Raw genomic sequence first — 55815 nt, forward strand, 5'->3', positions numbered from 1 at the left:
GATTGCTATACGGCGTCGCCCCCAGCACAGGCTTGCCATCCGGCGTTGCGGGCCTATACCGGTCCAAGCCTGCGCGGCACGGTAGTCGCCGGCATCAGGCAACGATGCGCGAGATTGACGGCGAAGCAACTCGATGCGCCGCGCATCGCCGTGTGCGCCATGCGGCGTCATATCGACTGCGCAGCCGGTCGCCTAGACGCGCATACACGAATTTGTGATGAAGGTCCGTTACACTAACTCGCGGAGCGCTATGGTGTTTGCATAATGGTGTTTGCATATTGACAATGTCAGGCTACAACCCTTCAGCGGATACACCGGCAAGCCGATGCGCAACGCGTCCAGCAACGGCACACTCGCATTGCTGAGGGCCACGACAAAGTCATCCGCTTCGACATCGCCCTGATTCGTCGATGCCGCGACCACGCGAGTGCCCTTCTTTCGCAACGACCGCACCCTCGTGCCGTACATGAAATGTGTTCCGTAACTGTCGCTCACGATGCGCGCCAGCCCGTTGGTAAAGCGAAAGCGGTCGCCCCGTGTCCGCCGATGGCATAAATATGCCGCCCACGAGCCTTCGCCCAAGCGGTGCGAGAGCCGGTTCCAGTGCGATGCGGCCCGACCCATCAAGCGCATTCTGCACGACGCCGAACGGTGCGAGCACGTCGATGTTTCGCTTCGCGGCTTCGAATTCGCGCACATCACGGTACCCGACGAGTTTGCCGCTGTGATGGAAATCGAAGTCCAGTTCTTCGTCGCGCAGAAGTTCATCGACGAGCTCGCGGCTATACGCGCCGAGGCCGAGCATATCGATTGTCGACTGACGGCTGCCCGTCGCCGTGCATGCCTTCAGAGACAACACGCACCAGCGCCACTGATGAACGGTAAGGCTCGGTGCAAAGCTCAGCGGCACTTCTCGCGACAGCATCCATCCGGGCAAATTTCCCAGCACGCCGGGCGTGGCCAGTGGTGCGACATAGCTATAATCAAGTTGCCCGCCGTTTGCAAAGCTCGGCTCCATACCCGTGCGCTCGTTGCTTTCGATGACCGTGACGCGATGCCCGTCGCGGGCGAGGTAACACGCGGTTGCTGCACTGATCACACCGCCGCCGAGCACACAAACATGCTTGCTCATGACGATGCCAAATACGCGCGACTCAGCATGCGCCGCGCGGGAAAACGCTCTGGATCGAAGCTGCGATAGTCGAGTTCCGTACCGCCGGCGAGCGCCCACTGGCTCGCCGCAAGACCGAGCGCCGAAGCCATCTTGAAGCCATGGCCCGAGATCCCGGTGAAGACGATGAGCCGCGCATCGCCAAGTAAGGGGCCGAGCAAAAAATCGCGATCGGCAGTGAAACCGTCCATGCACACGGCATGACGGATTGCGACCGGAATCGCGCCAGGCAGATAGCGGCGTACGTAGTCATCGGTAAGCGCGAGCACTTCGTCGGACAGCCCGGCAGTCATGCATTGCGCGCTCGCCAGATGACCGATCGATGCAGCGAATCCCACCTTGATGGTCGCCTGATCGATGGAGGGCCACACCGCAAACAGAAACTCCTTGCCCTGAATCTCGAAGATGGGAAAGCGCTCCGGTTGGTAGACGGATGCATCGCGCAGCGGACACCAGTGCACCGACAAACGCTGCACGTCCACATATGGAATGCGCTTCGGCAAAAGTTCGTTGAGCCACGCGCCCGTCGCAATGACGACTTTGTCGAACATCCACATGTCGTCATCGGTGATGATGCGCACCCCTTTGTCCTCGGGCAAGATTGCGCGGATCTTCGTCTGCGTGACTAGGCGACCACCATGCTTCACCGCCGTTTCCGCCGCGACCGCGACGGCCACTTCGGCCAGCGAGAAACCAGCTTTGAGACCGAACAGGCCGATATCTCCGTCGTTCCCGGCGAGTTGCGGATAACGCAGTTGCAGGTCTGCCAAGCTCAGTGTTTCGTGACGCAAATCGTAGCGCTCCACGTTGCTCATGATCTTGCGCATGAACGGCGATCCTGCCGGTCCCGCATACAGGCCGCCGCACAGGTTAAGCAGAGGCCGGCCCGAGTCGGCTTCGAGCCTGCGCCATTCGCCATAGGCCTGGCGTGTCATCGGCACATAGGCTTCGCCTTCCGAGGCCACCCGAAAAAGCCGCGTATCGCCGCCCGCCGCGCCGCGCGAGCTGCCAGAGCGCCATGCTCCCAACCGTGCCTACGCCGATCACGGCGATGCTTGCTCGTTTCATGCCTTGTGCCGTCCGACGTCCGATATGACGATGCCGCCGGACTTAATGCCCGGCAAGAAAACTACGTGCGCTCATGAGACGGTGATTCGATGATCGGCTTCGGATCTCCCTTCTCAACGATACGGCCTCCATCCATGATGATGATCGTGGACGCCACGTTCAGCGCAAACCGAATCTCGTGCGTGACGACGATCATGGTCATGCGTTTAGCACTGAGGTCGCGCATCACGGCGAGCACGTCGTTCGTGGATTCAGGGTCGAGCGGACGTGGGTTCATCGAACAGAAGTGCCTTCGGGTTCTGCGCCAGTGCACGTGCGAGCGTGACACGCTGCAACTGCCCGCCTGACAACTGCAACGGCATGCGCAGCGCCTTCTCGTACAGCCCCACTTTGTCGAGAGTATGCATTCGCGGTATCGATCGCCTCCTCGCGCTTCATGCCCAAATTGCGCACCAGCGGCAGCGCGATATTCTCGACCGCCGACAAATGCGGAAACACGTTGAAGCTCTGAAACAGCATGCCGACGTCGCGCCTCGCCGCGATCAGCGCACTGCGTGAGGCGGCTTTCGTACCATCGAACAGGACATGCACGCCGCGCGCACGATGCCCGAATCCGGCATCTCAAGAAGATTGATAGAGCGAAGCATCGTGGTCTTTCCGCCGCCGCTTCGGCCCGACACGGCGACGACTTCACCGCGCTGCACGTTCAGATCGACGCCATCGAGCACGAGCGATTTACCGCAACGCTTGGTGAGTCCTGAAATCTCGATGACGGGCCACTCCTTCGGCGTAGCGCTCGCACTACTTGGAGGAACGGGACGTGTTGAAGCACCGCTCTCTACAGATGAGGACGTCCTGAACATATTCAAGAAGTCTGTCTCCGAATGCGCATCAGCTCAGGTGCATGATCAAGTCGCGCCTGCATCTCGTCAAGAACAGCTTCGTATTGCCAGCATGTCACGCGACGATGAGGACCTGGCGTGCAGTCCCCTTTTAACGGACATTGCTGGCAATTCGAACTCCAATACTTGCTGATCTTCAAGCCGCGTTAAACGGTCGAGAATCGCCGGATGAACCGCTCGGCTGCTGGGCACCGATATTCGTTCGTCTGTGCGTTGTAAATAAAGTCATCCTTGCCGAAGCGGCCATGAGTCGTTGCGCTCAATGTCACCGTCTTCGGAACGAACACGTTTATTCCAGCTTCATGGCATGCGAGTATTTCCTCGCTCTTGTAGTAGCCGCGATCCGCAACTGCGGTGAGCTTGTCGACGGCCATCTCTGTACGGGCAAGCTTCGTCATCGACGTCAACTGTTCGCGATCAATGCCGTCATTGGTAACGACGTGCGCGACGACCAGATGATGCTTCGCGTCAACACTTATGAACTGGACAAATGCTCTCGCTTGGCCGCTGAAACAAGACGCCGTGATAGCCGAGGCCTGAACATAAACGGCAGTATCTAACGTTTGAGCAACACTGCCGATGCTCGGAGCCCGCTAGAAGCGATCGCCGCAAGGATCGCTTGGAGATACCCAACGTATCAGAGAGCTTTCGAACGTCAACGAATGCGTGACCTAGAAGCACACCCTCATAGGGATCAACTTTCGCACTCACTTGATCACCCCCGAAGAACGGCTGCGTGACGGTCTGCAGGAACGCACCTATCATCAACGCCCGCAATGCAAGGGGCCTGGGGACATGCAGATCCTGAGTGAGGTAGACAAGCGATACACCGCGATGGCGTAAAAGCTGGTGTTCTCCGCAGCCTGTGCTGCAATCACTCGAACGGTCTTCAGTTTCTCTGTCTTCAGCACGGCCGCAATCGGCAGGCGATCCTTTGGATTCGCGCTTTGCAGCTTCTTGAAGCTGGGCGACTCGGAAACGCTACGCCTGAGCACATTGCCGAACGCCACGAGCACGCCGCTCAGCAAAAACAAAATCCGCCAGCCCCACGAGGCGAATTGCTCAGGCGTCGTGACCGCGTTGGTCAATGCCATCAAGCCGGTCGAAAGCCGCAATGCGACCGGGATGCCGCATTGCGGCCAACTGCCGTAGGCTCCGCGCTTTTTCGATGGCGCATGCTCGATCACCATCAACGTTGCGCCGCCCCATTCCCCGTCGACCGCAAAACCGTGCAGGAAACGCAGCAAGGTCGGCAGGATCGGCGCGGGGGGGCGCCGACACTTGCGTATGTCCGAAACAGTCCGACTAGAAACGTCACGCCGCCCATCATGGTCAGGCTCATCACGAGCATTGCCTTGCGTCCAATGCGATCGCCGAAATGGCCGAATACGATGCCGTCCAGCGGCCGCGCATCAAAACCCACCGAGAAAGTGGCGAGCGACGCGATAGTCCCCGCGACGGGATCGAATGCCGGGAAGAACAGCTTGTTGAAGATCAGCACGGCGGCGGACCCGAAGATAAAAGTCATACCACTCGAGCGTCGCGCCGATCGCGCCCGACCACGCGATGCGCCGGATATGCGAATTCTTGACCATGTTTGTCTCCTTCGGGTTTTATCGGTATGTGTACGCCGGACACTGGCTCTATAGCCTTTCGTCCATTGCGCATCGGCACGTATGACGCGACGACCGCGCGCTCGGATTGCGAAAGCGTGACCCGTTTGGGCTTGCCGGTGGTACCCGAGCGTAATCGGGAACGGATGAACCGCTTGAATACCTGTTATGCGAAAACTGCAGTGAGGTCATGCGTACCGAATTCGTCGCCGCCTCGGAAGTGTGGCGAACGGAGGCTACCTCCGCTCGGTCGCGAGCACTGCATCGGCGCTCGCGAGAAAGCCCCTGATCAGGCGCCCGCGCGGTGACGCCCGGTGCCACAACACGCCGAATCGACGTGGTTCCGTGCGAACCGGCAGCGCGAGCTTCACAACGTTCAACTGGGTCATCAACGGCGAGACGATATCCGGCACCAGCGATACACCGAGGCCGCGGTCGATCATCATCGCGATCGCCATCAACGAGTTCAGTTCGAACAATTCACGCGGCGCGATCTTCGCCGCGCGCAGGTATTGATCGGCCTGCTTGCCGCCGCCCAGCGAGCGGTCGTATCGAATGAAAGGCTCGCGCGCCAGCAGTTCGTGAGCGTCGTGCGCGGCGAAACGCGACGGTGCAAGCACGACAATCGGTTCTTCGCGCAGAAGATGCCATTCATACGCCTTCGGCAAGGCGAAGGCAGGGTGCAGGCAGACGGCGACATCTACATCTCCGCGTTGGAGCGCCTCGTAGAGTTCCATCGACGTCCCCGCGCGAATCAGCACGTTCGCCTGGGGAAACAGCGCGGCGAAGCCGGCCAGCACTTCGGGCACGAGGCTCAAGAGCGCGGTTGTAATCGTGCCGATCCGCAATTCGCCCGCCGCATCGCCTTCGAGCGCGAACGCCCTCAGTTCCGCGAATTCGCGTACCAGCCCACGCGCACGTTCAATCACGCGATGCCCGGCTTCAGTCGGCACGACAGTGCGCCCCGAGCGCACCAATAGCTCCGCGCCAAGCTCCCGCTCGAGCGCCTGGACCTGCTGCGCAATTGCCGCCGGCGTCACGCCGATACGGCGTGCGGCCTCCGCCATCGACCCGTTATCGACGACCAGCAAGAAATTGGCGAGAAAAGTGACATCCATGAAGGTAGTTTATATATCTTTTGAAGATAGTTCCGGATAGTTTATCTAAATCCAGCCGAGGCCTAGACTGACGTTCAGCAAACAAATCCGGAAAGCGCAGCCATGAGAAGCAAACTGTTCGTGCCGGCCTCGCGCCCCGAGTTGTTCACCAAGGCATTCGCGGGCGCCGCCGATGCCTTGTCTTTCGACCTGGAAGATTCCGTCGCCGCCGAGCGAAAACCCCAAGCTCGCGCGGAACTGCGCGAACTGCTGCGCTCAGATCTGATCGCCGAAAAGCAGAAGGTGCTGATCGTGCGCGTCAACGCACTCGACACGCCGCATTTCACCGAAGATATCGACGCCGTCGCACAACGTGGCCTCGACCTGATCAATCTGCCGAAACCCGAATCCGCCGCCGATGTGCACGCCGCCGTAGCCGTACTCGAACGTGCTGAAGCAGACAATGGCGTAACCACGCCGATCCGGCTGCTGCTCAACATCGAATCGCCGAAAGCGTTTCGTCTCGCGGCCGAACTCGCTGCTGCGCATCCGCGCGTCGCGGGTTTGCAACTCGGTCTTGGCGACCTGTTCGAGCCGCTCGGCATCGCCCGGCGCGAACAGGCTGCGATCCAGCAGGCCATGTTCACGCTGCGTGTCGCGGCCGGCGAAGCGGGCGTATTCGCATACGACTCGGCTTTTGCCAACATCAAGGACGAAGCGGGTTTTCGTGCCGAGGCGCAACTTGCGAAGTCGCTGGGTTTTCTCGGCAAGAGTTGTATTCACCCGAGCCAGATCGTCCTTGCAAACGAAGTCTTCCGCCCGTCCGACGATGAGATCGCCCACGCGCTGCGTGTTGTCGAAGCGGCCCGCGAAGCCGATGCAAACGGGATAGGCGCGTATGTGGTTGACGGCAAGATGATCGATCCGCCATTCGTCGAACGGGCGCGTGCGCTTGTGCGCGACGCCACCCGCCTCGGGCTGCTGGACGGCCGTTGAACTTCCGCCAGGCGGCCGGTGCCAGCGCGCCACCCGCTTGATCCCAGTCCGATATCGATGGAGCACATCATGGAACGTCCGTCCCACCCCACCGAAAGCAGTGCAACGGGTCCGCTGGCAGGGATTCGCGTGCTGGACCTGAGCGCGTATATTGCCGGTCCATACGGCTGCACGCTGCTTGCCGACCAGGGCGCTGACGTCATCAAGATCGAGCCGCCCACCGGTGACAACCTGCGCAAATATCCGTCCACGCTCGAAGCCGAGAGCCGCGCTTTTCTCGGCGTGAATCGAGGCAAGCGCGGTCTTGTGCTGGATCTGAAACAGCGTGAAGCCCTCGATGTGCTGATGCAGCTCGTCAAGACCGCCGACGTGCTCGTTCATAACTTCCGGCCCAGCGTACCAGCGCGCCTGGGCATTGCTTACGAACAGCTTCGCGAGGTCAACCCGCGCCTGATCTATTGCGCGGTCACGGGTTATGGCGAAACGGGTCCGAACAAGGACAAGGCCGGCTACGACCAGGTACTGCAGACCATGAGCGGCATGTGCACCCTGCAAGGCAAGCGTGACGGGCCGCCGGAGATCATCTACGGTTCGGTCGTCGACTATTACGCCGCGGCGCTGGTTGCGGCGGGCGTCTCATCCGCGTTGTTCGAACGCGAGCGCAACGGCGCGGGACAGTATGTTGGCGTATCCCTCCTGCGCAGCGCGCTCACCATGCAGTCCGCACGGATGATCTGGGCCGAAGGTGAACCGAAGGATGTGGGCCGTGACATGCGTTCAGGCGGCATCACGGGCATTCATCCGACCCGCGAAGGCTACTTGTATATATCCGCGAACACGCCGCATTTTTGGCAGGCACTATGTGAAAAGACGGGTCTCGGCGCGCTCGCAAGCAACGAGCGTTACGACTCTGTTCGCAAACGCGCGCTGCATCGCGATGAGATCGTGTCGCAACTTCGCGCGGCGCTTGCGGCGCGCAGTGCGCTCGAATGGGAAGCGCTGTTCGGCGACGCCGTGCCATGCTCGGCTGCGCGCAGCATCGAAGATATGTTCGATGACCCGCAGGTGCTTGCAGAAGACATGATCACGAACTACGAATATCCGGGCGTGGGGCATTACCGTGGTTTCCGTCAGCCAATCCGGTTCGGCGACTCCGCGGGCCCTGCCCCAATTGCTGCGCCCGCATTCGGGCAGCACTCGGACGCCGTGCTGCGGGACGCCGGCTGGAGCGACGACGAGATCGTCAACCTGCGAGCGAAACGCGCGGTGCTGTAAACAAGCATTCGATGGCGCGTGAATGCGGCGCGAATACAAAACGGAGACGACGATGAGCACGCAACAGTGCAATGACAACGACCCGCTGCCACGGAGCCAGGCGCCGGCAGATGCGTGCGATTCGCACATGCACATCTACGACCGCCGCTTCCTCGCGGACAATGCAAGTGGGGCCAACTTCCCCGAGCACGCGACTGTCACGGACTACATCGCCGTGCAGCACAGGACCGGCACGCAGCGCACGGTGGTCGTCACGCCGCGCAATTTCGGCACCGACAACAGCGTCACGCTCGACGCAATTCAGCAACTCGGCCGTGACCGGACGCGCGGCGTCGCGGTGCTGACACCTGACGTCACGGATCAGCAACTCGCCGCGCTTCATGACGGCGGAATTCGCGGCATCCGCTTCACGCTATACACCCCTGCGCACGCGGCCGTCACGTTCGAGATGGTCGAGCCGCTCGCGCAACGCATCGCGGAGCTCGGCTGGCACGTGCAATTGCATTGGACCGCGGCTCAGATCGTCGAACACCAGGCGATGCTCGCGCGCCTGCCTTCAACGATCGTGTTCGATCATCTCGCGCGTCTTCCCATGCCCGATGGCACGTCGCATCCGGCGTTCGACATCGTGCACGATCTGGCGGATTCCGGCCGCGTCTGGGTCAAGCTATCCGGACCCTATCTCGACTCGGCCGCTGGCATCGAAAAGGACTATGCGGACATCGCATCGACCGCGCACGCCTGGATCAATGCGTTGCCTGAGCGGCTCGTGTGGGGCAGCGACTGGCCGCACTCGACGGAGTCACGCAAGCCCGACGACGTGCGGCTCTTTGATCTGCTCGGCGTCTGGACCGGTGACGACGCAATTCGCGACCGCATCCTGGTGGAAAACGCCGCAGCGCTGTACGACTTTTCCGGCCCGGCCGCCTGAGACCCCACACAAAAGCGTGCACAGAACGCGCTACCAACAAGATTTCGGAGACATTCGATGAAACCCGCGGCCACTCCCTCAACGGTGCACAAGACCCGCTTTACCGAAGCAACCATCCGTTTTTTCGAACGGACCATTCCCGACCCGTTCGTTCTTGCCATCCTGATCACCGTCGTGGTCGCCGTGCTGTCGGCCGCGTTCGCGCCGCATCCGTCGGCTTCGCATTTGATCGGCGGCTGGTACAAGGGCTTTTTCGACATCCTCACCTTCGCTTTCCAGATCACGCTCATCCTTGTGACTGGCCATGCGTTCGCGCACGCGCCGCTCGTGCAGCGCATGTTCAGGACGCTGGTATCGATTGCGCGCACGCCCGTGCAAGCGGCGGCGCTGACGTTCGTACTCGTTGCCATTGCGTCGTTCTGCAACTGGGGCCTGGGTCTCGTTGTGAGCGCAATGCTCGCGCGCGAAGTGGCCAAGCGCATGCGGGTGGACTTCGCATGGATCGTGGCGGCCGGGTTCTCGGGATGGGTCGTGTGGGCCAGCGGCATTTCCAGCTCGATCGCGCTTGCACAATCCACGCCGGGCAGCTCAATGAACGTCGTGCAGAAGCTGACCGGACAGGTGCTGCCGTTCAGCACCACGGTATTCACGAGCTTCAACCTCGTGCCGACGATTATCATGCTGATCGCCATGCCATTCGTGTTCGCGTGGCTCAAGCCGTCCGATGAAGACGCGGTCGTGCTCGATACCGAAAAACATCCCGATGCGCCGGGCCGGGAACGTCCGGCCGGCAAGCTTAGTTTCGCGCGCTGGATCGAATATTCGTGGCTTGGAAGCGCCTTCATTGGCGCAGCGGGGATTGCGTTCCTGATCATTGCGCGCATTGAAAATCTGCCGTTTTCAGGCGTGAATGCGGTGATTTTCGTGATGTTCATCGGCGGCGTGATCCTGCATGGTTATCCGCTCGCCTACGCGGACGCCGTCAAGAACGCGGCGAAGCAAACCGGTTCGATGATGCTTCAGTACCCGTTGTACGGCGGGATCATGGGAATGATGGACGCGACCGGATTGCCGGACGTGATATCGCATTTCTTCATCGCCATCTCGAATGCACATACGCTGCCGTTCTGGAGCTATGTGTGCTCGGTGATCGTCACGTTCTTCATTCCGAGCGGCGGCGGTCACTGGGCCGTACAGGGGCCGTTCGTGGTGCCTGCCGCGATCGCGCTGCACGCGTCGGTACCCGCGACCACGATGGCCGTTGCCATGGGCGAACAGGTTTCCAACATGCTGCAGCCGTTCTGGGCCGCTCCCGTCGTCGCAATGGCGGGCATCGGAGTGCAACGCGTGCTTGGCTTCACCGTGATGACCTTCGTGGTGGGAGCGCTCGTATATGGCGCTGCGTTGCTGCTGCTTGTTTGACGGTCAGTGCCGTACCCGCCCGCGCCGGACACGAACGGAGACAATTCAATGAAAGCAGTCACGACGCACGATGCAACGCCCGCGACGGATTCACCGCCCCGTCGTGCAACATTGAAGGATCGCTGGTGGGCGATATTCGATGTACGCATAGGCTCATTGCCGGTGCCGGTCTACTTCGTGCTGCTCGCGGTGCTGGCGGCGATGACCCTGCGCGGCAAGCTGGCTTCCGACCTGCCGACCGGCGTTGCGCTCGTCGCGGTCGGCGGCTTCACGTGCGCGGAACTCGCGAAGCGGATTCCCTGGATTCGCCATATTGGCGCCACGTCGATCTTCGCGGCCTTCATTCCATCGATGCTCGTGTACTACAAGCTGATGCCGGCGCCGATCGTCAAAGCCGTCACTGACTTTACCAAGACATCAAATTTCCTCTATCTGTTCATAGCCGCGATCATTGTCGGCAGCGTGCTCAGCATGGACCGCGCGACCTTGATCAAGGGCTTCGTGCGCATCTTCATTCCGGTCGCGGCGGGTTCCGTTGCAGCTGCATGCGTTGGCACCGGGGTGGGCGTCGCGCTCGGCATGGACCTTCGGCACGCGCTGTTCATGGTCGTCGTCCCCATCATGGCGGGCGGCGTTGGCGAAGGTGCATTGCCGTTGTCGGCGGGCTATGCGCAGATCATGGGTGTCGATCAGGGGCCGCTGTTTGCGCAGGCGCTGTCCGCCGTGATGGTCGGCAATATTGCTGCGATCTGTTGCGCGGGCCTGTTGAACTATCTTGGCACGCGCAAGCCGCGTTGGACCGGCAATGGCCAGCTGACTGTCGCGACCCATACTGACGACGAAGCGATCCACAACGCGCCGCAGTCGTTCGAATTCGATGTGAGTTCGGTCGCTGCCGCCGGTGCGACAGCCATTGCGCTCTATTTGCTTGGCGTGCTCAGTCATCAACTATTCGACTGGCCGGCGCCGGTCGTCATGCTGATCCTGGTGGTTGCGGCGCAGCTGTTCCAGGTCGTGTCGCCGCGCGTTCGCGGTGGCGCGCGCTTCATGTATGGATTCTTCTCGACCGCTGTCACTTATCCGTTGATGTTCGCAATCAGCGTCGCAATGACGCCATGGGGTGAAATCGTGACGGCATTCCATTGGGTCAACATCGTCACTGCGGTTTCAACCGTCCTGACGCTCGTCGTGACCGGCTTTGTTGTCGGGAAGCTGGTCGGCATGTATCCGATCGAGGCCGCGATCGTCAACGCGACGCATAGCGGCTTGGGAGGCACGGGCGATGTGGCGATTCTGACCGCCGCCAACCGGATGGAACTCATGCCCTTTGCGCAGATTGCAACCCGTATTGGCGGTGCCGTCACGGTGATGCTGGCGCTAGCGGCATTCGCGCTGATTCACTGACTTTTGATCGGCGCCACTGCCGTGATTAGCATCGTCCTTTCTAGTTTTTAATAATCGGAAATAAAAAAACGCGGCCCGAAAGCCGCGTGAAGAAAGATGAAAAAGACACCCTTGTCAGAGGGTAGCTCATTTTAAAAGTTAAGCCCGCTGCCAGCCATATTCGGCATCCGGAAGAATGAATTGCGTTAATCGACAGGGAACTTATTGGCGAATTTTCATTCGCGCAAAAAACCCGCAGAGCCTTATGGCAAAAGGCTTTCAATCGACGTCGTGTGAGTGCAACAGTTCTCTCCGCTTACCGGTGCAACCTTACGATGCGCAGAATGATTTCTTCTTTGTTTACCCGCACTTAATTTTCGATGCTTTCGCTATTCTCAATTCAGGAATGCATTATTGCTTGAGACAAAGATAAAGATTTGGAATGCCGGAATACGCTGCGCAGCGAGTCGTCAATAAAACATTGGCTATCACTCGAATACGATTCTTCTTGCACGGAAGGTTTGGGAGTGAAGCGATGCATGGCTATCAATTTATGTGGTTGGATACCACGTTAATGACAAAAATTGTTTTAAATTCAGGTCCATTTCGTTTTGGAAACGCAAGCGGCACTTCAGTGACATTGTGGAAAAGTCGTCACGTACGACTCCTGGCGATCACTCGAGCATTCCGATTTTCGTATTGTTAGAAACTTGAAGTGCTGCTTGTGCAGCACTTGCGGTTAAGGTACTTAAATCGGCCCTAGCGATAATTGATCGCTAGACTTTACCCACTTCCGGCTCATGTTTTGGCGATGACGACCCTTGCGATAAGCATTGAACTAAGCCACGAACAAAGCGATCAAGATTTCGAGTTGAGTACCGCCGGGTATTGTGACGTGTACGAAATCCCTTGGCTAAGCTCTCGTCGCGCTTGAATGCTATTAAGAAGAATAACCTTAACTCAATCCATGATGGCGGGAAGGCCAGGTGGCGCCCTCACTTCGAAAGGCACCACCCTTTGGCGCCGCGCCCATCAATGGACTTATCAAAACCTCCGTCGAACACCCACTTCCACGTGGGTCTCACGAAGCCCGAATCGGGGTTCTCTTCCCGCTCGTCGATCACCATGGCAACTTGTTGCGCGTCGACAAAAAAAATCTCCTTGCCAACAAACATGTTGTACAGCGGGACCTTCGAGTCGACCATGAACAGCTTGATGATTTGACCGTTTTCGAGCTTGTGGAAAGAGGTCGCCCCAACTGTGTTCGGGAAGTGGATGGGCGTTTTTGGCATGACGCTCCCTGCATTGCGTGCATGTGAAAATGATCGAAGCGAACCTCAAGAACACGCTTTGACTACGCGCACTCGGCTAACGCGTTCCGCATAACCCCTGCAAGCTCCGCGGCAACGAACTTGGAAACATACGCGGTCGCGCCGACCTTGCGCACATGTTCCTCGTTGGCCGATCCGGAAAGCGATGAATGGATAACCACCGGAATGGACGCCAGCAAGGGCTCGGCCTTGATCCGCCGCGTCAACGTAAAACCGTCCATCTCCGGCATCTCCAGATCCGTGAGTACCATCGCAATCTGGTCCTGCACGCTCGCGCCGCCCCCTTCCGCCTGCCGCCTTAGCTTGTCCAGCACGTCCCACGCTTCCTGACCCGTTTTGGTCATGATAAAAGGCACGCCCATCGCGACAAGACTCTGTTCGATGAGACTCCGGGCAACCGCCGAATCGTCAGCGGCCAGCACCTTCGAGCCTGGCCTCAGTTTCAGCCTTCCCACACTCGCGGATGTAATCTCCGCCGACGCCGTCGGCAACACGTCCCGCAAAATCTGTTCGACGTCCAGCACCTGGGCCAGTCGCGAGCCGCTCGTGTTCCCGTCCAGGCGCGCGATGCTCGTCACTGTCTTGCCACTCGAGTGCGCCTCCGCCGAAAGCACCTGATTCCATTCGAGCCTCACGATGTCATCGACTTCTTCGACTGCGAAGCCTTGGGTTGTGCGCGCAAACTCGGTGACAAGGAGGATGCGCCGGCTGGCGCCTGGACGGCAACCCGTGACCTTGGCTAAATCAATTACCGGAATAATCTGCCCACGAATGTCGGCCACTCCCAAAATCATGTCGCTGCCGCCCGCGACCTCGGTAATAGCCGGCATTTCAAGAATCTCGCGGACCTTGAAGACGTTGATGCCATACAACTCCCTTTGCCCAGTGCCGGGTGCCTCTCCAACCTTGAACAGGAGAAGCTCAAAGCGATTGTTTCCTGCGAGTTGAGCGCGTTGGTCAATATCGAGCTGCGAGTTGTGCATTGAGAACCTCTGTCTTCGAATGTGTTTTTAGTTGGCCAGCCGGTGCACGTCGCGACCGTCGCCCGGTCATGAATTAGTGGAAGAACGCGATGGCCTGGTTGAGTTTCTGCCCTTGGCCGTCGAGCGATTGGGCCGCTGCGGCGGCTTCCTCCACAAGTGCGGCATTCTGTTGTGTAACCGCGTCCATCTGGTTGATTGCGTCATTGACCTGCTCAATGCCCCTGCTCTGCTCGGACGAAGCCGCGGCAATCTCGCCCATGATGTCGGTCACCCGGCTCACCGCATGCGTCACTTCGGCCATGGTTTTCCCGGCGTCGTTCGCGAGGGTGGAACCCGCCTCTATTTTCACGACCGACGCCGTAATCAGATCCTTGATCTCTTTCGCCGCGCTCGACGAACGCTGCGCGAGCGTTCTGACTTCCCCGGCAACGACTGCGAAACCTCGACCTTGTTCACCTGCACGGGCCGCCTCGACCGCCGCGTTCAACGCGAGTATGTTGGTCTGGAAAGCAATACCTTCGATGATGCTGGTGATTTCCGATATCTTCGAAGAACTGGCGCTGATGTCGCTCATTGTCTGGACAACTTCTCCCACGACCTTGTTACCCTTCAGCGCGACTTCAGACGCGCTCTCCGCAAGCGAGCTTGCCTGCTGCGCGTTCTCCGCGTTCTGCTTGACCGTGGATGTCAGCTCTTCCATGCTCGAGGCGGTTTGTTGAAGTGCTGAAGCCTGCTGTTCGGTTCTCGATGACAAATCGATATTACCCGCAGCAATCTGACCTGATCCGGTTGCGATACTGTCTGCAGCGGACCGCACTTCGCCGATCATGCTGACAAGGCTGCCCTGCATGGCGTGCATGGAGGACAGTACGCTTCCGTCAGCCGCCTGGAGGACGCCGCCAATCGCACTCAGGTCTCCTTTTGCCACGCGCTGCGCAATGCCGGCAAGCGCACCCGGCTCCGCGCCAAGCGAACGCAGGATACTTCGCGTAATCATCGCGCCCGCAAAGATCGCAATAGTCAAGGTAACCAGGGACAAGGCGATGAGCAGGTAGCGCTGATGCTGGAATCGCATCTGCGCTTCGTCCACCATTTCAACCGCGCGTGCGTGGGTCGCGTCGGTATAGGCGTTGGTCGCGCGCTTCAACTCGGCAAGCAGCGGCCGGCATTTATTGTTGATGTCCGCGATCGCGCGATCACGTTCGCCTGCTAATGCACGCCGCACGATCTCCAGTGCGATGGGGCGGTAAAGCGCTTCAATGCGAGGGATTTCACCCGCCAATTCGCGCGCGCGTGGACTCATGTCGCTCGCGTTGGCTACCATTGCATTGAACTCGATAAGTCGTGACTCAATCGATTTTTCCGCCTCCATCACGGCGTCATGCTCCAGGCCAGCATCGGAGGACGACGTAACCAGAACCAGGTTGCGCACTGCTTCCGCACGGTCATCGACTGCTGCGCGAATCCGTGTTGCCAGTTCGGCCCGGGCATTGACCCCCTTCACAAAACCATCAAAGCGGGCGTTGGCGTCGTTGAGATCCTTGAGACCGACAACGGAAATGATTAAAACGATCACGCTTAGTGAACCGAACGAAAGTGCGAGTTTCGTTTTCACGTTCAAAGGTCTTTTATCCATAATTTTTGTCCAGTCAGATCTGCCTGCGAGCTTGAAACTTAGCGGGAACGCAAAAATACAATGGGGTTGTTCTTTGGCTTAATGCTTTATCGACACCGCGTCCGCTTACTGAACATCTGTGTAAGGAAATAGCGAGGGAGGTAGGGAAAAACCGGGGTCAAAGGGTCGCGGCTAGCGTCACCGGTAATTCGTACAACACGCGCGCATGGAGGAGACGGATTCTTGCGCTGCAATCGCTGGGGTGAAGCGTGCGGATAATGCGTTTTTATAACGCTGAAAAAGGGAACTCGGCAGCTCTAAAGGTCGGTCACTCGCTCAAGGCTTAAACAAAAGTTAAACAGAAACTATGACCGTCACTTAGTACTATAGCCGTAGATATGGCGGAGGCACGCCACCGCGTCGTCGGTAATGACACTGCTGGGCGCGGTACTAATGTCGTCGCCGCCACATTGACCACGACATCACATGGTTGATGGAGTGGGGCGTTCGCCATATCAGTCGACAGAGCAGCCGGCGGATCTCCTGAACGCTGAATGGCAGTGAACCTTCAACTGTTTTTTTGGCCTGTGCCCTCAGGGCAGCAAGCACCGCATGCGCTAACAATGCCAGCGTGATGTGACGGTACCAACCCTGCCAGCGCCGCACCTCATATTGATCGAGGCCGCATTCGCCCTTGGCGGCCTCGAATCCGCCCTCGATTTCCCATCGCCTGCCGGCGACGTTGACCAGCGTCTCGCGGGTAGCTTTGGTGTAGGGTGCGTAGACGACGTAAAAGACAGACATCGCTCACAGATCCGGATGCCCGTTCGATGAAGACGCGGGGAACCGGAGTTGTCGGCTACAACGTCCAGACCGCGGTGACACGAAGCACCATCTGATCGTCGCGCATCTCGTGACTAATGACGGCATTGATCGTGATCAGTTGACGTCGATGGCGAAGCTTGCTCGTGCAGAGATGGGCGTGGATAAGCTCACCGCAGTTGCAGATCGCGGCTACTACAAGAGCGAGGAGATACTCGCGTGTCATGACGCAGGAATAACTGTGGTCGTCCCGAAAACGGTGACATCGAGCGCAACGGCTGATGGTCGGTTCGGCAAGGAAGACTTTATCTACAACCGCAAGACGAACGAATACCAATGCCCGGCAGGCGAGCGACTCATCTGGCGATTCTCGACTGTTGAGCGCGGCCTGAAGATAAGTAAATACTGGACTTCGAATTGCCAGCAATGTTCACTAAAGGGGATTGCACTCCAGGCCTTCAACGTCGCGTGGCACGCTGGGAACACGAAGATCTCCTCGACGAGATGCAGGCGCGAGTTGATCATGCGCCCGAGATGATGCGCATCCGGCGACAGACTGTTGAGCATCCGTTCGGGACGATCAAGGCATGGATGGGCGCAAACCATTTCCTGACACGGACCATTGAGCGGGTAAGCACGGAAATGAGTTTGCACGTGCTGGCCTACAACATGAAGCGAGTGATTAAGCTACTCGGTTCAGAAGCGTTGATAAACGCGATGCGGGCGTGGGGCATGTTGCCAGTGCAGCGCCTTCACAGGACATCCTCTGTGATTTGGTGCTCCGATCACCGAAATCGAAGTCAGACCTACGTCGTGCAAACGTTCCGTCCTCGGTGGCTCAGCGTTTTGACACGCTCTGAGCCAGGAACGGACCTTCGACATCCAACAGAAATCGTTGACACTTACTGAGTGCATATTGGGATTTGCTCAAGACCCCAATAAACGCGTTTCCCCAACTCTCGCGCTAACCTTACGTCTGCATCAGCTCCTGTTGATATGCCTTCAATACGAAACACTGCGTCACACTGCTCGATTAGCCGAATCGCCACTGGATATAGGAATTCCTCGCTAATTGCATCGCCGATTACTTCCGAACCGGCAATCGCCGCTAAAGGAAGCGCAACCCATTCCCCAACCATCGGCATATGTCCTCGTTGATAGATCTGCAATCCGTTTCTTCCAGCCGCCTGAGGTTTGACGCAATGCGTGCGGGATCGCCCTGCGTTCCACTGCGATAGGGGCCTGCGATAAGGATGAGTTGAGCGTTCATCTTGTTTGTTGCCCGGTGAGTTGGCGTAACGCAAGATGCTGCAAAAAGCATGATGGTCTTCCCGTCCACAATTTCACCACGATCCACGGCCGCTAGTGCGTCGTCCAGCGCGAGTTCTAACACTTCGAGGTCTTCGCCTTCGGCTTCGACCCCGCCGCCATTTCCAACGCGTGCCGTCGCATCATATTCAGCGATGAAGAAGTAAAGCTTCTCAGTCACCGACCCGGGACTCATGAAAGCCTCGAATATTTTCCGTACGTCGTGTATGCGATAACCCGTTTCTTCCTCGACCTCGGCACGAATACGCACCTCCGGCGACGCGTTGTCAAGCAGGCCGGCGGCGGCTTCTATCATCATTCCATCATGGCCGTTCACGAACGCAGGTAACCTGAATTGGCGAGTCAATATGACCGTCTGTCGCGTACGATTGAACAGCAGGATAGTCGCACCGTTGCCGCGATCGTACGTTTCTCGACTTTGCCGCTGCCACGTGCCGTCGTGCCGCAGGAAATCAAATGTTGTCTTCTTCAGGACGTACCAGTCGTTGGATAGCACGGTCGTATCGATGATGCGCACACGGTCTTGCGTTGCAGTCATAGAGCCTCGCCATACGAAAACGACACATTCATGATATCGTGCGGTTTCGTGTAATATCAAGAAAAAACGTGCAAATCATGTTGACTATTCAACGCAAGAAGACAATTCTTGAATGGCTGGCCCGGGACGGGCAAGTGCTGGCGGGTCCGTTGTCCGAAAACTTCGGTGTTTCGGAAGACACGATACGACGAGATCTGCGGGAAATGGCTGCGGAAGGATTGTTGCAACGTGTTCACGGAGGAGCACTACCTGCCTCGTCTGCCGTTGCTGCATTCGCAGAAAGACGAGCGTTGGAGTCATCCGGCAAACGGGCGATTGGAATCGCTGCGGCATCCATGATCGGGCCGGGCCAGATCGTTATCATTGACGGAGGAACCACTTCTGCCGAGTTGGTGAAACATATCCCTCACACGTTGACGGCAACTGTCGTTACGCATAGTCCGACAGTCGCCGTCACGCTGGCCGACCATCCTTCAATTGAAGTGATCGTGATTGGCGGCAAGCTATACAAGCATTCGATCGTGAACGTCGGCGCCGCCGCCATCGAGGCTATGTCGCATATCAATGCCGACATTTACTTTATGGGCGTGACCGGCGTTCACCCGACGGCGGGTCTCAGTACGGGCGATCTTGAAGAGGCGTATGTGAAACGTGCGCTTGCAGCACGGTCGGCCGAGACAGTCGTCTTGGCGTCGATGGACAAACTTAATTCGGCGTCGGCATATGCGATAGGCAATTTGACGCTTGCGCAGACAATAGTTGTCGAAGGATTAAATGACCCTGTGCTGACTGCAGCACTGGAGGTTGCCAGTGTGTGTATTGTTCACGCGTGACCTTAACCGAGGCGCGGCTAGTCCATTGCGTCATTGATTTAGCACCCCATATGTGTTCAGATTTAGGCCATGGGCAAAATGAATCTGACAGATACCGAACGTGAGCAACTGCTTTCGGCGGCACGCAGCCGAACGGTGCGCTCGGCGGACGTGCGACGCGCAAAACTGATTTTGATGCTCGAGGACGGTGAATCGCGCGACGGGATCATGAGCGCACTGGGCTGCGACTCGCGTTTCATCGCACGCTGGTCGGGGCGCTTCCTCAACGAGCGACTGGCCGGCATGTACGCTCGCCATCCCGGGCGCGCGCCTGTGCAGCCGCCTGCCAAGTTGGAAGCGCGTGTACTCAGCCGCACCCTCAAGCACAAACCCGCCGACGGTTCGACACACTGGAGCAGCTACAAGCTCGCATCAGAGCTGGGCGATGTGTCGGTCTCAGCCGTGCAGCGCATCTGGCGTAAGCACGGCATCAAGCCGCAGCGCTTGGAGCGGCACATGGTCTCCAACGATCCGGACTTCGAGACCAAAGCAGCCGACGTGATCGGGCTATATCTGAACCCGCCGGCGCACGCGGCGGTGTTCTGCGTAGATGAGAAAACCGCGATCCAGGCACTTGAGCGCCGCGACCGGATGCTGCCTTTGTCGCCGGAACGTGCCGAAAGCCACGGCTTCGAGTACAAACGCAACGGTACTCTTAGTCTGTTCGCGGCATTTAATACTGCTACCGGCGAGGTGGTGGGCAAGACCGCGCCGCGCCACACCAGCGAACAGTTTGTGGCCTTCCTGACTGATGTCGTCGCCAGCCAGCCCAAACGTCGGGAAATCCACGTGATCTGCGATAACGTGAGCAGCCACAAGACGCAGCGGGTAGCCGACTTTCTCACCGCGCACCGCAACGTGCGTTTGCACTTCACACCGACCTACTCGTCGTGGCTTAACCAGGTGGAAAACTGGTTCTCACGCATTCAGCGTGATGTGATCGCCCGCGGCGTCTTCACTTCGGTGAAGGACCTGGATCGAAAACTGATGCGTTATATCCGCGAGCACAACCAAAACCCGAAACCAATCAAGTGGAAATATGACGATCCGTCCCGTCGAATTCGGCCGGTGCCAAGTCAATGACGCAGCGGACTAGTTTGAGCCGGTCGATAGTCCGGTGAGGATTTCCGATGCTTGTACGGCGAGTTTCGGAAATCGTTAGGTTTGTTCGATGCCTGCCCTCAGGCACGCACTCGTGGGCGACGACAACGCGTGCGGGCAGGCGTTGAATAAACCTCGAGGAAGGAAACCGCGGAGTGGCCCGATGCGGCGAGGATCTTTGCTATGGCGATTGATCAATCTGAGCGGTCTGTGTTGCGGGTCGACGGCGGGCGATGCGAGCGCCCGCAGAGGCGTGGATGAAGCAATGGAGGCGATGTCGCGTGCGATTTAGAGTTCGGAACATGACTGTGCAACCGTACATGACATCGAAGGCACAACCGTCCACTCTTCGGCCGCGCTGACGCAAAGCCGACGGTTGAGATACAGATCGACGGGAGGCGCTCATCGCTGTGCTGCCTTTGGTGGTGCGCGAATTGGCACGGTGCGCGTCAGAATGTCGATGACGAGCATCGGCGCGCCGCAATGGCGACAGATGAAGGTCGGTCGATCGCCGGTGATCGCATCGTGCGGTGATGGGCAGAGCTCGGGCGCAACGCCGAGCAGCGTACGAATCCTGCTCAGGTTTGTGCGGCGCACCGGGTTGGCGAGCAACCCATAGTGGCGGATTCGATGGAAGCCGGCGGGCAACACATGGAGCAAGAAGCGACGCATGAACTCGCTGGATTCGAGCGTCATCGCTTTATAGCGGGTACGGCCCTTCTGCCGGTAGTCTTTCCAGCGGAAGCTCACGTTCCGCCCATCGAACGCGAGCAGGCGCTGGTTGGAGATAGCGACGCGATGGGTATAACGCGAGAGGTAGGCGAGCACTGCTTCAGGGCCCGCGAACGGACGCTTGGCATACACGAACAGTTGGCTTGCGTCTTCGGCGCGAGGCGGCGCATGCGCATGTCGTCCATCATGCGCTGACGTAGCGGACTGATGCTTGGGCTGGGAGTGGTCATGGCTCGGCTCCTGTCGAGTAACGAGGCGAACTGCCTCATTGCTCAACATAGGAAACCGAGCGGGTTTCCTATGAAGAACCACCACGTTCAAATGCAGTGCATACCGCGCGAGCGGTTTAGTCCGTTGGCCGGGTTATGGCAGTGCCTTCCCAAATTACTCGCCGGAGACCGGCCATTGAGCGAGGTCGGACGACACCACGGCTGTTCAAATTGGACGGCGACCTCGACCGGCGGCTAATGGCCGAACCTCGTCCGCTGCCCCAACGATCGCTAATCGCAACGGGTATGCGAAAGGCATGGACCGACCCGGAACGGTCATCCGCACTTTCCGACAACGGACGCTCGCCCTGACAAGGTTGATAAGGAATTTGCCAGAGCCGAGCCGACCAGCGTAGTGATACGTGTATTGCAATGTCAGATTTTTTTTGAGGCGTGTGAAACTAGCACTGCTTGAATCCGCATTAATATTTCGTGAAACTCCGAGAAGTCGATCGTCGCTTGTCCCTTCTTGATAATTTGTTCAGCAAAGACGTGTTTGCCATATTGTGTTTTGGGATCAAATCGATTTTTCCCGCTGAAAGCCTTCCCATTTAGTTTCTTTTCCAGCACTGATTTTTCGAAGAAATTCTCGATAGTGACGGTTTTCCCGCTCTTCAGGGGGAGCGCGACGACATAAAGATTGTCGACGACATGATAGAAGGGTTCGCTGCCGGTGACGGGTGTCGGACTGTTGGTTTTATGTTTGACCGCCGAAAATATACCCTTTGTTCCCTCATCATTGTCGACCAGCAGAATAACAGGGTGTCTCCTCGCAGCAGACTTGAAGCCAGAGAACTCGCTTCCATAAGTGGCGACAAAGCCATTCAAGTCACCTGTTCCTCCTCCAATTGAAAGAATGCGAACTGCCGTTTTAGTATAGTTAAAAAATGACGCATGAATAGTTGTCTGTGTTGCAGATTTGCTAGATAGCAGTGGGTACACCGCAGGAAGTTGTTTCAGCGCACACTCGATGTAGACTCTGTCGGTTTTCCCTTCGCACAGAATCAACGGCTTCTCAGGATTATAAAACTGCGTGAACGTGAGAAATCGTCGGAACGTCCGTGCTGCGGCGTCCATTTCCGCCAATATCCCTTTCCGAGCACGGCATTCTTGAACGTCGTCAGGTGGTAAATGCCTTGTTTTCTCAAACATACGGACATTATCGATAAAGCTAAGCATGCCACGGAGTTGTGAGCGAGTTCCTTTCTCTTTCTCGATAACCCAATTCCCTTGCTCATCTCGGCGAGAGCGGCGGCCGAAACATGCTTCATTGTCGACAATATTGACCCGGCCGTCGATTGTCGCTTACCTGCCGAAGGTCACCCCCGCTTACCCGTCGAGCCTCAATTTGCTGGAGGCGGCTTGAGCCAATGCTTATTTCAATTCCTAACAAATTCTTAATGGGCGTGTAACACAACTTACATAGGCTTCATGCGAGTCAAATGCCGTCGAATGGATCCGGTCTATAACGAGGAGAAGTTGTGAAAAATGCGGGGTTGTGTAGGTGTGCGCTCGCGATGCTGGCAAGCATCGGCGTAATGGCAGGGTTGTCTGCCTGCGGAAGCAGCGACAATGGGTCGAGCGGGCCGAGGGTCACCGGTCAGGTGCTCGGCAGCTATATCCAAGGTGCGGCGGTCTGCCTGGATGTGAACAACAACGGCAAGTGCGACCAGGGCGAGCCTGTCGCGCGCTCGGATGCCCAAGGCAAGTTCTCGATCTCCGATACGAGCAATGGTTCCTGGAAGTATGTTGTTGCTGACCTGAATGGTGCCACGGAGAACGACGCAACGGGCAAGAACATGGGCACCGTATTCAACAGCACGGCTACGTTCCGTTCGCCGCGCGGCGCCAGTTCCACCAGCGCGATCACCACGCAGCTTTCGCAATTGATGGACAGTGGCCTGTCGCAGTCGGATGCTCAAACGCAACTGGCCAGCAAGATCGGCACGGCGCCAGACACTCTGCTGGGCGACTTCAACACCAACGGCAACGCCGCAGTGAAAGCTGCGAGCGACCAGTACATTGCAACCGTCGCCTCTAACAAGGCGATCAAGCACGTTTGGGTTATCGTGCTCGAAAACAAGGCCGCGGAATCGACGTACGGCACGACGAACCCTGATTCGAACCAGGACCCGTACCTGAAATCGCTGATGCCGCAGGGCACGTACCTCGCGAACTACTATGGCACCGGCCACGTTTCGCTGGACAATTACATATCGATGGTGTCGGGTCAGCCATCGACACACGACACCGAATCGGACTGCTTCGCGATTTGGTCTGATATCGTGGATAACGGAAACGACTCGTCGAACCCCAAAGTTCTCAAGGCAGGCACGGACATAAACGGCCACCAGAGCGGCGGCTGCGTGTTCCCGGCTCGTGTGCAGCATTTGGGCAACCAGATGGAACAAGCCAAGCTTACGTGGCGCAGCTACAACGAGGACATGGGCAACGACCTGAACCGTGACGGCACGAAGACCTGTTCGTTTCCGCGCCGTACAGCGCAGCTTGCGGGCATAGACCCGATGAAAGCTGTAGATGGCACACAGGCTGCACAGGCTCCATCGGCTTCAGGCGACATAGCGGGCGACGAGTACGCAACGCGTCACAATCCGTTCCCATATTTCCATTCGACCATCGACGATCTGGCGAACTGCGACGCGCGCGTGGTCAACCTACAAGACAACTTGGCAACGGATCTTCAGTCGATTGACACTACGCCGAACTTCTCCTTCATCACGCCGAACCTGTGTGACGATGGTCATGATGGTGACGGTACGGGTACAGCGGGCAAGGGCTGCGCAAACGGTCAGCCTGGCGGTTTGACTTCGATCGACGCGTTCCTGAAGGAGACGATTCCGGTGATCCAGGCTTCGGCCGCCTACAAGCAGGACGGCCTGATCATTATCACCACGGATGAAGGCGTCGTGACCGGACTTACGCCGACAACGCAAGTCAGTGCCGATGGCAAGACGCTCTCCTTGCTGGAGCCGGAGATGGGCAATCAGTGCCCTGGCTGCAACCAGCAAACGGGCCCGAACGTGGCGCGTCCGGAACAGGTCACGTTGACCACGTACCCGGTGGCCCAAGCAGGCCTGCTCGGTATTAACCCGGCGACGCTGCCTGCATCCGTGCAGAGCGTGTCGATTTCGTTGAACTACCTAGGAGTCGGTGGCGATCAGATTGGTACGCTTCTGCTGTCGCCGTTCATCAAGGGCGGTCACGTGGATAACACCGGCTACAACCACTACGCGCTGCTGCATTCGCTCGAAGACAACTTCGGCATGGGCTCGTATCTCGGCTACGCCGATGATACATCGCTCAAGCCGATCTTCACGTCGAGCAACATTGACAACCGCTAATCCCTAGCGATCTCAATAGAACTCTGTTGTCGTTTGCCCGGTTCTCTGTTCGAACCGGGCTGTTTTCTTGATGAGTCATGCGCCAATATCCTTCAAGGGCTGTTCTCGCGACGGCCCTTTGCATTTCCCTTCTGTCCGCATGCGGCAAACATGCCCTGGACGCTCAAGCGGCATCTCCGGTTAAAGCGGGTGCTACTGATCTGGTAGCTATCGGCAAGGTGGCGTTCTTCGATCCGTCGCTGTCGGCTTCCGGCAAGCAGTCATGTGCGTCCTGTCACAGCCCCGCGAATGCCTACGGGCCACCGAATGGTCTGGCTGTCCAGTTGGGTGGTCCAAACATGGATCGAGGCGGACTGCGCTCGGTACCGTCGCTGCGCTATCTGCGTTCGGTGCCTTACTGGACGTTCACGCAGGCAAATAGCTTGAAAGAGCGCCTGGAGGACGGCGATAATCAGCCCATTGGCGGATACACCTGGGATGGGCGCTACAACACCCCTGCGGAGCAGGCTGCATTTCCCCTGCTCAATCCGGATGAAATGGCAAACACCAATGCGGATGACGTGGCGAAGAAGCTGAGCAAAAGCACCTACGCACAGCAGTTCCGGGAAGCATTCGGCCAGGACGTTTTCTCGCGACCGGCAGAGGCGCTGGCAGACCTCGGAAAGGTATTGCAGGCATTCCAGTTCAATGATCCGTCGTTCGCGCCGTACTCCAGCAAGTTCGACCGCGTGCTAGACGGCAAGGATCAATTCACGCCGCAAGAGGCGCACGGATTGATGCTGTTCAGCGACCCCGATAAGGGCAACTGTGCAAGCTGCCATCTGATCAACAAAGGCGCTCACGGCGCGCATCCGGCATTGACAGATTACAACTTCCAGACGCTGGGTGTACCACGCAACATAAATATCCCGGCTAACCGCGACCGGAATTTTTACGACATGGGGTTATGTGGACCGCTGCGTGAAGACCAGGCGAACCAGACGTGGTTCTGTGGAATGTTCCGCACGCCTACGCTTCGCAACGTCGCCACGCGAGGTGTGTTCTTCCATAATGGCATGTTCCATACGCTTGAAGATGCGACGCGCTTCTATGTTGAGCGCGACACGGACCCGAAGAAGTGGTATCCAAAAGACGCGCACGGGCACGTCGTGAAGTTTGACGACCTGCCGAAAAATCTGCGCAGTAACGTGGATGTCAAGACGGAGCCGCTGACGAATCACCTGGGCGGCAAACCAGTGTGGTCGGACTCGGATATCCGCGATGTGGTGGCGTTCCTGAATACCCTGACCGACGCGGACGCACAGGCAGTGCCTCGCTAACGTCGTGCCGAAAAAGAAAAGCCCGATTAGTCTTAAGGGCTTTTTTGTGTTAAGGGCCTGATACTACTGCGTCATAGAGTCATGGAGTCAATGCAGCAATCGGGCCTCTCTGTAATCGACTGGATCGGTGTACCTCGCGAAATTGAAAAGGCCATCGAGCATTTTCAGCCGATTGTCGACGGTTCTACTTGCGTGCGTGAACGTCGCATTTTGGCCGATCTGCGTCTGTCATTGATCGACCTTGGAAACAACAATAACGTATTGCACACCACCGATTACGCGGGTTAAATGTTGTCGCGGCGGAACACGGTGCTCAAACCGCCAAAAGTACCTTTCTTCCTTGCCGCACTCTCGAACGACGATGCACGTCATAGCATGGCGCTCTCATCACGCAGAGTTGTTTCGTTCGCTGCATCGCGTGGAAGTACCCACGCAGCTTCCGTCACATCCCCGGCAGATTGTAAATATCCGTACCGGCAGTCCACCTGTTGAGGTCGTCCACTGGAGGCGTTCCGACTGTTCTCCCATTCTCGCGCGCATAAAAGTGGGCTCGCCCGCTTCCCCACGGGCCGCCGCCGCGTCGATGGAAGACCCGAACGCTGCACGCAAATGCGCAACGAATGCAGCCATCTCGGGCATTGGGCGCGATTTGCGCGTGGTCGCCACGCTCATCTTCATTCCCTGCTATCTCGAAAAAGGGCCAAACCAAATCGGAAAAAAGCCATTAGAAAATACTGTACATTCATACAGGTATCGTGTCCATGCGCCGCACCATCCCTCTCGCCGACGATGTCGCCGGCGCATATTTGATTGAAGTACTGGCCAAGGTGCCGGCTGGCTTCCCAAGCCCCGCGCAAGATCACACGCAAAAATGCATTGACCTGAACGATGTACTCGTTATGAAATTAATCGCGACATCCTGTTTCAGGTCAAAGGCGACTCGATGATCGACGCGCGGATTTTCGATGGAGATCGGCTCATCGTCGATCGTTCGGTGGAAGCGGTGCACGGGTGCATCGTGCTTGCTTGTGTTGATGATGAATTTAGGTGCGCCACGCCGACCCTCGCCATGGCAACGCCATCTTACTCGTTTCCAATACACCACCTTGATTAAGCTGCCTCCAGCGCGAAACGACGGCAGTGTTCCAGGTATCCGACCTCATGGCCGCCGACGAACTCGATAATGCTGCTCCAGAGCCAGAGCGGCGCATCAAAGGCACGCTGGATGAAGAGTTTGTTTTGGATAAAAACACTTGGCTGAATTGGAGTCCTGAACTTGACGCGTGGTTGGATAACCCAACTTTCTCGCAGCGAGCAGACCTCCGCGTACGGCCCGCGTTTCGCCATGGGCGAAAAGACTTTTAAGCCTCTCAAGCAGCGATGCTTAAAAGCGATTGGACAGATAACGATTAATGCAATTACGCTGCCTATAACCGCTTACACACATATAAAAATCATACTTTCAAAAAACTTACGGACAGTGTGACCATGCTAGTTTTGTTTGTCGAGGACGATTCCCGGTTGGCCAACGCATTTGGCGCACTTGCCGATGATCTAGGACATCGCGCTGACGTTGCATATGACGGTGCGACCGCTTTGAAACTGACCGCCGCCCGGGTGTACGACGCCATCTTCCTCGATCTGGGCTTGCCCGACATCGATGGTCGTCAACTGTGTCAGCAACTTCGCGATGCCAGTCGAAACGCCCACGCATGTGTTGTGGCAGTAACGGGTCGCTCCGATTTATCAGAGGCGGATCTTGCGCCGTTCGATGGCTACCTCCTGAAACCCGTAAATCGGGAGGCGCTTAAAGCGGTAATAAGCAGCTGTTGACAGCGACGCGCGGCCTCCCTTGGCGGTCCTGAATTTCGCGGTGGCGATCCTTCGTTCGCAGAACTAAATCGCGATCAATGGTCGTCCAGATTATTGAGCAAATGGTCAAGTTTCGCGAAATCGACTGGCTTTGGGCAATGCTCATCGAACCCCGCATCAAGCGCGGTTTTTCGGTCCCGATCGCTGCCGTATCCTGTAATCGCGACAAACATCGTTTGCTCCGTCGCCAAGACGCGCATCTGTTTTACCAATGCGTAACCATCGATTTCAGGCAAGCCTATGTCGCTGAGCACGACGTTGGGCACGCGATCGCTGAGCATTTGCAGCGCGTCCACTGACCGGTAAGCCGTACGCACAATATGTCCGGACATCTGGCAGTACATCGCAAGCGCGTCGGCGGTGTCGGCGTTGTCATCGATCACCAGGATATCCAGCGGTACTGTTACGGTAGTGCGCGCCGTTGGGGTGGGGGCGGTACGCGTCGGCGCCGCTTGTTTGAGTACCAGCGTAAATTCACTGCCATGACCAATTCCGTCGCTTTGCACATCGAGTGATCCGCCGTGCCATTGCGCGAGGCGGCTCGCCAACGGCAAGCCGAGCCCCATGCCCCCGGTTGTGCGGTCCAATGTACGGTGTGTTTGTCCGAATACCTGGAAGATTTCGTCGCGATCCTCGGGTGCGATGCCCACGCCTGTATCGGAAACGCTGATCCGCATGAACGTGCCGTCGCCTTCGGCATGGATGTCGATCTGGCCGCCCTGCGACGTGAACTTGGCGGCGTTCATCAGCAGGTTGACAAGAATCAGCGGACATTGGACCCGATCGGCCATGACCCATGCATCGTCGATGACCGTTCGTGTGAGTCGGTGTTGCTTTTGCTCAATCAGCCCTTCCGCCATTTCCAACGCCTGGTCCAATAGACTGTCTACACGCACGGGCTCAAGATTCAGTTCGATTGCGCCTAGCGAGACAAGCGAAGTCGATAGGAGGTGGTCGACCAACTGTCCCATGTGTCGCACATGCCGGCCAATGAGTTGTTTAGCCCAGTCCCGCTGATCCGGTGACACCTGAAACTTGTTCAAGACCTGCACGGCAGTAAGGATCGGCGACATCGGCGCACGAAGCTCATGCGCAAGCATCGCCAGGAACTGATCCCGATTGCGCTGCGCGTTTGCGATCGTCTGTTGCTTTTCCTTGACCTTCAGTAGCAGGTGCGTGACCTGCTCGCCTAGGAGACGAAGCACTTCCATGTCGTGTGAATCAGGTATGCGTGTGGCGACATCCTTGATACAGAGCGTGCCCAGAGCAAAACCATCCGGAGAACGAAGAACGATTGCCATGTAGAACACGACGGCATCATCGCCGTTGCATTCCGGATGACTTGCTATTAACTCATGGCGGGTAGCATCGTAGATCACAATGTCGTCCGAATCTTGTATTGCCAAAGCACACAAGGACTCAGCGTGCTGATATGTCCTGCGAACTGCGCCCCATGCTGATTTACACCACGTGCGCGCCTCATCAACAAAGTTGATGAACGCGCGTGGTGCGCGCATTACACGGGCAGTGAGTTGCGTGAGCGCATCAAAATGTGCATCGACCGGCGTATCAAGGATAACCAGGTCGGCAAGCCGCCCGAGGCGAGCAGGATCAGAAAGCATTTGTCATCGGAAGCTGAAACAGGTCTGGACACGTACAGCAAGTCGTGTTCCGGAATAATTTGACGATATTGTGTTGCGTTGACTACCCGGTATTTTTACGCGGATGCCATAATAAGTGATGCAAACGATAACCGCTGCTGAGGCTGCAAAAATTACTGATTCAAAGATCGAGCCGGGTGCGCTATTTGTCCATTTGGCCGACGCGTATATCGTGTTTGACGCCAACCGTAGGGCGGTGTTCGCAAATGCCGCATACCTGCGCTTGCTGGAGCAAGATTCGAGTAATGTAATTGGCTACCACATTGACGAGCTGCCGCAATTTGCGACCTTCACTGCCGTGGACGAGGGCGGAGCGTGGCTCCGTTCAGCTTTGGAAGAAATGGAAATGGGCGAAACGCGCTCGACGCCGTATTTCCGTTTCGATCTTGCGAAAGCCGAGGAAGCCACCCACGCGCGATTTTGGAAGTTCAAAGCGAGCTTGATCCCAAATCTCTCCGACGACGCTACAGCAAGCGGTCATTATTTCGCAATTCGGGTGAGTGATGTCACCGAGCAAGCTCAGCGCGATGCGCTTGACCAGCGCGAAAAAGCCCGACTGCGCTCCCAAGCACAACTGCGCAGTATCGTCGCGAATGAGACGGCTGCGCAGCTTCGCGCAAGTCAGGACCAGTTCGAAGTTGCGCTCGCATTTGCAAAAGTGGGCGCATGGGAATTAAATCCGGTGTCTGGCCTGATCGCGTGTACGGACCAGTGCAAGGTCAATTTGGGGCTAGGTATAGACGAGTCCCTCTCTGAAGCGCGACTTTTTACCGAAATTATCGCGACCGAAGATCGGGAGCGTGTACGCGCGCGCATGGAACAAGCGCTTGCCGACCGTGGGCATTTCGAGGCCGAATATCGTCTGGAACCAACCGATGGCGAAATCCGCTGGCTGCTAGTTCGTGGACAAGGCAAGTATGACGAAGCAGGTCACTTGCTCTCAGTATTGGGTTTCACCATCGATATCACCGCACGCAAGGAGGCCGAACTCAAACAGCAGCGTGAGGCGGCAAGCGAGCGCGATGCGCGTGAGCAGAGCGAACGCAACGTTCTGGCGATGGACCATTTTGTGAGTGCGGTTACGCACGAGTTACGCTCGCCCTTGGGCGCGATCACATCATGGGCGGAATTGCTCGGGCGCACGCACGATCCCTTGCAGATTCAACAGGCGGCGGGATCCTTGCAACGCAACGCCCGGCAGCTTAATTTGATGGTGGACGATCTTCTGGATACGGGCGCGATTGTCTCGGGCAAACTCTCTGTGCAGCGTGCACCGGTCGAGCTCGACATCCTTGCCCGCCACATCATCAGCGATTTGATCTTGGAAGCGCAACGCAAAGGGCTCCAACTGACGTGCGAGCTTACACCGTGTGCAGTCTTGGGTGACGAGCCTCGATTGAAGCAAATCGTATGGAATCTGCTGTCCAACGCCATCAAATTCACGCATGACGGGGCAATCAACGTGTCGGTCGGCAGCTCGACGGGGTGGGCCGTGATCAGCGTGGCAGATACGGGTTGTGGGATCGCTCCAGTAGCGCTGTCACGCGTCTTCGACCGCTTCGAGCAAGTTCGCACCGATGTGGCCGGACGTATCGGTGGGCTGGGTCTCGGGCTGTGGCTGGTTAAAAGCCTGGTTGAAATGCACGCCGGCAAAGTCGCGGTGGAAAGCGATGGTGTCGGACATGGCGCGACCTTCCGAGTTTATCTACCTCTGCTTGGTGCCCCATCGATATCGGCCACCGCCTGAAAAGGCGGCAGCGCTTAGCTGCGTTTGCTTTGCGGTGACCCTTGATTCAATACGCCCCAGAACGCGCCGACATCGCGCACCGCGGCCATGAAGTCGTCAAATTTCACCGGCTTGACCACGTAAGCGTTGACGCCGAGATCGTAGCTCTTGATGAGATCTACTTCTTCACGCGACGAGGTCAACATCACGATAGGAATGTGCCGTAATACGTCGTCCTCGCGAACGGTCTGCAGCACCTCATGTCCGTCAAGGCGGGGCAACTTCTTGTCCAGCAGAATGACGGCCGGGTGAATATCCTTGCGAGCGCTCCAATTGCCTTCGCACCGCAAAAATTCCAACGCTTCCACGCCGTCACGTACGACATCAATCGGGTTGGCAATTTTGGCTTTTTCCAGTGCGACCATGGTTAACTCGAGGTCGTTCTCGTTGTCTTCAACCAACAGAATAGGTCTCAGTTCAGCCATTTTCGTGTCCTTCACTGTAGCCTTGTTTGGGAATGCCCTGAATCCAGGCGCCATCACCCGTCGCGCTGATGCGAGCGAAAGCGGCCGCTGCAGTCTCAGACTTCGCACCGCTTTCGGGCCGGAATTCGCACGGCAAGATGAATGCTATTGTAGCGCCCCGCCCCAGCTCGCCTTGCGCCTGCACGCGCCCGCCGTGGCGTTCGGCGATGCGCTGCACGGTAGCCAGGCCAATGCCGGTCCCCGAGAATTGCTTGTCGTTGTGCAGGCGTTGGAAAATACCGAATAGCTTATTGACGTAGCGCATATCGAAGCCGACGCCGTTATCACGCACATAGTATTTGACGAAGGATCGCATGTGTTCGTCTGCGATGACTTCGCCGCCTAGCTCAATGACGGGGTCGTCTCGTTTGGCGCTGAATTTGACCGCGTTCTCAATCAAATTTCGTAACGCCAACTGTAAAAATACCGGGTCAGCCTGCACAGGCGGTAAGTCGTGCACCCTCCACTCTATTTTTGCGTTGCCGGCATTCGCCTGCTGTTCGGCCACCAGCGACTCGACCATGGATGCGACGTTAATGGATTGCGGCTTCAATGATGCACGGCCCAATTGCGAGAAACCGAGGAGGTCATCGACTAATTCACCGCCAAATGTGGCTGCAACCTTAATCCGGTCGAGATACTGTTTCACGCGAGGCGAGAGCTCATCGGCGGCAATCTCCATGATTAAGTCTGCAAAACCTGTGATATGCCGAAGCGGTGCGCGCAAATCATGGGAAACCGTGTAGGAAAACCCTTCCAATTCCTTGTTGGCGCGTCCCAACTCGAGTGCGAGCTGGGCCAACTCCTCCGCTCGCCGAAGCACGATGCCCAGTATCGCTGTGCGAAATTCGGCCGCAATCTCGACCTCTGCCCGACGCCACGGCAGGGTTCGATTTCGCACGATCTCAGTCCAGGTCTCAAAGCTCTCGCGCGGTGAGCGCGCGCTTGGCAAGTCGGCCAGTTTCGAGCGTGGATCGCCTGCCCATTCGACCGTGCGCACTACTTCACGGCGAAACCAGATCACGTAGTTGCGAAATACCTTGGAGATCGAAACGGCCAGAAATCCTGCATACTCAGCCGTACCTTCAAACGCATCACAGTCGCCTGCCACATAATCGGTAGAATAGACATCGGCCGTGCGCGCATCAAGCCAGCTAACGAGAGCCTCGACCTGTTCCTGCGTTGGGGTCGAACCGACCAGGCGCATCTGCCCTTCGAATACGATCGCCGCGCCCGACGACGCGGTGAAGCCTAGCAGGTCGCCGGAGTCCTGCACCAGCCCCTCAATAAAGCTGTCCCGGTCGGCCATGGTCGCGAGCAAGCGGGTTAAGGTTTGGCGAAGTTCCAGTCGATATAGAGACTCCGCCTGCGTTTCTCGCGCCTCCACCTGCAACGACAAAATCTGCGCGATATGCTCACAGGCGGTGCGCACTTCAAAGTGGGGCAGCCGTGGCGTGGCATGGTGGCACGAGATAAGCCCCCATAAACGGTCACCCACTACGATCGACATGGACATCGAAGCAAGCGTGCCCATGTTCTTCATGTATTGCACGTGAACGGGCGAGACGCTGCGCAGCGACGCGTAAGTCAGATCGGTCGGTCTGCCGCTTACCGGGTGTGCGGCCGGCACGAGGCGCGCGGGCGTATAGTTCGCATCCGCGATCAGCCGGATTCGATTAAGCCGGTACAGCTCGCGCGCCTGGGACGGGATATCCGATGCGGGAAAACGCTGCCCGAGATAAGACGTATATCCGGGCTCCAAAGCTTCAGCGAGTACGTGCCCATGTCCCTGTTCGTCAAAGCGATACACGAGTGTTCGACCAAAGCCCGTGATGCGTTGAATCTCATTGGCCGCAAGCTTGCACAACTGATCGACTGAGCGCTGTTGCTGCAAGTCGTTCACGAAGTTGCGCACCAACGGATACATCGAGGCAAATACATCGACCGTGCCGCGCGCGGGTTCGAGTTCCACAATAGTAGCGCCGTTGTGACGGTGAACAACCATCGCAAATGGACCGCCCGAAAGGACATTGTCGCCCAACCTGTCAATTGCCCCGACATAAAGCGGAGCGCCGTCAATCGATCGCTCGTGGACTGCCACGCGGACCATCGAGGCAGCGGAAGCCCCCACTATTTCGCTGAGGGGGCGATCAAGTGCAGCCTCGGCGCAAATCCCCAGTATCGCTTCAACGCTCTCGCTCACCTGCAAAACGCGATCACCCTCATCGATCGCGAAAAGAACACCGTGGGGCTGAATACCCCCTGGGATATGGATAGGCTCGGAAGCGCAGGCGCTGTCAGGCTGTGATGCAAGGTTCGATACGACGTCGGACATAGATTTCCTTGGTGGGCAAACAAATTTTGCCACACACCCTCACCCATAACCATTTTTGAGTATCGGAGTAAGTCTCGGGCTGCGCCTCGCGCCGTCGGATGCAAAGAAACCCGATGACCTCCAAAAAGGCTGACCTTGCCCTATACAAAGCGACAGCCGAGGGACAAGGGACGAGGCCGCGGTTTGTTTGCGAGTTGACAATTTTATTGCCGCAACGGTGACAATATCAATTTGGTCTACGCCAATCAGGCGACCGTGATCGACCTATCTCTCTTATCCCGTTGGCTTCAACTTCGCCATATCGATACGGGCAGACTTTACGATTAAGAAAGAGCCGCCAACGCTCTAATTCTGAGAAACCCGAAGTGGGTGAGCATGGAATACGTGGCGCCATCTTTTAAAGATTTTAAAGCTGCAGTGATACGCGCGCGATGTGCCAACGTCTGCGAGCAGCTTGGCGCTGGCTGTGCCGAATTCGATAACGGAAAGCTGATGTTTCACCGGACGCCCCGCACCATGTTTCGACGGACGTACTATACTGTATAAAAACACAGGTATGACTATGTCGGCGCTTCCGGATTTCGAAAAGATCCACCCATCCTTGTGGAGAGGATCCCAACTCGCTCGCCCTGCGGGGAGGGTCATCGACACCGGCTACGAGGCGCTGTCGGCAGAACTCCCAGGCGGCGGCTGGCCCGTCAGTACGTTAGTTGAGGTCCTGACCGCTCAGTCGGGTATTGGCGAAATGCGCATCTTACGACCCGCGTTGGCGTCGTTGGCAGGTAAACCGATTGCACTGATCCAGCCTCCTCAGGTGCCGAATATACAAGCGTTTATGTATATGGGAATTGATTCATCGAAGCTTGTGTGGATCACGCCGAAGAAAACAGCGGACGCCCTGTGGTCCGCTGAACAAATTCTGAAGGCCGGCAGCTTTGGTGCGGTGCTTTTCTGGCAACAACACATCCGAGGTGAGTCACTACGTCGCTTAATTCTTGCGGCGCAGTCAAATGAAACGTTGTTTGTGCTGATGAGGCCGCTCGCGAGTGCACAAGATAGCTCTCCGGCATCGCTACGGCTCGCGCTACGGCCAGCCGAAAACGGCGTCGCGGTCGAAGTGATCAAACGCAAGGGGCCTATCGGCAACGGAAGTTTCGTCCTGCCAGTGGATCCGGCGCCCTCGTTGGTCAGCCCGTTTGGACGAAGATCGCGGGAATTTTTGGTCAGGGAGGCGGGCACGTCCCCCATCGTTACGCCAGCCGACGTTTCGGCTCCCTAACCTAATATCGAACGTCCTTTTATAAGTAATCGCCATGAATACCTACACCATTGGACAGATTGAAGATGCGATCAACTACTGGCGTGAGCATCAAGCGTCGGGTGAGGATGCAGCACTCTGCCCACGCGCACGCGTGCTTGCCGACATTTACGGTGCAATGATCTATAACCGCGAAGAAACCGTCTTGGCCAACACGTTATCGCCTGCACAAAACGAATCACTCAGCTTGGCGCTCAATCAGCAACCGCTTGGACTATAAGCTTTGATCCGTCGTCTATAACGAGGTGCGCAGGCGTTGGCGTTTCTCACCAGGACGAACAAGCTAAAACCTTCGCGCCGTGCGACATGGGTTGGTTTCGGGCGATCACCGGTTCGCTCGCTTGATAGCGTCCAGCGCCTTCGTTTTAGCGATATCAGCGCATAGCTCGGTCCACTTCCAGAGAAGCGATGTGTCGTCTGTGAGAAACAGAGGATGTTCGACCCATGCGCTCACTTCCGCCCCTTTCCAGCCGGTTTCGAAAACTCGCACGTCTTCGTCGTCGCTCACACCCGAGCCGACCAAATCGGCAAACGATGCGAGGTTGTATAGATAGACGTCCGCTTCTGGCATGTCGAACAGCACCGCGAGCGTTCTTATCGCACGTCGGTTCGCCGCTTCCCTGCCTCCGGCCATCAAAAAGACAACGCTTTCATCGCTACTCTTCGGTTTTCCGAAAATGACTCGGTAGAGAGATGTCCTGCACCGGTTGCTTAGTTGAATGCTCATCAGAACTCCAGCGGACTTGACTTGCACGTCTTGGCGATATTCTAACCACTGACATGCTTGATCAAAACAGAACGAGGAATGAATGCCCAACCCTACAAAGGCACAGCGGGCTCTCATGCAGCAGCTCGACGAAGGCCACGACATAGACGTAATCGCTTCGAATCTTGGCAAAAGCGTGTTGGCTGTCCGGCAGCAGATTGCGCGGTTGCGAAAACGAATTGAAGCTGGCCACATCCGGCCGGCACCGCTACCTATCGAAAAGGCCGCGGGGACCTTGCGTGTGTATCTCGCTGGTTTCGACGTATTCCGAATCGATGCAGTAGATCACGGAGCTTATCTAAAAGGCCTGTGTCGAGAGGAAGGTTTTCTCGGCATGTATCCGTTCGACAACGAAGCACCGTCAAACTTAGGCCCCGCTGAGAAAGCGGCATGGATCTGTCGCGCGAACATCGATGCGATCCGATCCGCTGACATGGTCATGGCGAACCTGAACGATTTTCGTGGGCTCGGTGAGCCAGACAGCGGTACAGCGTTTGAGGTTGGTTTTGCGGCCGCACTCGGCAAGCCTATGGGCGTATCGCTCCGACGCTCGAGCGCTTGTTGAACAGATCGCTGAAACGTCCGATCCGGCCTCTTCCCTCCCTATGTGCGCGCGTGGATACGTCGTCGAAGACTTTGGCCTAAGCGTCAATCTAATGCTGGCCAGTTCGGCGCGCGTGGTAGTAGGTGGCCCGGAAGATTGTCTGCGCGAGATGAAGAAAGTTCAGCATTGGTGGCCCCTCCCTTTTGATGACGGGGTTTGCGAAGCGTAGCTTCGTATATATTGGGGAAAATGCAATTTCAGTATATCTATTTTATGAACGACTTCGATTGGCTAAACGATCCTCAAGCGGCGTACGACGAATGGCAGCGAAACGATGCTGTTGGCGCGGACCGGCGTCCATTCGCTGAACAGTCAATCACTCAACATCGGTCAATGTTCGCGCGGTTCCATCGACACCTCGCGACCCATGGCAAGACGGTGGCCACCTTCGGCGCGGCAGAGATCGACAATTTCTTCAACACGCTTGCCCAGGAGGCGCGCCCAGATACGACGACGCAGCTTCGTTACCTCAAACTCATCGATCGCGTCTCGCGTCACCTCGTGGCAATGGAAGTACGCAAAGACAATCCTGCGTCGTTGATGCTCGTTGGCCAAGCCTGGCCGGAAGCCGAGCCGACTCCGATCTTCCTTTCAGAAACCAACGATAAACGCCTGCAGCTCACGTGCGTCACGGCCGCGGAGTCGACGTTCAAAGAACTCCGAAGCGTGGCGATTGTTGCCATGTTCTTGGGCACTGGAATTACAGCGGCCGAATGCCGCCAACTTGGAGTTGATGATTTAAATGTCGACGGTCTGCGACCTGACGTTTATGTGAAAAAGCGTGGACCGCGCATCGCGCGCCGCGTGCCCCTCGAACCTTTCTGCATCGATATTCTTCGCGAGTATGTCTTAGCGCGCAAAAACATCGCCTGCCCCACAAGCTATCTTTTTATAGCAACAGGGACCGGCAAGCCGATGAAAGATGACACATTGGGCAAGAGTGTCCGAAACGCGCTTGAAAAAATCAAAGTGACGGCGGCCGACATGAGTCCTCGGTTGCTCAGAAACACGTACGGGCGCCGGCGTATCATCGCCGGCTGCACCAACGAGCAAGTCAGCAATCTGCTCGGGCTTTCGAGCCATCGAACTACCGCGAGATTACGTCATACGCTCGAACTTTCTGGGCTGGAGCCCATCGAGGAGTCCAGGAAGACGGTCAATCCGGATTTAAGTTGAGCGGGTTCTTTGCTGTGCGAAGAGCCGACTCAACCTGTGCCACCACTTGCTTGATTGTCCCTTGAAACACCGGTCCACCATCCACCTGCGCAACAACCTGATTTTCAATCACTTGCCATTCGCCGCGGTTCCTGCCGTCGATCATTATCAAACCCCTCTGCGCCGGCGCATAGGCCGTCGCGTAAAGCTCAATCTTGCCAGCCATCCAGCAAACTCCTACTATCGTTCAAGAACAGTTTGACGGGAATTCTAAGACAAGATCGCGGATAGCCAGATTAGAAAGCGTAAACTGCTTGATCACGCGAGCGCAAAAAATCCGAGCGCAATAGGCGGCTGATTCGGCGCATCGACCATTAATCGAGGCTTTGCTGGATAGGGTCCAAGCTCTTAACGACCGACCCACTGCGGTCCTTCAGCTTCATCGTTCTCACGTCCGCTTCTGTGTGCGGAGCAGTCGGATAATTAGTCAATGCGCGTGTCTGTGATGCACATCCGGAAAATGTACATGCGAATGCGTGATTGGCAGGTGCACGTGCCGGTGATTGTGACGCTCGTCACCTGAATACGGAAAATCGTGGTCGTGCTGATGGTGCTCATCGTGGCGGTGCCGATGCGCATGTTCAAGTCGTTCGTGCGTATGGGCATGCTCGTGGCGCTCACGCACGTGCAGCCAGATGCCGAACGCCATGAGCGCAGCGGCTATCCAGAACGAAATCGTCGGCAACTCCGGCCAGAGCGTCAGTGAGAGCGCAACGCCGAACAGCGGTGCGATCGAGAAATAAGCTCCTGTGCGTGCCGTTCCAAGGTTCCGCAGCGCGATCACGAAGAGGACAAGACTCACGCCATACCCGGCCAGACCCGTCGCCATGGCGGCGCCGATGATCGAAACGTTTGGAAACTGTGCACCAGTTACCATTGCAATCGAAAGATTGACTGAACCTGCGATCAACCCCTTGAGACTGGCGATCACCATGGCATCGTTGGCGGAAACCTTGCGTGTCAGGTTGTTGTCGATCGCCCAGCACAAACAGGCGCCCACGATCAGCAGTGACCCTTTCGAGAGACCCTGACTTCCCGGATGCCAGGACAAAAGCACGCCCCCGGCGACGTTGGCCATCATCCCGAGGAAGATCTCTTTGTCGACGTTTTCTTTGAACACAACCCAAGCGATCACAGCCGTGAGTACGCCCTCAAGGTTCAGCAACAGCGAGCTGGTCGCTGCTGGCGTGCTTGACAACCCCAACATCAACAAAGCCGGGCCTGCCACACCGCCCGCCGCGATCGCACCCAGGAGCCAGGGCAATTCAGCCTTGCTGATGCGCTGGGTGTCACCGCTCTCGCCAGCGGCATGCAGGCGACGGATGACGATGCTGGCACCCAGGCCGATACCGCTGCCGAGGTAAAACAGCCCCGCCACCATAAACGCGGACATCGATCCGAGCAGGGCTTTGGCGAGCGGCGTCGCAGCACCGAACAGGGCCGCGGCGGCGAGCGCGGTGAAAATGGCGTTGAAGCGTTGATTCATGGAGTCGATGTTCAAGCTCAGGAAAGCGTTGCCTCCAGTGTATCAAGCCCGAGAGCGGCCACTGATTGCAAGCGTTCGACCGGCCGCTCGTGGCCGCTATATGCCGGCCCGGTACGAGCCGGCATATAGCGAATCGCTGCACCTTTGCCAGATTTGCCCGACGAGTGGGCTTTGGTAGTTCAGCGTCAACTCGCTCGTAAATAGCGTAAGCGCATCCGATTGACGCACTGCGCGTGAATCGGCCAAGTGCTCGCGGGACAACTTTAGCGCGGTTTGTCCAAGCATCACTCGGTCAAGCCAACTCGCCGACATCATGTTCCTCGCCAGCCAGATGCGTGTCGATTCGACGACGTGCTCAACGCGCCAAGTTTTCGTCAAAGCATGCGATGCGAGCGCACTCGTCACCAAATAGCAAAGTAGGTGGGTTCGCGCCGCTGGGCTGATCGACGGTCTTGAGGGTGGCATATTTGATTCGAACTCCGGCAAGGATGACGCGATAAGGTAGGCACATGTTATCGGCACTCGCACGCACGATCCACGACGACATGCGCAGCAATCTTGGCCAAGAACTGAATCTATCGTCCTATCCCCTGTCATTCGCCGTGCAACGGCCTACTTAAAAGAATGGATCGTTCGCCCGGCACATCAAGAGGACCGACAAAGGTCATAAGCGAGCGGTTATGGCCTTGTCGGACCCGACGATGAACTGCCGGAGTCGACCCAACCCGGTCAGACAACTACCTCCAAACCAGCCACTCAGCGGAATCGATGTCCAGCCAACCGGAGCGCCAGGAAACGGCCGCTGGTGAACTCACCCGATCGGCCAAAAGCGGACAGTTATGACCCTTTCCCAGATCAGCGACAAAGTTTTTTGAGCGAATCGGTGGCGACGGAGTGCGTCGATCTCAGCCGTTCGCCGGTCTCATTGGCGGTTATGCCAACACTAGCGATCCGTCGCTATAGCGGAACGATCAAAAACATTAGAAATTTTATTCCTCGGTTGGCAATTTCTTTCTGAATCGAAGCCGGGTGCCATTCCACTCTGGCGATGAGTTACCGAAAACCGGGCGTTTGGCTCATAAGCATAGAGATTGATGCAGCCGAGTTAGTTGCTCAAACACTTGGGTTTGCTCATCGACCGATAGGATATAAAGATTTTGTTTTTCTGCTTGCTTGGCAAACTTTGCAGCGGCCACCAGACAGGCAGCACCTTCGTCTGTAAGATAAAGTGCGCCCGTGTGTCCGCGAGGCGGTCGATCATGCAAAATCATTCCGGCAGTAGAAAGCCGACGAATCAACGTCGTCACCGCCTGCGGTGTTGTAAGAAGCGCCTTTGCCAATGCGCCACTGCTCATTCCTGGGTTCTTGCCGATGTGAGCCAGGGCACTGAACTGAGTTAGGGTAATTCCGGACGCCTGTAAGGCGTGGTCGAGCCGCAAAGTAAGTTGATGACTTACCTTAGCAATCAAATACGTGAGGTGGGCATCAGGGGAGACGTCCGTCTTCCGCGACTTTGAAATTTGACCTTGTTTCATTTTGCAGTCCCCTATGCTGGACAACGTATCAATATATTGATAGCATCAACCATCAACATATTGATAGTTAACATTTTAGGAATTACCATCTTTTAAGCCCATCGCCGTTTTCATCAAGGGCCGCGGCCGACTGTCTTCATTCGCAACACTCGATACCAATGAGTAGTCGAGTAAATAATCAACTATCACGTGGGAACGTTTCGTGAAACACACCACATTTTCGACTGTGATTATTGTGCTTAGCTGTACTTTTATGATTGCGGGCACCGTCAATATCTTTGGCCCGAGAGCGCTGCGTAGCGCCTATGTGGCATGGGGATACCCAGCATGGTTCCATCGCGTCTCGGGCGGCCTAGACTTGTTGGCATCGATGCTAATGATGCCTCCAAGTACAACAAGGTTGGGCCTTGCTTTGGCGCTTGTGATCTGTGCGGCGGCCTTACTTACCCTTGCTCGGCACCGAGAGTGGAAGAAAACGCCATCGAGCCTTTTTTTGTCAGTGCTTGTCGGCTACCTGCTTCTCACTTCCTTTCGTTTTTGAAACATAATTTTTAAGTTCCTGTGTTCCTTTGAATGCCGCACGCTATGTGACCTACCTCACACCCGACGTGATTGCATTGTATGTCCTGTCTCGAACGGCTGCTTAGTAGACTTCCGACCCGCAGTTGGGTCGGGGTGAGCCAATCCGAGCTACGAACTCATCGCCGTAAAGCGGCCACTGGTATTCGGCTGCCCGATAACGGCCGGTCGTCAACGCGAACTCTCGACCCGAAGGGGATACCCCGATTTTCTCAGGCGGCCATTGGCCTCTGGTCTATCGATGTTGGGTGGCGACCTTCATTCCAAGCGCGATAAAGATGGTGCCGACGATTGTGCCTTGCCAACGGCCGATCCAGGACAGACGCTTCACGATGCGGCCCAATGGGCGAATCGAGAAAGCGATCAGGGTGGTATAGAGCGAACTCAATAATACAAAAATAAGCCCCAACACGGCAAATTGGAGAAAGATCGAACCTCTTTCCGGATGCACAAATTGCGGCATGAAAGCGAGAAAAAATAACGCGGTCTTGGGGTTGAGGACTTCTGCGGGGACTGCCTGCAAAAAGGCTTTTCCGGGAGATACGGTTGACACCTTCGGCAGCGAAGAATCATGCGGCTTTTCGAGGATTGCTCGAATGCCGAGATAGATCAGATAGGCGGCGCCTATAAACTTGATCGCGTTAAACGCGAGAGCGGAAGTCATCAACACCGCTGACAGGCCGACAGCTGCAAAGGCAGTATGAATGAAATCTCCCGTGGCTATGCCGAGGCCGGTCATGACTCCCGTTTTGCGGCCTGCCTGAGCGGTACGGCTAAACACGAGAAGCACTGCAGGCCCCGGAATAAGGAAGAGGCCTAAAACGACGGCGATGAAGGTGCCTAGCGTGGAAAGGTCAAACATGATGATTCCGCTGCAGGTTTCAGGAAACGCGTATTGTCGACGACCTGGAGCGAGATGTCGAACGTCTCAAATTGGCCGGACTGATTGAGGCTGTGCCCTAGTGCAATTTGCTCGCCGCAAAGCGGCCACTGAACGAGGGGAAACGAGACGTGGCTGATCAAACTGGATGTTGACGTCGACCGGCGGCTCCTGGCCGTACTGCGTCCGAGGACCGAGCATGTCGCTCGTCTGCGGCCCTTGCACGTCATGTAGCAGCTACGAGCCGCCGTTGAGAATATCCGAGGCGATCATTTACTCACTTACTTGCGCGCCTTCGTTTGAGCTTCGTACTTTTTCCAGTACTCAAACTCATCTTCGTGAACTTCGAAATCAAGTTCCGAGATGCGTTGCAGGAGTCGTTCTTGTGCATCTGCCACAGCTTTGTTGTAGATGCTGGGGCCTATTTCTTCTAGGAAGAAGCCGAGCAGCGCACCGGCAGCAATATTGCCGATGGGCTCCTCCATATTCTCCTTAAAAAATCTCTGAATGGATGCGATCGCATCGGCTCTGACTTCTTTCGACAATTCAATTGTCATGGTCAACGGCCTCGAGGAATTTCCCGCGATTGTTGTTTCACATCGATTCCCTTCCCCTTTACCGGCAAATTCCGTGCGGACTTCAGCAGTTTTCCGCCACGAAGTGTGCCCGAAGGTTCATGCTGCCGTGAGGAGATTTTCGATTATCTAGGCACGGATGTCGAGTGACCGAAACTGGCCGTCTGTGTCTGTCATTGATTGACCTTGGAAACAGCAATAACGTATTGCAGTCCACCAATTACACGGGTTAAATGTTGTCGCGGCGGAACACGGTGCTCAAACCGCCAAAAGTACCTTTCTTTCCTTGCCGCACTCTCGAACGACGATGCACGTCATAGCATAGCGTTCTCATCAAGCAAAGTTGTTTCGCTCGCTGCATCGCGTGGAAGTACCCACGCAGCTTCCGTCACATCCCTGGCAGAAATGCCGATTGCAAATACGTACCGGCAGTCCACTTGTTGAGAGATCACAACGGGCGAATTGATTGCCTTGATTCGCGCCCACGGCGCCGAGCTGCCTGGAGAAAATCATGTCCATCCTGCTGACCCTTCCTGAACGTCAGCAGCGGCTCACGGCTGCTCAGTTTCATCAACTGGCCGATGTACCGCCTGAAGCTGAATGGTTTGCCAACCTTGACAACCCATGTACTCGTCGCGCGTACAAAGTGGATCTGCGTGACTTCATGGATTTCACTTCGATTGTACATCCTGAAGAATTTCGCATCGTCCGGAGCGACCATTCGGCGCAAACTTGCAGCCATATCCTCATTATTTGAATACTTGTGCGAGAAGAACGCTGTGGACTTCAACCCCGTCAAGGGTGCGAAACGGCCGAAGGTCGAGAGCAATGAGGGCAAGACGTCCGCACTAGGCGACCATCGAGCGCGCGTGCTGCTCGATGCGCCCGACCCGACCACGCTTAAAGGAAAACGCGACCGGGCGCTTCTGTCGGTGCTGCTGTATCACGGCCTGCGACGGGAAGAACTTTGCCAACTTAAGGTCCGCGACATCCACGCGCGCCGAGGTGTCCTGCATCTTCGTATCCACGGCAAGGGCAATAAGCTGCGCTACTTACCGCTACACGCCGGCAGCGCCGAGCGCATTCACGCGTATCTCGAAGTCGCGGGCCACGGCGAGATACCCAATGCACCACTTTTTCAGCCGGCACGACGAAAAAACTCGATTGGGGTTGACCGCCGATGGCGTCTACAAGATCGTGCTCGCGTATGCAGCTATCGCACACGTCATACAGGGTTTTGGTGTGCACAGTCTTCGTGCAACAGCGGCGACAAACGCGCTAGAGCATGAAGCCAATATCGCCAAAGTCCAAGAGTGGCTGGGTCACCCCAACATTGCTACAACTCGAATCTATGATCGTCGGAAGAGCCGTCCAGAAGACTCACCGACATTTCGGGTTACTTATTAAATCTATATGCACAAAGATTGACGCATGCCTACATAAAGTTGCCTCGGGCAATGAAATGGCAGCATTATGACTACAGTGTCTCACGCTTTTACCGTCTTTAATTTCGATTAGTGAGCCATTGCTCGCACCTCTTGAGCCGCTCTGCGAGATCTAAGCCGAACGGTCTTAGCAGCAGCACGCTTGCCGCATTGAGTGCTTGCTGTGCTGCAACGCAGTCCGCACGAGTAAGAAGGCGTAACTGCGGGTTAAACCGTTCCCCATCTTTCAGAGTTTCGAGTTGGATGATGATTGCTTTTGTCCGTGGTACCGGATTCATGATGTAAAGGGCATCATTAGCACAGCTGCGTCTTTTGACCATGTTGCAGATCAAAGGGCTTACGACCCAGACCCAACACCTATCAGCCCATAACGTACCCCGGGCGAAGATAACTAATTTATTCCCCCTACTGTCGCCTAGGCAGACAGTGAATTGCTGGGCTGATCAGGCTCGGTTTCAAGTTCACCGATGTCCGGAAGATCTGCTGGGGCATTGGGCGAAGGCGCGTCAGGCAGGGTTATAGGGGAATCTGGGATAGTTGGATCGGACATGACTTCTCCTAAATTCAAAGATACGTGCTACTAGGCAGCCCAAACCCTTAGCGGGACACGGCAGTCTGCATTTCGCCATCAGCCGATACCGGCGTGGTAGGAGGCAAACCGGCGGCTGCTTGCCACTCCCCCAGCACCCGCTCCAGCAAATCAAAGGTGATTGGTTTGTGGAGATATCCATCAAAAGCGGCAAAATCGTCGTTCCCCAAGTCAGCCCGGCCAGTGACGGCGATCATATATGCGTCCTGCGATGCGCCTTCGCTGCGCAGACCCTCGCATGCAACCCTACCGTCGCCATCAGGCAGCTCTACATCGGCCAAAATAAAGTCGAACGGGCATGCGTAAGCAAGTGCGCGGGCGGTCTCACAATCACACGCGACTGTGACAGCGTGTCCCAGTTTTTCGGCGAGTGCAGCAAGGCTGGCCGCAAGATCGTGATCATCATCGAGTATGAGAATGTTCATGAGATATCCGTGGGCGGTGGATAGCAGTGCATAAGTGTTATGCAAAGAGAATGCCCGGAGTACCATCGTGTCATCACGGGTTCCTTCGCAGCACCAATATGCGGAGCGGAGAAACAGGCAACCAACCGACCAACGAACCGTCCCAAAGAATAAGTAGTTATTACATTTCTTTCGACAAAGTTTTTACAACATATAAATCCTTCAAGGTCTGCCAAAAATTGCCGTTACAAAAGTAGGTAGATATGCGATTGCAAATCGTCGGACATTTAAACTAAAAATATTTGATCGACGCCCATACCTCTGACGTGGTTCTCTGCTTTACAACAGACCATTGAGCGTCACGCCCTTCGATCCCCAATTAAATGAATCGCGCATCCAATGCTATCCAGCGTCTAATTCCCAATGTGCCATCACATTTGGCTAGTCGTGTGCGCGTCGAACAGGTGGATACACTCGCAAATCTCGGCGGCGCAATCGGGTTGGTTGGCGTGTTTGCCGCATTTGGGATATTTGCTGCGTTTTGGCATTCCGCTTCCCATGTGTACTTGGTCGGTTTCCTGGCAACGTTCATCACAATTTATGCAGCAGCGTTCCGGCGAAGCCTGATCTGGCGACGGCAGTCGAACCGGAAAGAAATGTCGCATGGCGCTTATCGTGTGCGCAATCTTCACGTGGGCTTGATTGGCCTCCTATGGTCCACAATGCCCGTAAGCCTTGCACCTCACGCCGATTCCAACCAGATCCTTCTCATCGTGTATGTCAGCTCGGGATTAATCGCGTCATCGGTTGTGATCGCACCTACCCTGCTGGCTGCCTTCGCCATATCCATCCCGGTTATGTCCGGCACACTTATCGCCATGCTGATGTCCCGTGGTGAGGCGGGTCCCATGCTCGCGGGCCTGGTAATTGTCTATTCGTCCCTGATTTTCGTAAGCACAATTCACAGTCACCGTGTTTTTATCCAGCGCACCGTCGGACGGATGGAGTTGGAAGAGCAACGGGAGCTCGTTGGGCTCTTATTACGAGACTTCGAGCAGGAATCCAGTGATTGGCTTTGGCAAACCGATGCGGCCCACCGCCTCAATCGCATATCTGACCGAATGATTCAAGCGCTTGGTATCCCGGAAAGCGATCTTCGCGGACAGGAGTTCACACACTTTGTCTCGTCGCTTACCGACGATGAAACCGCAACCTCAGCAGCCCTGACGCATCTACGACAATCATTTGTAAAGCAGGACGCGTTTCGCGATCTCCGGCTGGCGATCAAGCTGCAGGACCGCCATTTTTGGTGGTCGATCACCGGCAAACCAGTTTTTGAAAAAGACGGCGCGTTCAAAGGTTACCGTGGAGTTGGCAGCGATGTCACTGCAGCTGAGGAGTCGCGGCTTCAAATCGCGCACATGGCAAGTCACGATAGTCTGACAGGCTTACCTAACCGTGCGTTTTTCCGTGATGCACTCACCTCGGCGTATCGAAGCTCAAGCGGCCAGTTTGCCTTGCTATGGGCTGATTTGGACGGATTCAAAAGCGTCAACGATACACTGGGTCATCCGACGGGCGACGCGCTACTTATTGCGGTCGCGACCAGATTGCGCGCGTGCGTGCGTTCCGAAGACATAGTTGCACGGCTTGGCGGTGACGAGTTTGCAATTTTGCTTCACGACGTGAACCGGTGCGAGGCGGATGAGCTGGCGAAGAGAGTCATCGATTCAATCAGTGCGCCCTACCATGTCAACGAGATGCGTTTGAGTATCGGCGTAAGTCTCGGGCTAAGCCTTGCGCCGTCGGATGCGAAAAAGCCCGATGACCTCCTCAAAAACGCCGACCTTGCACTATACAAAGCGAAAACCGAGGGACGGGGAACATGGCGCTTCTATGAAGTGGCAATGCTCGAGAGCGCCCAAGAACGTGGCGCTTTACAAAACGATCTGCGCCTGGCGCTCGAGCGCGAAGAGTTCAGTCTCGTGTTCCAGCCCATCATGAATCTGGACTCTGGCTGCGTTTCCTCTGCCGAGGCACTTCTACGTTGGACTCATCCAGAGCAGGGCAACGTACCGCCAGACCGATTCATCAAACTGGCCGAGGAAACGGGGCTTATCATCTCGATAGGGGAATGGGTACTTCATCGTGCGTGTCGGGAGGCAGCGCACTGGCCTGGCCAGGCATGCGTTGCAGTGAACCTGTCGCCCGTGCAGTTTCGCGATACATCGCTATTGAGAACCATTGATGCGGCATTGACCGAAAGCGGCTTGCCGGCTTCGAGACTGATACTTGAAATTACTGAATCGATCTTCCTAGCAGAAGACGAAACAGTTCTTGCCACGCTGCACCACTTGCGCAAGCGTGGGGTGAGCGTCGCATTGGACGATTTTGGGACGGGGTATTCGTCACTCAGTTATCTGCGAAGCTTCCCGTTCGATAAGGTGAAGATTGATAAATCGTTCATCCGGGATATTGCGACCGATGGTGACGCACTAGCCATCGTACGAGCGATCATCGGGATGGCGAAAAGCCTTGGAATGATTGTTGTCGCGGAAGGCGTCGAGACGGACGCGCAGCTCGCGCTCGTGCGTTCCGAGGGGTGTACGCGGGTTCAAGGCTACCTATACAGTCGGCCGCTCGGATGTAAAGACATCAGACTGTACATCACGCGCTTGGCAGTAGATAGCGGCCTGGGCGTCGAACCAACATCAACACTTATTACTGCAACCGGCACTACCTAAACAAAAAACCGCATGCAATGATGCATATGCACGGGAAAATCGACACAGGGTCATTGATCGTGCCGTTTTCAGACGGTGTGTGACCACCGCCATGTCGACACGGTTATTAATCTTGGCTCAGGATCGTCGCGACCCGCTCGATCAATGCATCCATCACAAACGGCTTCGTAAGCAAGTACGAATTTTCGTCGCGTCTATCCTGAAAAAACACCGGCTGTTGTGAATACCCGGTGATAAACAGCACCTTCAATTCAGGCCGGTGGTGGCGAGCCTGCTCGACCATCTCAATCCCGTTCATTCGTGGCATGCCCACGTCGCTTACCGCCATGCTGATTGCCACCTCGGAGCGCAGGATATTCAAACCCTGCACGCCGTCGCTCGCTTCTATGACGGCATAACCTGCATCTTGCAAGATTTCAGCAAGCAACACGCGCACGTCTGAATCGTCATCGACGAGCAAAATCGTCGCTGGTGCTGCGGGTTTGTTCGCACCCAACTCTCCGGTCGGCACTTCTGCCAATGCCCCTTGCGCTTTGAGCTCTGGCAGCCACATCCGCACCAGCGTGCCCGCTCCCACCGTACTTTCAATGGCAGCATGCCCTTGCGATTGACGGGCAAATCCATAGACCATCGACAGCCCCAGACCCGTCCCCTGCCCCATGGGTTTGGTCGTAAAAAACGGATCGAACGCGCGCTCAACGGTCTGTGACGTCATCCCCGCCCCGTTGTCTCTAACAGCAGCGGTTACATACGCACCGGCAGGGAGCCCATAGCGCTTTGCCTGGTGTTCGTCGAAATCAACGCGATCCGTCTCGATCGAGATGATGCCACCTTTCGGCATGGCATCTCGTGCGTTGATACATAAATTCAGCAAGGCATTCTCAAGCTGAGGCGGATCGCACAGCGTCAGAACGGGGTCCGCGTGCAGCTTGGCCTCGACACTGACGGATGGACCCACCGTGCTTTTAACAAGATCGAAAATGTCCAGAACCAGTCGATTCACGTCGATTCGTTTGGGGTCGAGCGTCTGTTGTCGCGAAAATGCGAGCAGTCGGTGCGTTAATGCAGAGGCCCGGTCGGTCGCCCCCGATATGTTTTGTGCATAACGTTCAAGATCAGCAAACTTATTTTGCCGGACCCGAAATTTGATAGCCTCTACACTAGAGCTGATTACCTGCAGCAGGTTATTGAAGTCATGCGCAAGACCCCCAGTCAACTGGCCAATCGCTTCCATTTTCTGCGATTGCCGCAGCGTTGCTTCAACTGCCATCAGTTCCGCCGTGCGCTCCTCGACTCGCCTTTCCAACAAGCGAGCGGCTTCTTCAAGCTCGATCAGATGAGCGCGTGTTTCGCGCTGGCGGGCACGGGCGCATACGATTCCGCGTGCGGCGCTTTCCAGGTCTTCCCGGCGCAATGGCCGGGCAAGCAACGTTACGTTACCCAACCCCTCAAAAAGAGCCCACCGGTTGCGGCTACTTGCCCGATGCCCTGCTACCGTCAGAATGATGACCGGCAAGTCCGACCATACGGGCTGAAGACGAAGCGCACTTGCCAACGACGCGCCGTCCGACAGCGCTTCCTCAGCCACCATCAGGCCAGAAACGATGTTGCTCTCAATGCCACTGAGTTGGGTGCCAAGCTCATCGATCGCCGACAAGACATGTGTCTTCAGCCCGATAGCAGCAATGACTTGTTCAATCGTATCGGCATCCGCGCCCGAAGGCGCGCAGATCGCAATGCTACCGACCAAATCATTCTTAGCGTTCGATGTTTGAGCTGTTATCAAGTAGTTCCTCGGAAGCACCAGTGTAATTAGGTACGCCTGTGAAGATACCGCGTAATGACGCTATAGCGGGTCCGATTCGCATGCCGCCTGATGTCAGCTGGTACTCGTGAATTGCCATGTCATGAGGCCCTGTGCGCCGCTCGATAACGGCAAGTGCACGCCTCAATTTACCGGCCGCTTCAAAAAAACGACATAACATGACCGTGTCGCTTAGAAAGCTCAGGTCAAGCGGATTCTCAACGTCACCCACCACCCCTTGCTGCGCGAGAACGAGGATCGTGATAATTCCTCGTTTGTTTAGATAACTTAGTAACTCGTGCAAGTGGATAATCAGCGACTGCTCCTCCGGCATCGTGTTCAAGTAAGAATTGATGCTGTCGATCACAACAACGCGCACGTTTCGATCTTCAATGTCTCGCCGCACTTGCCACACGAACTCGCCGGGTGAAATTCGCGAAGGATTGACCCGCCTCCAGAAGAATTTTTCCTTTCGCACAGCATCCTCCGCGTTCAAACCCATCGACTCATTTCGACGCACGAAGGTTTCATAAGTCTCGTCGAACGAAAAATAGCTTGCTGCGTCCCCGGCGTTGGCTGCTGAAAGCACGTAGCTCATGGCGATCGTCGACTTCGCCGCGCCCGACGGGCCGACGAGCATAGTCGTCGTCCCACGGTCTAATCCTTCGGGGAACATTTTGTTCAAGTCATCAAAAACGCTGTCTAACGGCTCGCCCTGCACATCACTTTCGTGTTCTTCGGCGATCAAGCTCGGAAACACGAGAACCTCACCCGTGATCAGCGCGTAATCGTGTCAACCGCTCATAAAGTTAACGCCGCGCATTTTTGCGATGCGCATGCGCCGCCGTGCAGCGCCGTAATTTCGCTCGAAGATTTCCAGGTCAATCACGCTGTGTACGAAGTTATGAAGTTCGCCTGTTGGGGGGTGCGGATAAAAACTTGGACTGTTTAAGCGACAAATCCCAGACTTTTCCGGTACTCAACTGGGCTAAGTGAGCCCAGCGAGATTTTGATCCGCTTTTCGTTGTACCACCGGATATAGGTATCCAGCGCGCTGATGAATTGCTCAATCGTAATCGACTGCCAGTTTCGCGGATAGAACAGCTCGTTCTTCAATCGACCAAAGAAACCTTCGCACGCTGCATTATCCGGCGAATACCCCTTGCGTGACATCGAGCGCACCAGTTTTGCGTTGGCGATACGGGAGATCCAGCCTGGCCAGCGATAATGCGCACCGCGGTCGGAATGCACAATAGGTCGGTCATTTCCGGATGCGACCGTCTCGACAGCTGCATCGAGCATTGAGTTCACAAGGTCTGCGTCGGGGCGCGTACCGATCGCCCAGCTGACGACCATTCCATCGAAGCAATCGATCACGGGTGACAGATACACCTTACCGGCGGGAAGCTGAAACTCGGTTATGTCCGTAAGCCACTTCTCGTTTGGCGCAGCAGCCCGGAAGTCACGATTGACGATATTGTCGGGCGCAGGGCTGATCTCGCCCAGATAAGAACCGTAGCGACGACGCTTCGGTGTGCTCGCAACCAGACGTTCCTGCTTCATCAGACGTTGAACAACCTTCTCCGAAATCATGAGGTGTTGCCTGCCTAGCGACGCCTGAATGCGTCGATAGCCATAGCAGCGATGATTGTCTTCAAAAATGTCTGCGATAGCACGACGTACCTCAACATACTTGTCCGTAGCCTCAAGCCGTGCCCGATGGTAGAAGTAGGAACTGCGTGCCAGGCTCACTTCTCTCAGCAAATCCGGAATGCCATATGTTAGTTTCAGGGCATCAACCAGTAGTGTCTTCTCCCGATTGCTCAGGGACTTCCGGTCGATGCCCACGTCTTTTTTTAGGATTTCATTTGCCGCCTTCAGGATGTCCTGCTCAAGCTGCAGTTGTCGCACCTGGCGTCGTAATTCCTCGAGCTGCTGTTCCAGTGCTTCGCGCTCAGGAACGGACGGCTTATCGTGATGGTGCTTCATGGATGCAGGAGCCTCGCGGCCGAGTAGCTGGTTCTTCCAGTTGTACAACGTTGGCCTGCAAACGCCAAGCTGTTGCGCTATCGCCTGCGCACTTTCCCGTCTTGCACACAGTGCGATAACAGCTGCCTGCTTGAGTCCCGGTGATGCTGCTTCGGATCGACCGACGACACGCGTATGCTCTTCAGGCGTCAGTTCTCGTATCCAGGCGTGAAGTGATGCGCGGCCGGGATAGCCCAATGCCCTGAGTGTCCAGGAGATGCAGCGACCCTGCTTGAGATAGTGTTCAACAGCGAGCTGCTTCTGCTTCTGTGAATATTTCGGCTTTGAACGTGCGTAACCAGCAGGCAGATCAAGACTCCGTTCAAATTCCCGGTGCCAGCTTTTGAGAGAATTCTTGGTCGGGTAGCCAAGCTGTCGGATGGTCGCAGCGACACGTCGCCCCAATTTGATGTACAGCCTGACGGCACGGATGCGGTCTTCGTATGAATACATGAACTACCTCCTGGTAGTCCAAGATTTTGTCCGCACCCCCCAACACGCATGGGCGAAGACTCGACCAGGACGCAATATTTCGATCGCGCCCGCGACCATCACGCTTGAAATCAAGCACGCCTCATCGGGACGGCTTGTCTGCCTCCTTTGGAAGTACGACCATCTGTTCAAGGCCACGCTGGAAAGTTTGCATAACCGGACCGTCACAGCAACTCAGCGCAAGCAATTACTTGATGCTGCTGCGCGAATAAACCAGATAAAAGTGATCTGCATGACGGACAACGACCGATACGCGCCAGAAGGCGTTCTGTTACCCGACCCAGATCGCTAACTGACCAGCATCGTAATAAGCTCGCGCCTTGACCGCTCCGCGCGGTCGGTAAGCTCATATCAAGACAACGAACACGAGGTCCGCTATGAATTTACGGGATATCCAACGCCTGCATGCGCAATTCGCGCCCGACATGACCACCATTGATTTGCCGCGGAAAATCGCAGCGCTCCCAGCACCGGCCCATATCGGCGGCCATGACGTCGCCCCGACCATGCGCTGGCGATGGGCCCAGACTGGACCCCTCGTGCGTTTGACCATTCTTGCAGCGGCCGCTGCTGTCGTTGTGGGGATGGCCGGCATGGGTGCTGCGACGATTTACAAAGCGTTAAGCAGCTCACAAAAGTCAACACCTGTCTCAGCGACGGCCCCTGCGAATACACAGGCCTCTGCCTGCTAACAAGACCGGAGCCGATGCTAAGCAAGTCAAGGAGATTGATGCGGCGGCAGCGCAACCTGTGATGAATGCGCCCGGACTCACTTCGAGTGACCTCACAGGCGCCTCAATGTTGGGGCTGACAACCGATCAATTCCGAAAGTCGCTGAAGGCGAGCGGCACGCCGACTCAGGCGGCGAGCTCGGCGCCGACACCCGTGCAGTTGACGGGCGAGTCTGAGCGCGCCGCGCTCTCCCCCATCCACCGCAGCACTTCGCGCAGCAGCATCGCACCGACTGTCGCCCCGACGTCGATCCCCAGTGCGACGATGAACGCGCCCGCGCTGGCGGTTTCACCCGCTCCTGCTTCCGTAGCAAAGCCAGCGGATGCTGTCGTCGTGCAACAAGTACCTCAGCAAGCGGTCAGCGTTGTGCCCGTTGCGGCGAGCGAAGCGACTCCAGTTGTCAGCACAACATCCGCCCCAACCGCAACGAAACAGACGCATCCGGCCCGTCATCGGATCTCGAAGCCGCGCGTCGAACAGGAAAGCGTCGCTGAGCCGACTACGCCAACACGCGCTGTCACGCCATCTGCTCCGGCGAGCCGGACAGGATCGAACGAAGTACAGATGTTCTAGGGAGTTTTTTAGCCATGAAAAACGAACTTAGTATCACCCTCATCGCCCCCGGCTAAGCAATCAACGGCGACATGATTGTTGATCATGGCGTCAGTTGCTTTGGCTTGTGCGCGGGCAGCGTGATCTCGACGCGGGGCTTGCTGCATATCGGCGGAGGCGGCCTGGTCAAGGGCAGCACGCAAGGCGAACACGTACGCATCGACGGCCGTGTCGACGGTAACGTCCACGCCCGCGATTCGCTCGAAGTCAACGGACACGTATCCGGCGACATCCTGTACCGCGGCACGATTCGCTTGGGGCCCGACGCGTCGCTTAACGGAGCGCTCAAGCGCGTTGCTCGAATGTTGACGATCGAGGTGGCTCCCGCAAGCGACTCGCCACGGCAAGAAGCGGCCGCCGCACCTGCGCCGACCGGCGCTGTTGTCGGCGCCGTGGACAAGACGGATTCGAATGTAACTGAGCTCCACCGCACTGCAGCGTTCTGAACCGTGCCCTATCAAACGGAACAGTAAGGCTGCGTGCGCGACGATCCGACAAGAAAGACATGCCGTGGATCGCGGCCCCTCACATTTGGCCGCAATCACGATGACCACAAAACCCGAAACCGACTACAGATGCGACATCTGGGAAGCCGCAGCGCAGGAAGCGGCGTTTGCGGATCTGTGCTTTTGCATGCGCTCGGACGGTCGGTTTATCAACCGCCATGCGATGCCTGAAACAGTTGTCCACCGCAGCCCGTTCGTTTTGCCCGAAACGTTTTTGACTGACCTGTTGGAAAAGGCCTTGCATTTGTCTGACTAGGGTTTATACTTAATTTGTCTCCTCCATGTCGCCGCTGATATGGATTGTGCCCGCCACCTGAGCGGGCTTTTTTTCGCCTCGTGTGTCGATTCATCGGGATCGCTTTTTGCACCTCTTTCTTCGCTGCCAAAATCAGGCGTATAACCGAAACGGAGGTTTGCTATGAATAAGGACCAAGTGAAGGGCGCTGCAGAGAAGGTGAAGGGCAAGGTGAACGAGGCTGTGGGCAACGCCACGGACGATCCAAGCCAAAAGGCGAAAGGCCACCTACAGCAGGGCGCCGGCGAGGCGCAGAAACAATATGGCGATCTGAAAGAAGACGTGAAGGATGCACAAAAGCGCACGCCGTAAGCGCTTTTTGTTTGTGAAAAAAACGCCGGGCTCCCGGCGTTTTTCTCCCGCACTGCGCCTAGTCGCACGCGCTATACGCATGGCTCGCGGCCGCATAACTTATTTGGTCGTAGCAAGGGTTAACATGTAAATAGCAATAATTAGTTGTCGTCTTCGCGGTTAATCTTAAGCAGACGTTTACCTACACTGGAATTACTGAGACGCAAACGGGTGTTTGCGCAAAAACAAGATTCGGAGGTAAGCATCATGAAACTCTCAACGCTTGTCGTGGCTGCAGCACTGGCAATTCCGGCTGTGTCGTCGTTCGCTCAATCTAGCCAGGCGCCGGTTACCCGCGCTCAAGTAAAGTCGGAGCTAGTGCAGGTGGAAAAGGCCGGATATAACCCGGGCACGGGTGATCACGCAACCTATCCGGCGCAAGTACAGACAGCGGAAGCCAAGGTAGCAGCCCAGAACGGGCAATCGAGCTATGGTGGCGTTGCGGACGGTACGTCAGCTTCGGGCAGCTACCGCGCTTCTGCGCATACTGGTGCCACCGAGATGGATCCGGTCTACCGCGCTCGCTAAGGCGACCCCGCAGTTCGGCTTTGACCGCAAGAAAAATGGCTGCTATCGAGACCGACTGCAGCCATTTTGCTTTTTTTA

The 55815-nt window shown here is 56.6% G+C and carries 54 protein-coding genes and 7 pseudogenes (1 of these 61 only partly in view); 30 read left to right on the top strand and 31 right to left on the bottom strand.

Going from position 1 to position 55815, the window contains the following annotated elements; all coding sequences use genetic code 11:
- The 10 genes and pseudogenes from ACRWA7_RS05855 to ACRWA7_RS05900 all read right to left on the bottom strand — a co-directional run.
- A protein-coding gene (locus ACRWA7_RS05855; RefSeq protein ID WP_438391056.1) for a hypothetical protein crosses the window boundary here: on the bottom strand, positions 1-28 show its start. It extends 131 nt beyond the left edge of the window; only the first 28 of its 159 coding nucleotides appear in the window; the start codon lies at positions 26-28; its stop codon lies off the left edge, out of view.
- Between the two features lie 351 nt (positions 29-379).
- Positions 380-1132: an FAD-dependent oxidoreductase gene (locus tag ACRWA7_RS05860; RefSeq protein ID WP_438390455.1), complete on the bottom strand. Its 753-nt coding sequence runs from the start codon at positions 1130-1132 to the stop codon at positions 380-382.
- Positions 1129-2136, bottom strand: a complete 1008-nt coding sequence (locus ACRWA7_RS05865; protein WP_438391057.1) for an FAD-dependent oxidoreductase — start codon at positions 2134-2136, stop codon at positions 1129-1131. The genes ACRWA7_RS05860 and ACRWA7_RS05865 overlap by 4 nt, the downstream gene beginning before the upstream one ends.
- Before the next feature lie 164 nt (positions 2137-2300).
- Positions 2301-2516, bottom strand: a complete 216-nt coding sequence (locus ACRWA7_RS05870; protein WP_438390457.1) for a hypothetical protein — start codon at positions 2514-2516, stop codon at positions 2301-2303.
- Entirely contained in the window at positions 2491-2646 is a 156-nt protein-coding gene (locus ACRWA7_RS05875) for an ATP-binding cassette domain-containing protein (protein ID WP_438390458.1), read from the bottom strand. Before ACRWA7_RS05875 ends, ACRWA7_RS05870 begins: the two co-directional genes overlap by 26 nt.
- 135 nt (positions 2647-2781) lie before the next feature.
- The gene (locus ACRWA7_RS05880) at positions 2782-3102 is read right to left on the bottom strand and encodes an ATP-binding cassette domain-containing protein (RefSeq protein WP_438391058.1); all 321 of its coding nucleotides are present in this window, start codon (positions 3100-3102) and stop codon (positions 2782-2784) included.
- Positions 3103-3110: 8 nt separating this feature from the next.
- Positions 3111-3617: pseudogene (locus tag ACRWA7_RS05885) on the bottom strand (IS5/IS1182 family transposase); the annotation flags it as partial.
- Positions 3618-3905: 288 nt separating this feature from the next.
- Positions 3906-4388 carry an MFS transporter gene (locus ACRWA7_RS05890; RefSeq protein ID WP_438390459.1) on the bottom strand — a complete coding sequence of 161 codons (483 nt, stop codon included), beginning with the start codon at positions 4386-4388 and terminating at the stop codon, positions 3906-3908.
- Entirely contained in the window at positions 4331-4669 is a 339-nt protein-coding gene (locus ACRWA7_RS05895) for a hypothetical protein (protein ID WP_438390460.1), read from the bottom strand. The genes ACRWA7_RS05890 and ACRWA7_RS05895 overlap by 58 nt, the downstream gene beginning before the upstream one ends.
- 321 nt (positions 4670-4990) lie before the next feature.
- On the bottom strand, positions 4991-5872 hold the full coding sequence (locus ACRWA7_RS05900) for a LysR substrate-binding domain-containing protein (RefSeq protein ID WP_438390461.1): 882 nt from the start codon (positions 5870-5872) through the stop codon (positions 4991-4993).
- A gap of 102 nt (positions 5873-5974) precedes the next feature.
- On the opposite strand from ACRWA7_RS05900, the gene ACRWA7_RS05905 reads away from it, so the two are divergent.
- From ACRWA7_RS05905 to ACRWA7_RS05925, 5 genes are all read left to right on the top strand, one after another.
- Complete coding sequence (locus tag ACRWA7_RS05905) at positions 5975-6847, top strand: HpcH/HpaI aldolase/citrate lyase family protein (RefSeq protein WP_438390462.1); 873 nt, start codon at positions 5975-5977, stop codon at positions 6845-6847.
- Positions 6848-6916: 69 nt separating this feature from the next.
- Positions 6917-8122, top strand: a complete 1206-nt coding sequence (locus ACRWA7_RS05910; protein WP_060819345.1) for a CaiB/BaiF CoA transferase family protein — start codon at positions 6917-6919, stop codon at positions 8120-8122.
- A 52-nt stretch (positions 8123-8174) separates the two neighbouring features.
- The gene (locus ACRWA7_RS05915) at positions 8175-9053 is read left to right on the top strand and encodes an amidohydrolase family protein (protein WP_060819662.1); all 879 of its coding nucleotides are present in this window, start codon (positions 8175-8177) and stop codon (positions 9051-9053) included.
- Between the two features lie 57 nt (positions 9054-9110).
- The gene (locus tag ACRWA7_RS05920; protein WP_438390463.1) at positions 9111-10475 is read left to right on the top strand and encodes a short-chain fatty acid transporter; all 1365 of its coding nucleotides are present in this window, start codon (positions 9111-9113) and stop codon (positions 10473-10475) included.
- Positions 10476-10523: 48 nt separating this feature from the next.
- Entirely contained in the window at positions 10524-11879 is a 1356-nt protein-coding gene (locus tag ACRWA7_RS05925; protein ID WP_438390464.1) for a 2-hydroxycarboxylate transporter family protein, read from the top strand.
- A gap of 974 nt (positions 11880-12853) precedes the next feature.
- Here ACRWA7_RS05925 and ACRWA7_RS05930 read toward each other — a convergent pair.
- The 4 genes and pseudogenes from ACRWA7_RS05930 to ACRWA7_RS05945 all read right to left on the bottom strand — a co-directional run.
- The gene (locus ACRWA7_RS05930; protein ID WP_438390465.1) at positions 12854-13150 is read right to left on the bottom strand and encodes a hypothetical protein; all 297 of its coding nucleotides are present in this window, start codon (positions 13148-13150) and stop codon (positions 12854-12856) included.
- A gap of 62 nt (positions 13151-13212) precedes the next feature.
- Complete coding sequence (locus ACRWA7_RS05935) at positions 13213-14172, bottom strand: chemotaxis protein (protein WP_438390466.1); 960 nt, start codon at positions 14170-14172, stop codon at positions 13213-13215.
- Between the two features lie 73 nt (positions 14173-14245).
- A complete protein-coding gene (locus ACRWA7_RS05940; protein WP_438390467.1) occupies positions 14246-15808 on the bottom strand; it encodes a methyl-accepting chemotaxis protein in 1563 nt (520 codons plus the stop codon).
- Between the two features lie 322 nt (positions 15809-16130).
- Positions 16131-16543, bottom strand: a pseudogene (locus tag ACRWA7_RS05945) (hypothetical protein); the annotation flags it as partial.
- Positions 16544-16581: 38 nt separating this feature from the next.
- Between ACRWA7_RS05945 and ACRWA7_RS05950 the strand changes: the two are divergent.
- Positions 16582-17335 (top strand): annotated as a pseudogene (locus tag ACRWA7_RS05950) (transposase); the annotation flags it as partial.
- Positions 17336-17511: 176 nt separating this feature from the next.
- On the opposite strand, the pseudogene ACRWA7_RS05955 reads toward ACRWA7_RS05950, so the two are convergent.
- Together ACRWA7_RS05955 and ACRWA7_RS05960 are read right to left on the bottom strand one after the other, a co-directional pair.
- Positions 17512-17879, bottom strand: a pseudogene (locus ACRWA7_RS05955) (DUF4406 domain-containing protein).
- Positions 17876-18476 (bottom strand): annotated as a pseudogene (locus ACRWA7_RS05960) (NUDIX domain-containing protein). The pseudogenes ACRWA7_RS05955 and ACRWA7_RS05960 overlap by 4 nt, the downstream one beginning before the upstream one ends.
- 77 nt (positions 18477-18553) lie before the next feature.
- Here ACRWA7_RS05960 and ACRWA7_RS05965 point away from each other — a divergent pair.
- A complete protein-coding gene (locus tag ACRWA7_RS05965) occupies positions 18554-19309 on the top strand; it encodes a DeoR/GlpR family DNA-binding transcription regulator (RefSeq protein WP_438390468.1) in 756 nt (251 codons plus the stop codon).
- Positions 19310-19378: 69 nt separating this feature from the next.
- Entirely contained in the window at positions 19379-20431 is a 1053-nt protein-coding gene (locus tag ACRWA7_RS05970; RefSeq protein WP_438390469.1) for an IS630 family transposase, read from the top strand.
- Between the two features lie 420 nt (positions 20432-20851).
- Here ACRWA7_RS05970 and ACRWA7_RS05975 read toward each other — a convergent pair.
- Both ACRWA7_RS05975 and ACRWA7_RS05980 read right to left on the bottom strand, forming a co-directional pair.
- Positions 20852-21373 (bottom strand): annotated as a pseudogene (locus ACRWA7_RS05975) (IS91 family transposase); the annotation flags it as partial.
- A 452-nt stretch (positions 21374-21825) separates the two neighbouring features.
- Positions 21826-22602: a hypothetical protein gene (locus ACRWA7_RS05980; RefSeq protein WP_438390470.1), complete on the bottom strand. Its 777-nt coding sequence runs from the start codon at positions 22600-22602 to the stop codon at positions 21826-21828.
- A 365-nt stretch (positions 22603-22967) separates the two neighbouring features.
- On the opposite strand from ACRWA7_RS05980, the gene ACRWA7_RS05985 reads away from it, so the two are divergent.
- The 6 genes from ACRWA7_RS05985 (at position 22968) to ACRWA7_RS06010 (ending at position 27964) form a co-directional block, all read left to right on the top strand.
- Complete coding sequence (locus ACRWA7_RS05985; protein WP_438390471.1) at positions 22968-24812, top strand: alkaline phosphatase family protein; 1845 nt, start codon at positions 22968-22970, stop codon at positions 24810-24812.
- 77 nt (positions 24813-24889) lie between these two features.
- Positions 24890-26131 (top strand): cytochrome-c peroxidase, encoded by a 1242-nt coding sequence (locus ACRWA7_RS05990; RefSeq protein WP_438390472.1) that lies wholly within the window; start codon positions 24890-24892, stop codon positions 26129-26131.
- A 90-nt stretch (positions 26132-26221) separates the two neighbouring features.
- Positions 26222-26419, top strand: a complete 198-nt coding sequence (locus ACRWA7_RS05995; protein WP_438390473.1) for a hypothetical protein — start codon at positions 26222-26224, stop codon at positions 26417-26419.
- 655 nt (positions 26420-27074) lie between these two features.
- The gene (locus tag ACRWA7_RS06000) at positions 27075-27245 is read left to right on the top strand and encodes a LexA family protein (protein WP_438390474.1); all 171 of its coding nucleotides are present in this window, start codon (positions 27075-27077) and stop codon (positions 27243-27245) included.
- A gap of 47 nt (positions 27246-27292) precedes the next feature.
- Positions 27293-27496, top strand: coding sequence for a hypothetical protein (locus ACRWA7_RS06005; protein WP_438390475.1), 204 nt, complete (start codon positions 27293-27295; stop codon positions 27494-27496).
- A gap of 123 nt (positions 27497-27619) precedes the next feature.
- Entirely contained in the window at positions 27620-27964 is a 345-nt protein-coding gene (locus tag ACRWA7_RS06010) for a response regulator (protein ID WP_438390476.1), read from the top strand.
- A gap of 74 nt (positions 27965-28038) precedes the next feature.
- Here the strand turns inward: ACRWA7_RS06010 and ACRWA7_RS06015 are convergent, their stop codons facing one another.
- Positions 28039-29625 carry a hybrid sensor histidine kinase/response regulator gene (locus ACRWA7_RS06015; RefSeq protein ID WP_438390477.1) on the bottom strand — a complete coding sequence of 529 codons (1587 nt, stop codon included), beginning with the start codon at positions 29623-29625 and terminating at the stop codon, positions 28039-28041.
- A gap of 118 nt (positions 29626-29743) precedes the next feature.
- Here ACRWA7_RS06015 and ACRWA7_RS06020 point away from each other — a divergent pair, with 118 nt between their 5' ends.
- A complete protein-coding gene (locus tag ACRWA7_RS06020; protein ID WP_438390478.1) occupies positions 29744-31411 on the top strand; it encodes an ATP-binding protein in 1668 nt (555 codons plus the stop codon).
- A gap of 14 nt (positions 31412-31425) precedes the next feature.
- Here ACRWA7_RS06020 and ACRWA7_RS06025 read toward each other — a convergent pair whose 3' ends face one another.
- Both ACRWA7_RS06025 and ACRWA7_RS06030 read right to left on the bottom strand, forming a co-directional pair.
- On the bottom strand, positions 31426-31875 hold the full coding sequence (locus ACRWA7_RS06025; RefSeq protein ID WP_438390479.1) for a response regulator: 450 nt from the start codon (positions 31873-31875) through the stop codon (positions 31426-31428).
- A complete protein-coding gene (locus ACRWA7_RS06030; RefSeq protein WP_438390480.1) occupies positions 31868-34249 on the bottom strand; it encodes an ATP-binding protein in 2382 nt (793 codons plus the stop codon). The genes ACRWA7_RS06025 and ACRWA7_RS06030 overlap by 8 nt, the downstream gene beginning before the upstream one ends.
- Before the next feature lie 562 nt (positions 34250-34811).
- Here ACRWA7_RS06030 and imuA point away from each other — a divergent pair.
- A complete protein-coding gene (gene imuA / locus ACRWA7_RS06035; protein WP_438390481.1) occupies positions 34812-35528 on the top strand; it encodes a translesion DNA synthesis-associated protein ImuA in 717 nt (238 codons plus the stop codon).
- Positions 35529-35562: 34 nt separating this feature from the next.
- Entirely contained in the window at positions 35563-35787 is a 225-nt protein-coding gene (locus tag ACRWA7_RS06040; RefSeq protein ID WP_060857898.1) for a DUF3717 domain-containing protein, read from the top strand.
- A gap of 105 nt (positions 35788-35892) precedes the next feature.
- Here the strand turns inward: ACRWA7_RS06040 and ACRWA7_RS06045 are convergent, their stop codons facing one another.
- Positions 35893-36411 (bottom strand): hypothetical protein, encoded by a 519-nt coding sequence (locus ACRWA7_RS06045; RefSeq protein ID WP_438390482.1) that lies wholly within the window; start codon positions 36409-36411, stop codon positions 35893-35895.
- Between the two features lie 157 nt (positions 36412-36568).
- Here ACRWA7_RS06045 and ACRWA7_RS06050 point away from each other — a divergent pair.
- Both ACRWA7_RS06050 and ACRWA7_RS06055 read left to right on the top strand, forming a co-directional pair.
- A pseudogene (locus ACRWA7_RS06050) lies at positions 36569-37106 on the top strand (nucleoside 2-deoxyribosyltransferase).
- 44 nt (positions 37107-37150) lie between these two features.
- On the top strand, positions 37151-38113 hold the full coding sequence (locus ACRWA7_RS06055) for a tyrosine-type recombinase/integrase (RefSeq protein WP_438390483.1): 963 nt from the start codon (positions 37151-37153) through the stop codon (positions 38111-38113).
- Here the strand turns inward: ACRWA7_RS06055 and ACRWA7_RS06060 are convergent.
- From ACRWA7_RS06060 to ACRWA7_RS06070, 3 genes are all read right to left on the bottom strand, one after another.
- Positions 38094-38318 carry a hypothetical protein gene (locus ACRWA7_RS06060; RefSeq protein ID WP_438390484.1) on the bottom strand — a complete coding sequence of 75 codons (225 nt, stop codon included), beginning with the start codon at positions 38316-38318 and terminating at the stop codon, positions 38094-38096. The two genes, ACRWA7_RS06055 and ACRWA7_RS06060, sit on opposite strands and share 20 nt — an antisense overlap.
- A gap of 261 nt (positions 38319-38579) precedes the next feature.
- Positions 38580-39638 carry a DMT family transporter gene (locus ACRWA7_RS06065; RefSeq protein WP_438390485.1) on the bottom strand — a complete coding sequence of 353 codons (1059 nt, stop codon included), beginning with the start codon at positions 39636-39638 and terminating at the stop codon, positions 38580-38582.
- A gap of 1076 nt (positions 39639-40714) precedes the next feature.
- Positions 40715-41173 carry a MarR family winged helix-turn-helix transcriptional regulator gene (locus ACRWA7_RS06070; RefSeq protein ID WP_438390486.1) on the bottom strand — a complete coding sequence of 153 codons (459 nt, stop codon included), beginning with the start codon at positions 41171-41173 and terminating at the stop codon, positions 40715-40717.
- A 253-nt stretch (positions 41174-41426) separates the two neighbouring features.
- Between ACRWA7_RS06070 and ACRWA7_RS06075 the strand changes: the two genes are divergently transcribed.
- Complete coding sequence (locus ACRWA7_RS06075; RefSeq protein WP_438391059.1) at positions 41427-41714, top strand: DoxX family protein; 288 nt, start codon at positions 41427-41429, stop codon at positions 41712-41714.
- A gap of 273 nt (positions 41715-41987) precedes the next feature.
- On the opposite strand, the gene ACRWA7_RS06080 is transcribed toward ACRWA7_RS06075, so the two are convergent.
- Positions 41988-42614 carry a LysE family translocator gene (locus ACRWA7_RS06080; protein ID WP_438390488.1) on the bottom strand — a complete coding sequence of 209 codons (627 nt, stop codon included), beginning with the start codon at positions 42612-42614 and terminating at the stop codon, positions 41988-41990.
- Positions 42615-42913: 299 nt separating this feature from the next.
- Entirely contained in the window at positions 42914-43189 is a 276-nt protein-coding gene (locus tag ACRWA7_RS06085; protein WP_438390489.1) for a DUF2164 domain-containing protein, read from the bottom strand.
- A gap of 529 nt (positions 43190-43718) precedes the next feature.
- Between ACRWA7_RS06085 and ACRWA7_RS06090 the strand changes: the two genes are divergently transcribed.
- From ACRWA7_RS06090 to ACRWA7_RS06100, 3 genes are read left to right on the top strand one after another with little or no spacing between them, the layout of a single operon-like run.
- Positions 43719-43964: a hypothetical protein gene (locus ACRWA7_RS06090; protein ID WP_438390490.1), complete on the top strand. Its 246-nt coding sequence runs from the start codon at positions 43719-43721 to the stop codon at positions 43962-43964.
- A 22-nt stretch (positions 43965-43986) separates the two neighbouring features.
- Positions 43987-44496, top strand: a complete 510-nt coding sequence (locus ACRWA7_RS06095) for a tyrosine-type recombinase/integrase (RefSeq protein WP_438390491.1) — start codon at positions 43987-43989, stop codon at positions 44494-44496.
- Positions 44405-44614, top strand: coding sequence for a tyrosine-type recombinase/integrase (locus ACRWA7_RS06100; protein WP_438390492.1), 210 nt, complete (start codon positions 44405-44407; stop codon positions 44612-44614). Before ACRWA7_RS06095 ends, ACRWA7_RS06100 begins: the two co-directional genes overlap by 92 nt.
- 635 nt (positions 44615-45249) lie before the next feature.
- Here the strand turns inward: ACRWA7_RS06100 and ACRWA7_RS06105 are convergent.
- Entirely contained in the window at positions 45250-45666 is a 417-nt protein-coding gene (locus ACRWA7_RS06105) for a response regulator (RefSeq protein ID WP_438390493.1), read from the bottom strand.
- A 362-nt stretch (positions 45667-46028) separates the two neighbouring features.
- Between ACRWA7_RS06105 and ACRWA7_RS06110 the strand changes: the two genes are divergently transcribed.
- The gene (locus tag ACRWA7_RS06110) at positions 46029-48389 is read left to right on the top strand and encodes a putative bifunctional diguanylate cyclase/phosphodiesterase (RefSeq protein ID WP_438390494.1); all 2361 of its coding nucleotides are present in this window, start codon (positions 46029-46031) and stop codon (positions 48387-48389) included.
- A 106-nt stretch (positions 48390-48495) separates the two neighbouring features.
- On the opposite strand, the gene ACRWA7_RS06115 is transcribed toward ACRWA7_RS06110, so the two are convergent.
- From ACRWA7_RS06115 to ACRWA7_RS06125, 3 genes are all read right to left on the bottom strand, one after another.
- Positions 48496-50175, bottom strand: coding sequence for a response regulator (locus ACRWA7_RS06115; RefSeq protein ID WP_438390495.1), 1680 nt, complete (start codon positions 50173-50175; stop codon positions 48496-48498).
- Complete coding sequence (locus ACRWA7_RS06120) at positions 50147-50941, bottom strand: ATPase domain-containing protein (RefSeq protein WP_438390496.1); 795 nt, start codon at positions 50939-50941, stop codon at positions 50147-50149. The genes ACRWA7_RS06115 and ACRWA7_RS06120 overlap by 29 nt, the downstream gene beginning before the upstream one ends.
- A 200-nt stretch (positions 50942-51141) precedes the next feature.
- Positions 51142-52674, bottom strand: coding sequence for an IS3 family transposase (locus ACRWA7_RS06125; protein ID WP_438390497.1), 1533 nt, complete (start codon positions 52672-52674; stop codon positions 51142-51144).
- On the opposite strand from ACRWA7_RS06125, the gene ACRWA7_RS06130 reads away from it, so the two are divergent.
- The 6 genes from ACRWA7_RS06130 to ACRWA7_RS06155 all read left to right on the top strand — a co-directional run bounded on the left by ACRWA7_RS06130 (position 52673) and on the right by ACRWA7_RS06155 (position 55737).
- Positions 52673-53005, top strand: a complete 333-nt coding sequence (locus ACRWA7_RS06130; protein WP_438390498.1) for a hypothetical protein — start codon at positions 52673-52675, stop codon at positions 53003-53005. The genes ACRWA7_RS06125 and ACRWA7_RS06130 overlap by 2 nt on opposite strands.
- Positions 53006-53511: 506 nt before the next feature.
- Positions 53512-54018, top strand: a complete 507-nt coding sequence (locus ACRWA7_RS06135; RefSeq protein ID WP_438390499.1) for a hypothetical protein — start codon at positions 53512-53514, stop codon at positions 54016-54018.
- A 71-nt stretch (positions 54019-54089) separates the two neighbouring features.
- Positions 54090-54503: a polymer-forming cytoskeletal protein gene (locus ACRWA7_RS06140; RefSeq protein ID WP_438390500.1), complete on the top strand. Its 414-nt coding sequence runs from the start codon at positions 54090-54092 to the stop codon at positions 54501-54503.
- Between the two features lie 100 nt (positions 54504-54603).
- Positions 54604-54819, top strand: a complete 216-nt coding sequence (locus ACRWA7_RS06145) for a hypothetical protein (RefSeq protein WP_438390501.1) — start codon at positions 54604-54606, stop codon at positions 54817-54819.
- A gap of 162 nt (positions 54820-54981) precedes the next feature.
- On the top strand, positions 54982-55170 hold the full coding sequence (locus tag ACRWA7_RS06150; protein WP_438390502.1) for a CsbD family protein: 189 nt from the start codon (positions 54982-54984) through the stop codon (positions 55168-55170).
- A gap of 246 nt (positions 55171-55416) precedes the next feature.
- Positions 55417-55737 (top strand): DUF4148 domain-containing protein, encoded by a 321-nt coding sequence (locus tag ACRWA7_RS06155; RefSeq protein ID WP_438390503.1) that lies wholly within the window; start codon positions 55417-55419, stop codon positions 55735-55737.
- Positions 55738-55815 lie beyond the last annotated feature (78 nt).

It is taken from the genome of Caballeronia sp. DA-9 (assembly GCF_051615025.1).
Taxonomy (GTDB): Bacteria; Pseudomonadota; Gammaproteobacteria; order Burkholderiales; family Burkholderiaceae; genus Caballeronia; species Caballeronia sordidicola.

What these genes read in the sequence shown, in the direction of transcription:
- ACRWA7_RS05860 (WP_438390455.1), bottom strand. Translation starts at nt 1,132, where the DNA reads ATGAGCAAGCATGTTTGTGTGCTCGGCGGCGGTGTGATCAGTGCAGCA.
- ACRWA7_RS05870 (WP_438390457.1), bottom strand. Translation starts at nt 2,516, where the DNA reads ATGAACCCACGTCCGCTCGACCCTGAATCCACGAACGACGTGCTCGCC.
- ACRWA7_RS05875 (WP_438390458.1), bottom strand. Translation starts at nt 2,646, where the DNA reads ATGCATACTCTCGACAAAGTGGGGCTGTACGAGAAGGCGCTGCGCATG.
- ACRWA7_RS05880 (WP_438391058.1), bottom strand. Translation starts at nt 3,102, where the DNA reads ATGTTCAGGACGTCCTCATCTGTAGAGAGCGGTGCTTCAACACGTCCC.
- ACRWA7_RS05895 (WP_438390460.1), bottom strand. Translation starts at nt 4,669, where the DNA reads ATGACTTTTATCTTCGGGTCCGCCGCCGTGCTGATCTTCAACAAGCTG.
- ACRWA7_RS05900 (WP_438390461.1), bottom strand. Translation starts at nt 5,872, where the DNA reads ATGGATGTCACTTTTCTCGCCAATTTCTTGCTGGTCGTCGATAACGGG.
- ACRWA7_RS05905 (WP_438390462.1), top strand. Translation starts at nt 5,975, where the DNA reads ATGAGAAGCAAACTGTTCGTGCCGGCCTCGCGCCCCGAGTTGTTCACC.
- ACRWA7_RS05910 (WP_060819345.1), top strand. Translation starts at nt 6,917, where the DNA reads ATGGAACGTCCGTCCCACCCCACCGAAAGCAGTGCAACGGGTCCGCTG.
- ACRWA7_RS05915 (WP_060819662.1), top strand. Translation starts at nt 8,175, where the DNA reads ATGAGCACGCAACAGTGCAATGACAACGACCCGCTGCCACGGAGCCAG.
- ACRWA7_RS05920 (WP_438390463.1), top strand. Translation starts at nt 9,111, where the DNA reads ATGAAACCCGCGGCCACTCCCTCAACGGTGCACAAGACCCGCTTTACC.
- ACRWA7_RS05925 (WP_438390464.1), top strand. Translation starts at nt 10,524, where the DNA reads ATGAAAGCAGTCACGACGCACGATGCAACGCCCGCGACGGATTCACCG.
- ACRWA7_RS05930 (WP_438390465.1), bottom strand. Translation starts at nt 13,150, where the DNA reads ATGCCAAAAACGCCCATCCACTTCCCGAACACAGTTGGGGCGACCTCT.
- ACRWA7_RS05935 (WP_438390466.1), bottom strand. Translation starts at nt 14,172, where the DNA reads ATGCACAACTCGCAGCTCGATATTGACCAACGCGCTCAACTCGCAGGA.
- ACRWA7_RS05940 (WP_438390467.1), bottom strand. Translation starts at nt 15,808, where the DNA reads ATGGATAAAAGACCTTTGAACGTGAAAACGAAACTCGCACTTTCGTTC.
- ACRWA7_RS05965 (WP_438390468.1), top strand. Translation starts at nt 18,554, where the DNA reads ATGTTGACTATTCAACGCAAGAAGACAATTCTTGAATGGCTGGCCCGG.
- ACRWA7_RS05970 (WP_438390469.1), top strand. Translation starts at nt 19,379, where the DNA reads ATGGGCAAAATGAATCTGACAGATACCGAACGTGAGCAACTGCTTTCG.
- ACRWA7_RS05980 (WP_438390470.1), bottom strand. Translation starts at nt 22,602, where the DNA reads ATGTTTGAGAAAACAAGGCATTTACCACCTGACGACGTTCAAGAATGC.
- ACRWA7_RS05985 (WP_438390471.1), top strand. Translation starts at nt 22,968, where the DNA reads ATGCTGGCAAGCATCGGCGTAATGGCAGGGTTGTCTGCCTGCGGAAGC.
- ACRWA7_RS05990 (WP_438390472.1), top strand. Translation starts at nt 24,890, where the DNA reads ATGCGCCAATATCCTTCAAGGGCTGTTCTCGCGACGGCCCTTTGCATT.
- ACRWA7_RS05995 (WP_438390473.1), top strand. Translation starts at nt 26,222, where the DNA reads ATGCAGCAATCGGGCCTCTCTGTAATCGACTGGATCGGTGTACCTCGC.
- ACRWA7_RS06000 (WP_438390474.1), top strand. Translation starts at nt 27,075, where the DNA reads ATGATCGACGCGCGGATTTTCGATGGAGATCGGCTCATCGTCGATCGT.
- ACRWA7_RS06005 (WP_438390475.1), top strand. Translation starts at nt 27,293, where the DNA reads ATGGCCGCCGACGAACTCGATAATGCTGCTCCAGAGCCAGAGCGGCGC.
- ACRWA7_RS06010 (WP_438390476.1), top strand. Translation starts at nt 27,620, where the DNA reads ATGCTAGTTTTGTTTGTCGAGGACGATTCCCGGTTGGCCAACGCATTT.
- ACRWA7_RS06015 (WP_438390477.1), bottom strand. Translation starts at nt 29,625, where the DNA reads ATGCTTTCTGATCCTGCTCGCCTCGGGCGGCTTGCCGACCTGGTTATC.
- ACRWA7_RS06020 (WP_438390478.1), top strand. Translation starts at nt 29,744, where the DNA reads ATGCAAACGATAACCGCTGCTGAGGCTGCAAAAATTACTGATTCAAAG.
- ACRWA7_RS06025 (WP_438390479.1), bottom strand. Translation starts at nt 31,875, where the DNA reads ATGGCTGAACTGAGACCTATTCTGTTGGTTGAAGACAACGAGAACGAC.
- ACRWA7_RS06030 (WP_438390480.1), bottom strand. Translation starts at nt 34,249, where the DNA reads ATGTCCGACGTCGTATCGAACCTTGCATCACAGCCTGACAGCGCCTGC.
- imuA (WP_438390481.1), top strand. Translation starts at nt 34,812, where the DNA reads ATGTCGGCGCTTCCGGATTTCGAAAAGATCCACCCATCCTTGTGGAGA.
- ACRWA7_RS06040 (WP_060857898.1), top strand. Translation starts at nt 35,563, where the DNA reads ATGAATACCTACACCATTGGACAGATTGAAGATGCGATCAACTACTGG.
- ACRWA7_RS06045 (WP_438390482.1), bottom strand. Translation starts at nt 36,411, where the DNA reads ATGAGAGCCCGCTGTGCCTTTGTAGGGTTGGGCATTCATTCCTCGTTC.
- ACRWA7_RS06055 (WP_438390483.1), top strand. Translation starts at nt 37,151, where the DNA reads ATGAACGACTTCGATTGGCTAAACGATCCTCAAGCGGCGTACGACGAA.
- ACRWA7_RS06060 (WP_438390484.1), bottom strand. Translation starts at nt 38,318, where the DNA reads ATGGCTGGCAAGATTGAGCTTTACGCGACGGCCTATGCGCCGGCGCAG.
- ACRWA7_RS06065 (WP_438390485.1), bottom strand. Translation starts at nt 39,638, where the DNA reads ATGAATCAACGCTTCAACGCCATTTTCACCGCGCTCGCCGCCGCGGCC.
- ACRWA7_RS06070 (WP_438390486.1), bottom strand. Translation starts at nt 41,173, where the DNA reads ATGAAACAAGGTCAAATTTCAAAGTCGCGGAAGACGGACGTCTCCCCT.
- ACRWA7_RS06075 (WP_438391059.1), top strand. Translation starts at nt 41,427, where the DNA reads ATGATTGCGGGCACCGTCAATATCTTTGGCCCGAGAGCGCTGCGTAGC.
- ACRWA7_RS06080 (WP_438390488.1), bottom strand. Translation starts at nt 42,614, where the DNA reads ATGTTTGACCTTTCCACGCTAGGCACCTTCATCGCCGTCGTTTTAGGC.
- ACRWA7_RS06085 (WP_438390489.1), bottom strand. Translation starts at nt 43,189, where the DNA reads ATGACAATTGAATTGTCGAAAGAAGTCAGAGCCGATGCGATCGCATCC.
- ACRWA7_RS06090 (WP_438390490.1), top strand. Translation starts at nt 43,719, where the DNA reads ATGTCCATCCTGCTGACCCTTCCTGAACGTCAGCAGCGGCTCACGGCT.
- ACRWA7_RS06105 (WP_438390493.1), bottom strand. Translation starts at nt 45,666, where the DNA reads ATGAACATTCTCATACTCGATGATGATCACGATCTTGCGGCCAGCCTT.
- ACRWA7_RS06110 (WP_438390494.1), top strand. Translation starts at nt 46,029, where the DNA reads ATGAATCGCGCATCCAATGCTATCCAGCGTCTAATTCCCAATGTGCCA.
- ACRWA7_RS06130 (WP_438390498.1), top strand. Translation starts at nt 52,673, where the DNA reads ATGAACTACCTCCTGGTAGTCCAAGATTTTGTCCGCACCCCCCAACAC.
- ACRWA7_RS06125 (WP_438390497.1), bottom strand. Translation starts at nt 52,674, where the DNA reads ATGTATTCATACGAAGACCGCATCCGTGCCGTCAGGCTGTACATCAAA.
- ACRWA7_RS06135 (WP_438390499.1), top strand. Translation starts at nt 53,512, where the DNA reads ATGTTGGGGCTGACAACCGATCAATTCCGAAAGTCGCTGAAGGCGAGC.
- ACRWA7_RS06140 (WP_438390500.1), top strand. Translation starts at nt 54,090, where the DNA reads ATGATTGTTGATCATGGCGTCAGTTGCTTTGGCTTGTGCGCGGGCAGC.
- ACRWA7_RS06145 (WP_438390501.1), top strand. Translation starts at nt 54,604, where the DNA reads ATGACCACAAAACCCGAAACCGACTACAGATGCGACATCTGGGAAGCC.
- ACRWA7_RS06150 (WP_438390502.1), top strand. Translation starts at nt 54,982, where the DNA reads ATGAATAAGGACCAAGTGAAGGGCGCTGCAGAGAAGGTGAAGGGCAAG.
- ACRWA7_RS06155 (WP_438390503.1), top strand. Translation starts at nt 55,417, where the DNA reads ATGAAACTCTCAACGCTTGTCGTGGCTGCAGCACTGGCAATTCCGGCT.